46 protein-coding genes and 6 pseudogenes are annotated in these 56,838 nt (G+C 70.7%); 19 read left to right on the top strand and 33 right to left on the bottom strand.

The window, feature by feature from the left end:
- Window positions 1–296: 296 nt before the first annotated feature.
- Entirely contained in the window at window positions 297–947 is a 651-nt protein-coding gene (locus KUM32_RS30075) for a TetR/AcrR family transcriptional regulator (RefSeq protein ID WP_217145126.1), read from the bottom strand.
- A gap of 335 nt (window positions 948–1,282) precedes the next feature.
- On the opposite strand from KUM32_RS30075, the gene KUM32_RS30070 reads away from it, so the two are divergent.
- Window positions 1,283–2,470, top strand: a complete 1,188-nt coding sequence (locus KUM32_RS30070) for an FAD-dependent monooxygenase (RefSeq protein ID WP_217145125.1) — start codon at window positions 1,283–1,285, stop codon at window positions 2,468–2,470.
- Window positions 2,471–2,745: 275 nt separating this feature from the next.
- Here the strand turns inward: KUM32_RS30070 and KUM32_RS30065 are convergent, their stop codons facing one another.
- Window positions 2,746–2,898, bottom strand: coding sequence for a hypothetical protein (locus tag KUM32_RS30065; protein WP_217145124.1), 153 nt, complete (start codon window positions 2,896–2,898; stop codon window positions 2,746–2,748).
- A gap of 117 nt (window positions 2,899–3,015) precedes the next feature.
- A complete protein-coding gene (locus KUM32_RS30060; RefSeq protein ID WP_374227568.1) occupies window positions 3,016–3,633 on the bottom strand; it encodes an ABATE domain-containing protein in 618 nt (205 codons plus the stop codon).
- An 84-nt stretch (window positions 3,634–3,717) separates the two neighbouring features.
- On the opposite strand from KUM32_RS30060, the gene KUM32_RS30055 reads away from it, so the two are divergent.
- Complete coding sequence (locus KUM32_RS30055; RefSeq protein ID WP_217145180.1) at window positions 3,718–4,509, top strand: MBL fold metallo-hydrolase; 792 nt, start codon at window positions 3,718–3,720, stop codon at window positions 4,507–4,509.
- 746 nt (window positions 4,510–5,255) lie between these two features.
- On the opposite strand, the gene KUM32_RS30050 is transcribed toward KUM32_RS30055, so the two are convergent.
- Window positions 5,256–6,101 carry an AraC family transcriptional regulator gene (locus tag KUM32_RS30050; protein WP_217145179.1) on the bottom strand — a complete coding sequence of 282 codons (846 nt, stop codon included), beginning with the start codon at window positions 6,099–6,101 and terminating at the stop codon, window positions 5,256–5,258.
- Window positions 6,102–6,195: 94 nt separating this feature from the next.
- Between KUM32_RS30050 and KUM32_RS30045 the strand changes: the two genes are divergently transcribed.
- The 3 genes and pseudogenes from KUM32_RS30045 to KUM32_RS30035 all read left to right on the top strand — a co-directional run bounded on the left by KUM32_RS30045 (window position 6,196) and on the right by KUM32_RS30035 (window position 10,537).
- Entirely contained in the window at window positions 6,196–6,972 is a 777-nt protein-coding gene (locus KUM32_RS30045) for an alpha/beta fold hydrolase (protein WP_217145122.1), read from the top strand.
- 451 nt (window positions 6,973–7,423) lie between these two features.
- Window positions 7,424–7,540, top strand: a pseudogene (locus tag KUM32_RS30040) (IS5/IS1182 family transposase); the annotation flags it as partial.
- Window positions 7,541–8,371: 831 nt separating this feature from the next.
- Complete coding sequence (locus KUM32_RS30035; protein ID WP_217145121.1) at window positions 8,372–10,537, top strand: alpha/beta fold hydrolase; 2,166 nt, start codon at window positions 8,372–8,374, stop codon at window positions 10,535–10,537.
- Between the two features lie 36 nt (window positions 10,538–10,573).
- On the opposite strand, the pseudogene KUM32_RS30030 reads toward KUM32_RS30035, so the two are convergent.
- The 3 genes and pseudogenes from KUM32_RS30030 to KUM32_RS30020 form a co-directional block, all read right to left on the bottom strand.
- A pseudogene (locus KUM32_RS30030) lies at window positions 10,574–10,893 on the bottom strand (transposase); the annotation flags it as partial.
- A gap of 86 nt (window positions 10,894–10,979) precedes the next feature.
- Complete coding sequence (locus tag KUM32_RS30025) at window positions 10,980–12,065, bottom strand: NAD(P)/FAD-dependent oxidoreductase (RefSeq protein ID WP_217145120.1); 1,086 nt, start codon at window positions 12,063–12,065, stop codon at window positions 10,980–10,982.
- Window positions 12,066–12,148: 83 nt separating this feature from the next.
- Window positions 12,149–12,589 carry a MarR family winged helix-turn-helix transcriptional regulator gene (locus KUM32_RS30020; RefSeq protein ID WP_217145119.1) on the bottom strand — a complete coding sequence of 147 codons (441 nt, stop codon included), beginning with the start codon at window positions 12,587–12,589 and terminating at the stop codon, window positions 12,149–12,151.
- 680 nt (window positions 12,590–13,269) lie between these two features.
- Between KUM32_RS30020 and KUM32_RS30015 the strand changes: the two genes are divergently transcribed.
- The 4 genes and pseudogenes from KUM32_RS30015 (at window position 13,270) to KUM32_RS30005 (ending at window position 16,623) form a co-directional block, all read left to right on the top strand.
- Window positions 13,270–13,842, top strand: coding sequence for a GNAT family N-acetyltransferase (locus tag KUM32_RS30015; RefSeq protein ID WP_217145118.1), 573 nt, complete (start codon window positions 13,270–13,272; stop codon window positions 13,840–13,842).
- Between the two features lie 88 nt (window positions 13,843–13,930).
- Window positions 13,931–14,323, top strand: a pseudogene (locus tag KUM32_RS43990) (hypothetical protein); the annotation flags it as partial.
- Between the two features lie 59 nt (window positions 14,324–14,382).
- Window positions 14,383–14,994 (top strand): dihydrofolate reductase family protein, encoded by a 612-nt coding sequence (locus tag KUM32_RS30010; protein WP_217145117.1) that lies wholly within the window; start codon window positions 14,383–14,385, stop codon window positions 14,992–14,994.
- A 567-nt stretch (window positions 14,995–15,561) separates the two neighbouring features.
- Window positions 15,562–16,623, top strand: coding sequence for an alpha/beta fold hydrolase (locus KUM32_RS30005; RefSeq protein WP_217145116.1), 1,062 nt, complete (start codon window positions 15,562–15,564; stop codon window positions 16,621–16,623).
- Window positions 16,624–17,043: 420 nt separating this feature from the next.
- Here KUM32_RS30005 and KUM32_RS30000 read toward each other — a convergent pair whose 3' ends face one another.
- Window positions 17,044–17,208, bottom strand: coding sequence for a hypothetical protein (locus tag KUM32_RS30000; protein WP_217145115.1), 165 nt, complete (start codon window positions 17,206–17,208; stop codon window positions 17,044–17,046).
- 238 nt (window positions 17,209–17,446) lie between these two features.
- Window positions 17,447–18,127 carry a hypothetical protein gene (locus tag KUM32_RS29995; protein WP_217145114.1) on the bottom strand — a complete coding sequence of 227 codons (681 nt, stop codon included), beginning with the start codon at window positions 18,125–18,127 and terminating at the stop codon, window positions 17,447–17,449.
- 317 nt (window positions 18,128–18,444) lie between these two features.
- Here KUM32_RS29995 and KUM32_RS45450 point away from each other — a divergent pair, with 317 nt between their 5' ends.
- Both KUM32_RS45450 and KUM32_RS29980 read left to right on the top strand, forming a co-directional pair.
- A complete protein-coding gene (locus KUM32_RS45450) occupies window positions 18,445–18,948 on the top strand; it encodes a hypothetical protein (protein ID WP_374227567.1) in 504 nt (167 codons plus the stop codon).
- Window positions 18,949–19,046: 98 nt separating this feature from the next.
- Window positions 19,047–19,979: a glutaminase gene (locus KUM32_RS29980; RefSeq protein WP_217145178.1), complete on the top strand. Its 933-nt coding sequence runs from the start codon at window positions 19,047–19,049 to the stop codon at window positions 19,977–19,979.
- A 205-nt stretch (window positions 19,980–20,184) separates the two neighbouring features.
- Here the strand turns inward: KUM32_RS29980 and KUM32_RS43975 are convergent, their stop codons facing one another.
- The 3 genes and pseudogenes from KUM32_RS43975 to KUM32_RS29965 all read right to left on the bottom strand — a co-directional run bounded on the left by KUM32_RS43975 (window position 20,185) and on the right by KUM32_RS29965 (window position 23,051).
- Window positions 20,185–20,592 carry a hypothetical protein gene (locus tag KUM32_RS43975; protein ID WP_254406343.1) on the bottom strand — a complete coding sequence of 136 codons (408 nt, stop codon included), beginning with the start codon at window positions 20,590–20,592 and terminating at the stop codon, window positions 20,185–20,187.
- An 89-nt stretch (window positions 20,593–20,681) separates the two neighbouring features.
- Window positions 20,682–21,274, bottom strand: a pseudogene (locus tag KUM32_RS29970) (DUF4291 domain-containing protein).
- 259 nt (window positions 21,275–21,533) lie between these two features.
- Entirely contained in the window at window positions 21,534–23,051 is a 1,518-nt protein-coding gene (locus KUM32_RS29965; RefSeq protein ID WP_217145113.1) for an MFS transporter, read from the bottom strand.
- Between the two features lie 112 nt (window positions 23,052–23,163).
- Between KUM32_RS29965 and KUM32_RS29960 the strand changes: the two genes are divergently transcribed.
- Window positions 23,164–23,685, top strand: a complete 522-nt coding sequence (locus KUM32_RS29960; RefSeq protein WP_217145112.1) for a MarR family winged helix-turn-helix transcriptional regulator — start codon at window positions 23,164–23,166, stop codon at window positions 23,683–23,685.
- A gap of 933 nt (window positions 23,686–24,618) precedes the next feature.
- Window positions 24,619–25,452 (top strand): NAD(P)H-binding protein, encoded by an 834-nt coding sequence (locus KUM32_RS29955; protein WP_217145111.1) that lies wholly within the window; start codon window positions 24,619–24,621, stop codon window positions 25,450–25,452.
- Window positions 25,453–25,670: 218 nt separating this feature from the next.
- Here the strand turns inward: KUM32_RS29955 and KUM32_RS45055 are convergent.
- The 4 genes and pseudogenes from KUM32_RS45055 to KUM32_RS29940 form a co-directional block, all read right to left on the bottom strand.
- Window positions 25,671–25,808 (bottom strand): annotated as a pseudogene (locus KUM32_RS45055) (IS5/IS1182 family transposase); the annotation flags it as partial.
- 92 nt (window positions 25,809–25,900) lie between these two features.
- Complete coding sequence (locus tag KUM32_RS29950) at window positions 25,901–27,190, bottom strand: hypothetical protein (RefSeq protein WP_217145110.1); 1,290 nt, start codon at window positions 27,188–27,190, stop codon at window positions 25,901–25,903.
- A gap of 1,184 nt (window positions 27,191–28,374) precedes the next feature.
- Window positions 28,375–28,923, bottom strand: a pseudogene (locus tag KUM32_RS29945) (transposase); the annotation flags it as partial.
- Between the two features lie 285 nt (window positions 28,924–29,208).
- Entirely contained in the window at window positions 29,209–29,952 is a 744-nt protein-coding gene (locus KUM32_RS29940; RefSeq protein ID WP_217145109.1) for an SDR family oxidoreductase, read from the bottom strand.
- 156 nt (window positions 29,953–30,108) lie between these two features.
- Here KUM32_RS29940 and KUM32_RS29935 point away from each other — a divergent pair, with 156 nt between their 5' ends.
- Window positions 30,109–31,035 (top strand): LysR family transcriptional regulator, encoded by a 927-nt coding sequence (locus KUM32_RS29935; protein WP_217145108.1) that lies wholly within the window; start codon window positions 30,109–30,111, stop codon window positions 31,033–31,035.
- A 447-nt stretch (window positions 31,036–31,482) separates the two neighbouring features.
- Here KUM32_RS29935 and KUM32_RS29930 read toward each other — a convergent pair whose 3' ends face one another.
- On the bottom strand, window positions 31,483–32,406 hold the full coding sequence (locus KUM32_RS29930; RefSeq protein ID WP_217145107.1) for an SDR family oxidoreductase: 924 nt from the start codon (window positions 32,404–32,406) through the stop codon (window positions 31,483–31,485).
- 137 nt (window positions 32,407–32,543) lie between these two features.
- Here KUM32_RS29930 and KUM32_RS29925 point away from each other — a divergent pair, with 137 nt between their 5' ends.
- The gene (locus KUM32_RS29925) at window positions 32,544–33,161 is read left to right on the top strand and encodes a TetR family transcriptional regulator (protein WP_217145106.1); all 618 of its coding nucleotides are present in this window, start codon (window positions 32,544–32,546) and stop codon (window positions 33,159–33,161) included.
- A gap of 203 nt (window positions 33,162–33,364) precedes the next feature.
- On the opposite strand, the gene KUM32_RS29920 is transcribed toward KUM32_RS29925, so the two are convergent.
- A complete protein-coding gene (locus KUM32_RS29920) occupies window positions 33,365–33,559 on the bottom strand; it encodes a DUF5131 family protein (protein ID WP_308408750.1) in 195 nt (64 codons plus the stop codon).
- A gap of 667 nt (window positions 33,560–34,226) precedes the next feature.
- On the bottom strand, window positions 34,227–35,084 hold the full coding sequence (locus tag KUM32_RS29915; RefSeq protein ID WP_217145177.1) for an AraC family transcriptional regulator: 858 nt from the start codon (window positions 35,082–35,084) through the stop codon (window positions 34,227–34,229).
- 167 nt (window positions 35,085–35,251) lie between these two features.
- Here KUM32_RS29915 and KUM32_RS29910 point away from each other — a divergent pair, with 167 nt between their 5' ends.
- Entirely contained in the window at window positions 35,252–36,115 is an 864-nt protein-coding gene (locus tag KUM32_RS29910) for an alpha/beta fold hydrolase (protein WP_217145104.1), read from the top strand.
- Window positions 36,116–36,238: 123 nt separating this feature from the next.
- Here the strand turns inward: KUM32_RS29910 and KUM32_RS29905 are convergent, their stop codons facing one another.
- From KUM32_RS29905 to KUM32_RS29860, 11 genes are all read right to left on the bottom strand, one after another.
- Window positions 36,239–38,014 (bottom strand): ABC transporter ATP-binding protein, encoded by a 1,776-nt coding sequence (locus KUM32_RS29905; protein ID WP_217145103.1) that lies wholly within the window; start codon window positions 38,012–38,014, stop codon window positions 36,239–36,241.
- Window positions 38,011–39,750: an ABC transporter ATP-binding protein/permease gene (locus KUM32_RS29900; protein ID WP_217145102.1), complete on the bottom strand. Its 1,740-nt coding sequence runs from the start codon at window positions 39,748–39,750 to the stop codon at window positions 38,011–38,013. Before KUM32_RS29900 ends, KUM32_RS29905 begins: the two co-directional genes overlap by 4 nt.
- Window positions 39,747–40,901: a SagB/ThcOx family dehydrogenase gene (locus KUM32_RS29895; RefSeq protein WP_254406342.1), complete on the bottom strand. Its 1,155-nt coding sequence runs from the start codon at window positions 40,899–40,901 to the stop codon at window positions 39,747–39,749. The genes KUM32_RS29900 and KUM32_RS29895 overlap by 4 nt, the downstream gene beginning before the upstream one ends.
- Window positions 40,902–40,909: 8 nt before the next feature.
- A complete protein-coding gene (locus tag KUM32_RS29890; RefSeq protein ID WP_217145100.1) occupies window positions 40,910–42,289 on the bottom strand; it encodes a YcaO-like family protein in 1,380 nt (459 codons plus the stop codon).
- Window positions 42,286–43,767 carry a CocE/NonD family hydrolase gene (locus KUM32_RS29885; protein WP_217145099.1) on the bottom strand — a complete coding sequence of 494 codons (1,482 nt, stop codon included), beginning with the start codon at window positions 43,765–43,767 and terminating at the stop codon, window positions 42,286–42,288. Before KUM32_RS29885 ends, KUM32_RS29890 begins: the two co-directional genes overlap by 4 nt.
- Window positions 43,764–44,618 (bottom strand): hypothetical protein, encoded by an 855-nt coding sequence (locus KUM32_RS29880; protein ID WP_217145098.1) that lies wholly within the window; start codon window positions 44,616–44,618, stop codon window positions 43,764–43,766. The genes KUM32_RS29885 and KUM32_RS29880 overlap by 4 nt, the downstream gene beginning before the upstream one ends.
- Before the next feature lie 92 nt (window positions 44,619–44,710).
- Window positions 44,711–44,824, bottom strand: a complete 114-nt coding sequence (amiA, locus tag KUM32_RS43965) for a streptamidine family RiPP (protein WP_254406341.1) — start codon at window positions 44,822–44,824, stop codon at window positions 44,711–44,713.
- 57 nt (window positions 44,825–44,881) lie between these two features.
- Window positions 44,882–45,703 (bottom strand): ABC transporter ATP-binding protein, encoded by an 822-nt coding sequence (locus KUM32_RS29875; RefSeq protein ID WP_217145097.1) that lies wholly within the window; start codon window positions 45,701–45,703, stop codon window positions 44,882–44,884.
- Between the two features lie 19 nt (window positions 45,704–45,722).
- Window positions 45,723–46,730, bottom strand: coding sequence for an iron ABC transporter permease (locus KUM32_RS29870; protein WP_217145096.1), 1,008 nt, complete (start codon window positions 46,728–46,730; stop codon window positions 45,723–45,725).
- Window positions 46,727–47,944, bottom strand: coding sequence for a FecCD family ABC transporter permease (locus KUM32_RS29865; RefSeq protein WP_374227566.1), 1,218 nt, complete (start codon window positions 47,942–47,944; stop codon window positions 46,727–46,729). Before KUM32_RS29865 ends, KUM32_RS29870 begins: the two co-directional genes overlap by 4 nt.
- 53 nt (window positions 47,945–47,997) lie before the next feature.
- Window positions 47,998–48,975 carry an ABC transporter substrate-binding protein gene (locus KUM32_RS29860; RefSeq protein ID WP_217145095.1) on the bottom strand — a complete coding sequence of 326 codons (978 nt, stop codon included), beginning with the start codon at window positions 48,973–48,975 and terminating at the stop codon, window positions 47,998–48,000.
- Between the two features lie 85 nt (window positions 48,976–49,060).
- Between KUM32_RS29860 and KUM32_RS29855 the strand changes: the two genes are divergently transcribed.
- A complete protein-coding gene (locus KUM32_RS29855; protein WP_217145094.1) occupies window positions 49,061–50,260 on the top strand; it encodes a YncE family protein in 1,200 nt (399 codons plus the stop codon).
- Between the two features lie 441 nt (window positions 50,261–50,701).
- Here the strand turns inward: KUM32_RS29855 and KUM32_RS29850 are convergent, their stop codons facing one another.
- Window positions 50,702–51,292, bottom strand: a complete 591-nt coding sequence (locus KUM32_RS29850) for a TetR/AcrR family transcriptional regulator (protein WP_217145175.1) — start codon at window positions 51,290–51,292, stop codon at window positions 50,702–50,704.
- 514 nt (window positions 51,293–51,806) lie between these two features.
- Here KUM32_RS29850 and KUM32_RS29845 point away from each other — a divergent pair.
- Complete coding sequence (locus tag KUM32_RS29845) at window positions 51,807–52,742, top strand: alpha/beta fold hydrolase (RefSeq protein ID WP_217145093.1); 936 nt, start codon at window positions 51,807–51,809, stop codon at window positions 52,740–52,742.
- Window positions 52,743–53,029: 287 nt separating this feature from the next.
- Here the strand turns inward: KUM32_RS29845 and KUM32_RS29840 are convergent, their stop codons facing one another.
- Both KUM32_RS29840 and KUM32_RS29835 read right to left on the bottom strand, forming a co-directional pair.
- Window positions 53,030–54,199: a DUF418 domain-containing protein gene (locus tag KUM32_RS29840; protein WP_217145092.1), complete on the bottom strand. Its 1,170-nt coding sequence runs from the start codon at window positions 54,197–54,199 to the stop codon at window positions 53,030–53,032.
- A 178-nt stretch (window positions 54,200–54,377) separates the two neighbouring features.
- On the bottom strand, window positions 54,378–54,935 hold the full coding sequence (locus KUM32_RS29835; protein ID WP_217145091.1) for a TetR/AcrR family transcriptional regulator: 558 nt from the start codon (window positions 54,933–54,935) through the stop codon (window positions 54,378–54,380).
- Window positions 54,936–55,059: 124 nt separating this feature from the next.
- On the opposite strand from KUM32_RS29835, the gene KUM32_RS29830 reads away from it, so the two are divergent.
- The gene (locus KUM32_RS29830; RefSeq protein WP_217145090.1) at window positions 55,060–56,307 is read left to right on the top strand and encodes an MFS transporter; all 1,248 of its coding nucleotides are present in this window, start codon (window positions 55,060–55,062) and stop codon (window positions 56,305–56,307) included.
- The last annotated feature ends 531 nt before the right edge of the window (window positions 56,308–56,838 follow it).

The following is a 56,838-nucleotide window of genomic DNA, read 5'->3' as shown; positions in this document are numbered from 1 at the left end:
GTGAACCGCCGGGTCCCGGTCCGATGCCACGTACCGCCCGGTGCGATCAGTCACGTGACGTACCGGCCGGAGGCAGCGGCAACCGTGACGACGACCTCATCGACGGCCTCGCCGCATCGCCGCATCGCCACGAGCCTGTTCCACGGTGTTCTCGGCGCACTGACCAACGCGGCGGACATCACCCGCTTCACGCTTCGGGGCCGTCAGGGCGCCCGCAGCCCATTTTCGTGCCCCCTTCCGCCGCAGGCGCCTGCGGCGGAAGGGGCATCGCACTCGGCCGCCACGGGGCGGCACGGCTAGCGCGTGGCGTAGGCGCGGATGAAGGCGTGGACTCCGTCGATCATGATCCGGCGGACCTTTTCCGGGTCGGCGGTGGCGGGGACCGGCTGGCGTTCGAAGGCCAGCAGGACGGTCAGAGCGGTGAAGTGGTCGGCGGCCAGGCGCGTGTCGTCGGTGTCCAGGAGTCCGGCGTCCGCGAAGTGAGCGAGGCGGTCCGCCAGGTCCTGCGAGGCCGCGTCCGTGGCGAGGTCGTCCGTGGTCGGCGGCGTCTGCAGGCGCTGTTGGGCGACGAGGGCGAAGGCGGCGGCGTAGTCGGCGGAGCCGACGATCGACGTGCCGAGGTCGATCGCGAACGCCGTGAGCGCCTTCTCCAGTTGCGGCACGGTCGTGATCCGCGCGTCCGTGGGAAGGTGCTCGTCCAGCGCCCGGCGGCTCGTGGCCAGCATCGAGTCGGACGCCGCGGTGAGGATGGCCAGGAAGAGCCGCCGTTTGTCGCCGAAGTAGTCGTACACGGTCCGCTTTGACACTTCTGCCCGCGCCGCGACGGCGTCCATGCTGACGCGGTCCACCCCCTGCTGCACGAACAGGTCCCGCGCGGCGGTGAGGATCGCCGTCCGCTTCTCCAGGGACCCCTCGCGTACCGGCTTCTCTCCACCGGGTGTGTTCATGTGCACCTCCAAGGCCACTCTACACGGTGCAGTTTACTGACTGCACTGCACGGTGTAGTGTTTACGGTGTGCTCGCGGCAGCTACGGCCTCGCCGGCCACACGGCCGGTGAGGCCGCCGTACCGGGCCGACGGTGCACAGGTCAGGTACTCCAGTGCTCGCCGGCACAAGTACGAGCCGGGCACGGCGACGGCTCCGGCGACGGCTCCGGCTCCGGCTCCGGCTCCGGGCGGCTGTACGGGTCCCCGGTCCTGCCGTCGAGCACCTCCGAGAAGACCCCCACACGTCCACCACCCGGCCGCCGTATCGGCGCGGCGCGGCCAGGAAGGATTCATCATGACCGAGACCCTCACCAAGCGCTCCGCGCTCGTCTCCGGCGCGAGCATCGCCGGCTCTGCGGTCGCCTACTGGCTGCACCGCCACGGCTTCGACGTGACCGTCGTGGAGAAGGCGGGCGCCGTGCGCGGCGGCGGTTACCCCATCGACATCCGAGGCACCGCCGTCGAGGCGGTGCGGCGCATGGGCCTCCTGCCCCGGTTGCGGAAGGCTCACGTCAACACCCACCGCATCACCTTCCTGGACGCCGACGGCGGCACCGTCGCCGCTCTGCGTCCTGAGAGCATGGCCATCGGCGCCGACGGCGACCTCGAAGTACGGCGTGGCGAACTGACGCAGATCCTCTACGACGCCGTCCGGCACTCCGTCACGTTCGAGTTCGACGACTCCATAGCCGCCCTCGACGACCGCCCCGACGGCATCGAGGTCACCTACCGCAGCGGCGCCCGACGCACCTTCGACGTCGTCATCGGGGCCGACGGGCTCCACTCCCACACCCGTCGGCTGGTCCTCGGCCCCGAGGAGGGCTTCCACCACTACCTCGGAGCCTGTTTCGCCGGCTTCACCCTCCCCAACCACCTCGGCCTCACCTCCGAGGGCCTGTTGTGGAACGCCCCCGGCCGGTCCGCCGCCCTGTACGCCGTCGGCTCCGGCCAGGACGTGTTCGGGCTGCTCACCTTCAGGCGCTCCGCCCCGCCTTCCGACGCCTTCCGCAACCCCGACGCGCAGCGTGAGCTGCTCGCCGCCACCTTCCCGGACGACCGCTGGGAGATCCCGCGGATCGTCGCCGAGACGCGCACCGCGGACGACCTGTTCTTCGACGTTGTCAGCCAGATCCGGATGACGCGCTGGTCCGCGGGCCGGGTCGCGCTGGTCGGCGACGCCGCCTACGCACCGTCCTTCCTGACGGGGCAGGGCACCAGCCTCGCCCTGACCGGTGCCTACGTCCTGGCCGGCGAACTGGCCACCCGCGCCGACCACACCGAAGCGTTCGACGCCTACGAGAGGGTGATGAGGCCGTTCGTGACCCTCAACCAGGCGCTCGCGGGCGACGGCGACACGGAGCTCTTCCCCGCCACCGAAGAAGCCCTCCAGCGGCGCAACATCGCCCTGCGTACCCTCTCCGCCCTCCCCGCCGACCGGGCGCACGCCGAGTACAGCGCTCTCACGCTTCCCGACTACCGCTGAGCCCTACCGACTTGGCCCGCCCGCCTCAAGGAGCTGATGGAGTCCGGCTGAGGTCCTTCTCCGGTCCGGCGGATCCACGTGATCGCCCTGGAACCGGATCGTTGGCAGGTCAGGGGCGGGGAGAGCTGATGGATGACGTCACCTGGAGCATTCGACCCCGACTGCCGGTCGTCCGACTTCGATGGCGAACGATCCAAGTTCGATGACACGGGACACGTGTGACGGCTGCTGACAGTCGGCGGACGACCGGCATGCGGGGCGAGGGGACAGGTGGCTCAGTGTGATCTGAGGGCTTCTGCTTGAGTACGCGGCTCGGGGACCGCTCCGTTGTTCATGGCGGTGAGGTCGGCGTGGGCCTGTTCGACGGAGATGACCAGGTCGGGCTGGATCTGCTCGACGGACTCGCCGCACGCGCGGCGACGAGTCAAAGTTAGTGATCTTCAGTGATCAAGTGCCCGGCCGTCGGTTGGCGACCGGGAGCAGCCTGCTGAAGGTGTTGCGCGTGACCGCGGGGCGGTCCGCAGGAGGGCCCTGGGTGTGGTGCGTCAGTCCGAGGCGCCGCTGCGCCGGGCGTAGGCGCGGGCGGCGCGGGCACGGTCGCCGCAGCGGGTGGAGCACCAGTGGCGTCGGCCGTGGGTGCGCAGGAGGAACCGGTCGCAGGGGGCTGATCCGCAGGCGGCGAGGATGTCGGCGTCGGGACCGGTGAGCAGGTCGGCGGCGTCGGCGGCGAGGGTCGCCAGTGCGTGGTTGACGGCCTGGTCGGTGGGGTGTGCCTGGACGCGGCGCAGCCCCCGGGCCCCGTCCCAGGCGAGGAGGGGGGCGATGGGCACGGCCGTGAGTGCCTCGTTCACCGCGCGCAGGGATTCCTCGGGCGGCGTGGTGGTGTCGACGCGGGCGGCGAACAGGGCGCGGATGTGGGCGCGCAGCGTGCGCATCCGCTGTGCGCACACCTCGTACAGCTGCGCGTCGGGGGCGGTCAGGTCGTGGGCGGCGAGCCAGCGCATGGCGGATTCCGGGGCGGCGAGCAGGTCGTAGCTCTGGCCTGCGGGCAGGGTGGCGGCGGTGTCGGCGAAGTCCAAGGAGCGGTACCGGTCGGCACCCGGTGCCGGGGGCAGAGCGGTCGGTGCGACGTCGGTGGCCAGGCTGTCATCCATACCCCTCATGGTAGCGCTTGCGTTTTCCCGTGATGTCTGCCTAGCCTGGAATCACGTTAACCGCAGGTTTTTCTCGTGAGAAACGGAGACATGATGTCCCAGCTCGACGCCAACCAGTTCCCGGTCCGCACGTTCGGCGGTCCGACCGCCCTGTTCGAGTACGGCGGCCTGCGCTTCCTGACCGACCCGACCTTCGACGGCCCCGGCGACTACGCCTCGCCCGGTGGCCCGACCCTGACCAAGACCGCCCCCTCCACCACCACACCCGCCGACCTCGGCCCCATCGACGTGGTCCTGCTCTCCCACGACGAGCACGCCGACAACCTCGACACCTCCGGCCGCGCCCTGCTCGCCGACGTCCCTCTCACCCTCACCACCCCCGGCGGCGGCCAGCGCCTCGGGGAGAAGGCCAAGGGCCTGGCCGACTGGGAGTCGATCGAGCTGGAGCGCCCGGGCGGCGGCACCATCACGGTGACCGGAGTCCCTGCCATCCACGGCCCCGGCACGCGTGAGGAGGTCGAGCCCTTCGCCGGCCAGGTCGTCGGCTTCGTCCTGACGGGCGAGGGCCTGCCGACGGTCTACGTCAGCGGCGACAACGCCTCGCTCGACGCCGTCAGGGAGATCGCCGAGCGCTTCGCCCCGATCGACACCGCCCTGCTGTTCGCCGGCGCCCCCCGCTTCCCCATGGTCTTCGATGGCAACCTGATCGTCCTGGACAGTGCGCAGGCGGCCGAGGCCACCCGGATTCTTGACGCCCGCCGCGTCGTCCCGGTCCACCACGACAGCTGGGCCCACTTCACCGAAGGCCGCGACGAACTGGAGGCAGCCTTCGCCGCCGCGGGCCTGGCCGACCGCCTGGACCAGGACTGGGCGCAGCGCGCCTGAGCCCGGACCGCAGCTCAGGAACCGAGACCTCGTGCCGGGGTCGGGGCCCGCAGCACACCGAGCCCCGACCCCGGCAGCGACCCCTGCACACTGCCAGAACGGCAGAGAAGGGGCAGGGCGACTACGACACGCTCACCGGCATGTTCCACCCGGACTTCGTCTTCTACCCCCAGATCGACAGCCCCCGGCCCGGCGCCGCCGGGTTCATCGACGCGGAGGTGCGCGACCGCCCCGCCGGGGAATGGCATCGTCTTCGGTAGTGACAGTGCCGGGCCACGGCCTGACGCCTTCGCCGCCATCGCAATCAACTCAGCGCATGGATGCGAAGGGGCGGGCGGGGCCGGTGGGTGGGGCCAGTCGCCAGCAGCCGACGGACTTCTGCCACGGTGAGCGGGACCATGGTGGAACCGTTTCTGCGTCCCCCTTTGCCGCCGCTTGGGCCGCCGTAGCCGCGAGAATGGCATGCGCGGACATGGACAGGGCGATGTGCCTCATCCATCCGACGTAGCGGCGGACTTCGTACTGGTCCAGGCCATACTCGTTCTTCGCAGCCGGGAAGCATTCCTCGATCGCCCACCGACGTCCGGCAACGCGCACCGGGCCAGCGCCCAGCGATGACGGGTGGGCCGCTCACTGTCGAAGTCCTCGATCACCGGGAGCTGGACGGCTGCCCAGTCATGGACGCGCGGGCCCTTGGCGCCGTCGCCGCACGAACGTTGCTCCCATGCCTCATCCAGTACACCCCCTCACTCGGCGGCCACCGTCGCATGCCATGCGCCCGGAGGCATGCCTGTCGCCTTCCGGAAGAACACCGAGAAGTTGGACGCGTCGGGGAAGCCGAGCGTGTTGGCGCAGGCGGCCGCGGTGAGGCGGTCGTGTGCGAGGAGCCGTTTGGCTTCCAGGACGATCCGATCGACGATGTACGCCTTCGCGCTGCGGCCGGTGACCTGCTGCACCGCTCTTGTGAGAGTGCGGGGGGCGTATCCCAGTGTCCGGGCGTAGTAGCCGACGTCGTGATGTTCCCGGAAGTGCGCGTCGACGCTGGACCGGAACAGCCGGAACACCGGATTGATCGACCGTGCTTCGGCGTGAGGGGGCCGTAGCCGGGCGATGAGCGCGGAGAGCAGGATTTCGGGCAGCTCCGTCGAGATATGCCCGGGTGGGGCGGATGCTTCGAGGAGGAGATGGTCGCGCGCGGTGTCGACGAACGGCCAGTCCGCGTCGGGGATGCACCAGTGTGCGACCAGGTCCGGGGACGCGACGAGCTCCCGGGTGGCGTGGGTGACCGGCGCGGTCGGCACGAACAGCACGACGTGCCCAGCCACATCAGCGATGTCATCCCATCGGTGCACAGCCCCAGGAGCGACCCACACGGCGGACCGCTCCCGGAGCGGGTGTCGGAGGAAGTCCACGGTGACGGATCCGTGCCCGGCATCGACGACGGCGAGGACGTGGAAGTCGGCACGCTGTGTCCCGCCGTCGTTCAGCTCGCGAAGACGGTCGAACGTCATGGTTTCGACAGTGGCGGCACGGCGCCCGACGGGCTGGTAGGTCATCTGCCGGATCGCGGTCATCTGTCCAGTTTCCACCATCAGGCGACCAGTCGTGCCGATGCCCCGGCCCAGCGGAAGCGATTCGATGAACACACAGAACAACCGCCTCAGAACCTTGATCGAGAGAGTCACGATGAACCCGACGCAGCAGCCGCTACTGCCCGCTTACGACCACCGGCTGGAGACCGGACCGACCTTGGTATTTTTGCACTATTGGGGTGGATCCGCCCGCACCTGGGACCTCGTCGTCGACCGCCTCGCGGGACGCGACATGCTCACTGTCGACTTCCGCGGGTGGAGCCGCTCGAGCAACCTGGCCGGCCCCTACACCCTCCGCCAACTCGCCGACGACACGCTCGCCGTGATCGCCGACGCGGGCGTCACCGACCACGTCCTCGTCGGACACTCCATGGGTGGCAAGATCGCACAGCTCATAGCGGCGACCCGGCCCGCCGGCCTCCGCGGGATCATCCTCGTCGGTTCCGCTCCGGCGAAGCCCGCCGTAGAGGTCACTCCCGAGTACCGGGAAGGCCTTTCCCACGCCTACGACTCCGACGAGTCCGTCGCTGGTGCACGGGATCACATCCTCACCGCGACCGAGTTGCCCGAATCGATCAAGTCGCAGATCGCGACGGACTCGCGGGCCAGCTCCGACGCCGCCCGCACTGAGTGGCCGCTGCGCGGCATCGCGGAGGACGTCTGCGAGCACACCCGCATGATCAGCGTCCCCGCCCTCGTCGTCGCCGGAGAGAACGACCATGTCGAGCCCGTCGACGTGCTCGTCAACAACCTGGTGCCCTACCTCTCCGGAGCCGACTTCACGGTGATTCCGAACACGGGTCACCTGATCCCGCTGGAAGCTCCGGCCGATCTCGTCGACGCAATCACGGCCTTCGCACCAGCAGTCTGACCATCTGCACGGCCTGAAAATCGACTTCGTCCACGATCACCCGCGGGACGCCCTCGCCGCGTGACAGGGCGAGACTGAGTCCCGACCCTCCCGCGTTGATGCGCAATCCGCCAGACCTGCTTGCCGCAGCCGGCCGGGGCGACAAGCGGGTCGGCCTCACCGTCCAGCGTCGTGCCGAGACACCTCAGCAGGTGGGGCCCGTGTTCGTGGACCACCTGCAGGTCGGTGACGTCGAGGGCCTGCTGTCGCTCTACGAGCCGACAGCGACGGCTCGGCCGCCTCGTGGCCCGGGGACGTCTGCGGACCAAGGGCGAGCCCGGCATGGCCCCATGGCCTCTGACCTGATCGTCGTGGACACCAGTCGACGACCAGCGCGAGTAGTTCCCCTCCCCCCACACACCAGAGCCGTGACCAGCAACTTCACGATGCACGCCACTCGTTGGGGAGACCGGTGCCTGTGCTGCCGTCATGGCTGACCGAACCGCTTTGGGACCAATTCGCGTCCCTGCTGCCCGAGCGGCCGCAGTACCACCCGGACCATCCGCTGGGCTGCCACCGCCCGCGCGTCCGGACGAGCGGTGTAGCCGGCTACTACAGTCATCAGCACATCGACATCGGTCAGGGGGCTGGGTCGTGTGCCAAGGACGATGGCGAGTTCGGGGTTGTCGAGCGGCGGCATCGGGGCCTGGCCCGCGTCCGTGGCGCTGCTGCTCTCTGCGAAGGGTGCGTGCTGTCGGCGAGACGGTCGGCGAGGGCGGCGGCGTCGAAGTACCGCCAGGCGGCGCGCACCTGGATCCCCAACTGCTGCGCCACGGCGTTGATGCTGGACTCGATCGTGTCGTCGACCGTCGGCGGCGCGAGCGTCACCCCCGGTGAGCCAGCTCCGCGAGCGCCTGGTCAACGGCTTGTCTGAACGCCTTCGTGTTCCGCGCAGGTGCATCGTAGGCGCACCCGGGTGGCCGCCGGACAGCTTCACCAGCATCGCCTCGAGGCCAACATGAGGCGCCGGGCCCGGGGCGCATGCCCGGTCGGCAGACGGCCGCATCGCACGTCACGGTGCCAGGGTGGTCGGGAGCCAGCGGCGGCGGACCACGATGCGCACGGTCCCCGTTCACTCGGGCAGGGCATGCACCGCATCACCACCTCGTGCGGGCGGGTCGCGCCGTTTCCCGTGGCCTGCCGTGTCCTTCGGACTCCACCGAGTGCTGGTTGAAACATTCTCGACGTACGGCTGCGGCCTTCGGCGGCGAGTCTTGTTCAGCAGCGGCGCAGGGGGAGTTGCCTCCTGTCGGCCGCCTGTGCGAGGAGGTGCTGGCACGACGAGATGACTGCTGGATCGCTTCAATGACAGACAAAGTTGCCGTTTCCCACCGAAGAGGTGTAGATCATCTTGCGGTATGTGACCGTCCCATCGATTGCAGTCGGAATCAGCGTTGCCGCCTCGCTGATTTCCCTGGCAGCCGTTCCCGCCGATGCGGCTTCAAGTGCCACCCCGGAACGCGTGAAGTGGGAGCTCTGCCGGGATGCGGCGGCGGACTGGAATCGCAGCGACAGCCGCAGCGAATGCGCGCTCATCCCCGTTCCGGTGGATTACTCCAAGCCTGCGGGCAGAAAAATCAACATCGCTGTGAGCAGGGTCAAGGCCACCGGAAAGCGCACGGGGGCCCTGTTCGGCAACCCCGGGGGGCCCGGCCTGGCCGGCACGCCGTCCCCGTACGCTCTGCTCAGCAGCCAGCTGGCGCCGATGAACAAGGAATTGGACTTCATCGGTATCGATACACGGGGCACGGGCTACAGTGCCCAGATCTCCTGCGATACGCCCGAATTCCGGGAGGGGGAGAGCGAGAGGGAGACCTTCGAGCGTCAGGCGGATGCGAAGCGCAAATGCATCGCCAAGGACCGGGAACTGGCGCTCTCCATCAGCATGGAAAACGCATCCCGAGACATGGACCGCATCCGGCAGGTGCTGGGCTTCCGCAAGATAAACTTCTATGGAAACTCCGGCGGAACGGCGCTGGGCGCGGTCTACCGCTCCATGTTCGACAGCCGTGTCGACCGGATGTGGCTGGACTCGATCATGTCCCCGGTCGGCCAGAACGCAGCGGTCACCGCAGAAGTTGCGCAATACCATGCCGGGTACCGGCGGTTCTTCGAATGGCTGGCCGGCAAGAATTCGACGTACCACTTCGGGAACTCGCCCAAGAAGGTCGAATCTGCGCTGAAGGCATTGCAGGCGAAGGTGGGACGGGACGAGTTCGCCGCCTTCCTCGATCCCAACCTGGAAGCCATACCGGACCGGTGGGAGCGATCTGCCGCAAAGCTGCTGGAACTACAGAATGAGGGGACAGGAAAGGTTGTCCCCAAGCAGAAGGATATGAAGCGGAAGTCCTTTGGCTTCGGAGAGATGGGGCACAATTACGGGTTCACCCATGACGCCTTCATGTGCAATGCGAGCGCCGATGGCCGTACATATTCCGATCTCGTCAGGCTGAGGAAAGAGCGGCAGGCGAAGTACCCGTTTTCTGCGGACTTCAACGACCAGCCCATCACGTACTGCGCCGGCTGGCCGGCGGGCAAGCCGTGGGACCTGAAGCCCGGCAAGAGCCAGCTGCAGCTGTCCGGCCACAAGTTCGAAACCGTCACGCCTTACGTGTGGGCAAAGATGATGCACAAGAAGATCGGTGGATCGCTGCTGACCGTCACGGATGCGACGCATTCCACCATGAAGTCCAAAGAACTCGCATGCGGCTCCAAGGTGGTGGACTTCTTCCGGGACGGCACGCCGGCGAAGGGCAGCTGCCCCGGTTTCCCCGCCGAGCAGACCGGTCCCTCAGGACCTGCCGGCAATCTGGCGGGGACCGTGAAGCTCCCGAACTGCTCCGCTTCGCTGGTCCGCCCCCGCACCGCCCGCGACGAGGACAAGGCGCTGCTGCTCACCAACGGGCACTGCCACCCCGAGGGACGGCCGAAGCCGGGTGAAGTGATCACCGGACAGGGTGCCCCGATCGAAGGCAGCGTGTTGAGCCCGGCGGGCCGCGAACTCGGCCCGGTGACGGGGCGGGTTCTCTACGCCACGATGACCGGAACCGACATCACGCTGGCACAGCTGGATTCCACGTACGCAGACATCCGGCAGAAGTACAAGATCGAGGCGTTCCCGTTGGCTTCGACCGGTCCTGTTGCCGGGCAGAAGATCAAGGTGGCGTCGAGTTTTCTGGAGAGTGTCTGGTCGTGCCAGGCCGAGGCTGTGATTCCGACGCTCAAGGAAGGCGACTACACATCGACCCATGCGATCCGGTACGCGAAGGAATGTAACACCCAGCCCGGAAGCTCGGGTTCAGCCGTCGTCGATGCCAGGACCCGGGAGCTCGTTGCGGTGAACAGCACCAGCAACCGTGACGGCAAGAAGTGCGAACTGAACAACCCGTGCGAGGTCGACGAGACGGGCACCACGGTCCACCAGGGACGCGGATACGCCACCCAGACCGCGGCGATCGCCGCATGCATCGGCGCCGGCAACACCATCGACCTCAAGCGCCAGGAGTGCACCCTGCCCAAGCCCTGACCCGATCTGGTCTCCTCCCGCGCGTCTGCCCCACGGTCCTCTCACGGACGACCGTGGGGCGGACGCGCGCGGTCCAGGCGTAGTAGCCGCCCTTGCGGCGACGGCCCCCTGGGCGATCAGGCCTTCCAGCAGGGCGATGAAGACGCCGGCGTCCCGCCAGACGCGGAAGCGTCCGTAGACGTGGCCCAGGGGCCGAACTCGGCCGGCATCTCCCGCCACTGACCACTGGAGCGGAACCGCCAGATCACACTTTCGAACTGCTCTCTCAACCGCTCCGGGCACGGGCCGTATCTACCGATCGGCAGATATGGCTCGATGAACTTCCACTGCGCATGCGTGAGTTGCCTACGCGTCACAACCACAGTCCTACCGGATACCACCCCGTGAAGAGGGCAGAACCCAGCAGCTGATCACGACATCACACAGGCCCTAGTTGCCGTGGTCAGTGCGGTTTGAAGTCGGGGTAGTAGGCTGCGGCGGCGGTTGCGGTGTCGATGTTTCGTGGGAAGAGCGCGGCTTCGTAGGAGCGGATGGCCGCGTCGATGTCCTCGGGCTGTTCGGCGATGGCGTTGCCGAGCCGGCCTGCGTCGAAGAGTGCCCAGTTCGCTCCTTCGCCGTCCGGCGGTGCCAGGTGGGCGGCGTCTCCGATGAGTGTGACTCCAGGTACGTGTTCCCAGCGGTGTCCGATCGGTAGCCCGTACAAGGGGCGGAAAATCGGCGGGATGTCGCTGTCCGCGACCAGGGCGACGAGCTCCGGCGCCCACCCTTCGAACATCGCCGCGATGGTGCGGGCGGCCGCAGGGCCGTCTTTGAAGTCTATGCCGTCGAACCAGTCGAGCGGCTGGTCGAACATGGCGTAGGAGTGCAGGGTGTCCGCGCGCTCGCGCTGCACGCCAAGACCGATGCGGGTGGATTCGTCGTAGGCGGTCATCGACCCGCCGCCGACCAGCGCCAGGGTGGCAGGGTGCCGGGTGCCGCTCTCATACAGGTACGTCTCTACCATCGAGCGTCCGGCATAGGCGGGCGTGGCATCGGAGAGCAGCGGTCGGACCTTCGACCAGGCACCGTCGGCACCGACGAGGATGTCGGTGACAATCGTCGATCCGTTGGCGAAGGTCACTTCGTGACGGCCGTCAGCGAGGGTCCGCACGCTCCGAGTCTTGTGGCCCCAGACGACCCTGCCGGCAGGCAGGGATTCCAGCAGCAACTGTCGCAGCTCGCCACGCTGCACCTCGGGGCGGCCTCCGGCGGGGTCATCGGGTTCGTCCGCCAGGATGGTGCCGTCAGGTGCGACGTCGCGGGATGCCTGGCGGCCTTCGAGGACGAGGGACCGGAAGCCCTCCATCAGACCGGTGGCACGGATCCCGTGCTGTCCGTTGTAGTCGTGGATGTCGAGCATGCCGCCTTGGCCCCGGGCCTGAGCAGACGTCTCCGCCTCGTACACCGTGGACGGGATCCCATGAACTGCCAGGGTTCGTGCCAGTGTCAGTCCCGCAAGACCGGCACCGATGATCGTGATCTGAGTCATACATGCGTTCCTTACTGCTGGTGAGTCAGCCGGCGGTCCTGACCGCGAGGCTTCCGGCCGCCGTGCGGAGCAGTAGAGCCGGGTCAGGGAGAGCCGGGTGGCTCGATCCGGGAGGCGAGCTGTTCCAGGAATTCATGGAGCCGCGCCTGCTCTGCGGCGCCCAGCGGCGCGAGGATCGACGCCTCGACGCGGTCCATGGCCTCTTCGAAACCCTGGATCAGTTCGGAGCCCGCTGGAGTGACATGCACCAGGCGGCTTCGCGTGTCATCCTCCTGTGTCTGGCGCTCCACGAGTCCGCGCCGCTCGAGTCCGGCCAGGAGCCGCGAGACGCTCGGCGCACTGGTGCGCATGGCCCGCGCGACGTCACGCTGAATGGCATCCGGGTTCTTCGACAGGTACGCCAGCACGGCACTCTGCTCGTGCGTGAGGCCGCGTTCCCGTATCCAGTCATCAGCGATGCGTCGCTGCCCCCACACAACCCACCGCATCAGCTCCAACGTGCTCTCCCGCTGCACACCATCCATAGTTAACACGCTAACTGTTGCAGAGCTAACAATCAAGTTCCCCTTCTGCTTGGCTGCGGTTCGTATCGAGGTAGGGGATGCCCCGGGGAGACGTTGATGGGCGTCTGGGTGGGCGGGTCTTCTCTTTGAGAGGAGGAGGCGGTGTCGATGGGCTCCTTGTTCGAGGCGATCGAGGCAATCGAGGCGATCGACCGGTGACAGGTCAGCGCATGAGAACGCCGTCGGGGTCTGGTGCTCCGTCCGTATCGGTGCGCCGTCGGCTTCAGGCAGGTGGAAGCGGCTCTGCGACGGTGACCGTGCCGGTCCACCAGTCCGGTTGATCGGGTCCGTGCCAGAGGACGTCGAGCCGGCGGTGGGTGAGTACCTCCGCCTCTGAACCAGGGCCGCCTGCGCGATGTCCGGCTCGGACGAGGGCGGATGACCAGCGAGCGTCGTCCGCGATGCTGGCCGGCCCGGTGAAGTGGACGGCGTAACTCCATCCGTCCGGGGCCCGGTACAGGACGAGGCTGCTCGACGCCCGAGAGTGCGCCAGTACGGCCGCCGTCTGCCTGCCGTGCCGGCACGGTGCTGCGGACTCACCGCCCATGCGGCGCGTCCGGCGTCACCGGGGACGTCCGCGCCCCTGACCGTCCGGAAAAACGGATGGCCGGGGGCCGGCATGACGCGGCAGGATGCTCCGCATGAGATTGACCACCCCCGAGCTGCACACTGACCGCCTGCGACTGCGGCCGTTCACCGACGCCGACGCGGCGCCGCTGTACGCGCTGCACAGCAGCGCCCACGTGATGCGCTACTGGGACTCCCCGCCGTGGGCCGAACCGGCCCGCGCCCAGCGCTTCCTCGCCACCTGCCGGACGATCGAGGAGGAAGGCACGGGAACGCGGGTGGCCGTCGACCGCGTCTCCGACGGCACGTTCATCGGCTGGTGCGGCCTGACCAGTTGGAACCCGGACTTCCGCAGCGCTTCCCTGGGCTACGTCTTCGACGCCGCCGCGTGGGGCCACGGCTACGCCACGGAGACCACGCACGCCGTCCTGCGGTGGGCGTTCGACACCCTGGACCTGAACCGCGTCCAGGCCGAGGCCGACACCCGCAACGTGGCGTCCGCCCGGGTCCTGGAGAAGCTCGGCTTCGTCCGCGAAGGCACCCTCCGCGAGGACTGCGTCGTCAACGGCGACGTCTCCGACTCCTGGGTCTTCGGCCTCCTCCGCCGCGAGTGGCACCCGACGGCCACGCCGACGGCCGGCCGCTAGGACCGAGACCTGCCCGCCTTTCGGTCCGCAACGCCCACCGAGGTCACCGTGGGCCGCTCCGGCGCGCTCGACGTCTTCGCTTGCCTGCACGCCCCAGGCGGCTGACCGCTGAGCTGGCTGATCATCGCGGCCCACACCCCACTCCGTCTCGGCCGGCCGCTGGTCGCGGATCTACGCCGTGCCCGGGAGAAGCCGGCCGAGACCGGTCGGCTCACCCCCTGCGCGGGTCCGCCGGGGGTGCAGAAACCTGCGTCCGGACCTGCCCTGTCCGGCCCGTACGCGAAAACCCAACCGACCAGGCCCCGGCAGACCCCTCGGCTCGAAGAACCGGCGTCTCGCCACCCGTCACACCAGGGGCAGAACGGCCAGGCGACCTGAGACCATCGCCGCACGTGACCGGCTCGGGCAGGCCCTTGAGCCCGTCGCAGACCAGCAACGGGACGTCGTTCACGCTGCGGTTCTGACGTTCGCCGAGCGATGAGTTCCGGCGGTGCCAGGAGTCCTACGGAGCGAACGTCAACAGTCAGAAGGGAACCCACCATGCCTGCGAACACCCAACAGCAGCGCAAGGTCATTGCCGACGCCGTTGTCTCGATGGACGGGTACACCAGTACAGGCCCCGAGGACGACATGAGCTGGGCCATGGAGCACATCACCAGCGAGCAGAGCGAGATCATGTACGAGGGGATCTGGCGCGGGGTAAGCACGGCGGTCGTCGGCCGCGTCAACTGGGAGGGTTTCACCTCCGTATGGCCCGGCCTGACCAACGACCCGGCCAGTTCGGCCCGGACTCGCGATCTGGGTGACTGGCTCGCCACCGTCGACAAGGTGGTCATCTCCACGACCCTGCAGCAAACCGACCTGGACAGGACGGAGTGGGTCAACGCCCGAGTCTCCCGCGACCTCGAAGCCGAGGTTCGCTCCCTCAAGGCCGCGCCGGGCCGCGACATTCTCGTCCTGAACAGCGCCAGCATCATCAAGGCGCTCCTCAAGGCTGACTTGATCGACGAACTCTCCCTGACCGTGCTCCCGACGACCCTCGGTGGAGGAGTGCGCCTGCTGCCCGACGGCCTCTCGTCGACATGGCGACTTTCCCACGCCACCACCATCCCCACGACAGGCGCTGTCGCCCTGTGCTACCGCCGCCCCTGAGGTTCACTCTGGAGCTCCTGCGCTCGTCCTGCGGGTGCGGTGGGAGACGGACTCCGTGATGGTGGGGTGGGTGCCTGGCAGCGAGCTGGATCCGACGGGCCGCGAGGATGCCGGGTTCGAGGGCATCCGTACTGCTCTGCGGTCGGGGCGCTGCAGGCTCTTCAGCACGATGCGACAGACGCGGCTGGAAATCTTCCAGTGGCCTACCTACTACGACACTCGACGGCGCGACAGCGCCCTCAACCACCTTTCACCTGCCGAGTTCGAACAGCAGCACCAGCGAGGACCTGAACTCACACGCGCAGCAGCACGAACCCCCGTGTCCACACTCCGCGGGACGCCTCAGTCCGTCCAGCCACCTCAGTACGGACAGCGCCGACACGGCTCGGCAACCTGTGCCAAGGACGCCCTGCGCACGCGATGGCATCACAAGGCGGCCCCACCCGCTCCCTCAGCTGCGCGGGAGGACAGCGGAACCATCCGTACCGGTAAGCCCGTTGGAAACAGTGGCACCGCCGAACCCGGAACATTCGTCCCAGCGCACCGTCCGGAAGGATGCAACAGACCATGAGTTCGCGCCGTTCCCTGCTCCTCGCCGCCGCCGCGAGTCCCGCCGCCTCCCTGCTGGCTCCCGCGGTGACCGCCTCCGCGGCTACGTCCGCGTCGCCGACCCAGGGAAGGACGGGCGACGACCCTGTTTACACCGAGCCGATCGGCATCGGCCTGGAAGGCTTCCCCTCCCCGTTCCCCTTCTCCTTCCTCCGCCTGGTGGTCCAGGGCGAGATCGTCAACATGGCGTACATGGACGTGGCGCCGAGCGGCCGGGCCAACGGGCAGACGGTCACGCTGCTGCACGGCAAGAACTTCGACGGCGGAGCCTGGGCTCCCACCGCCCGGGCGCTCGCGAAGGCCGGTTACCGGGTCGTCATCCCCGACCAGATCGGCTTCGGGCGCAGCAGCAAGCCCGCGGTCGACTACGGATTCGCAATGCTCGCGGACAACACCGCCGCGCTCCTGGACCACCTCGGCGTGGACCGTACGCATCTCGTGGCCCACTCGATGGGCGGCATGCTCGCCACCCGGTTCGCCCTCCGGCACCCCCGCCGTACCCTGCGGGTGGCGCTGGCCAATCCGGTCGGCCTGGAGGACTACCGCGAACTGGTCCCGGAGCACACCACCGAGAAGCTGTTCGCGGACGAGCTCGGCAAGACCGACCAGGCGGCCCTCCGCGCCTTCTACCGGGGCTATGTGGTGCGCTGGCGCCCCGAGTACGAGCGCAATGTGGAGATCCGCTGCCGCGTCACGCTCAGCGCTGAGTACCCGCGCTGGGCGATGGCCGCTGCGCTGACCTACCAGACCGCCTACCACCAGCCCGTGGTCCACGAGTTCGGCCGGCTGCGCGCGCCCGTCCTGCTGGTCATCGGGCAGGAGGATCGGACGGCCATCGGCAAGGAGTACGCCACCCCGGCCGACCGCGACAAGCTCGGCAACTACCCGGTCCTGGGCAAGCGCACCGCGGAAGCCATTCCCGACGCCCGCCTCGTGGAGCTGCCCGGGGTGGGCCACAATCCGCAGATGGAGGCCGCCGGCCGCTTCCAGCGCGAGCTGACCCGGTTCTTCGCCGGGTAGCAGGCGGGGCCGCCCCGACGCCTCGCCGACGGGACACCACCGGGCGGCGCCTGCTGCAGCAGTGAGCGTTTTCAGAGTGGCCACCGGCCGGGTGACGGGCTGGTCTTCCGCAGCGCACGAGGCTCCTGTGCCGTTGAGAGAGGTGTTCGACGTCTCAACTCGTCAGCGCAGGAGCCTCGTTGCGCCACCGTGCGCAGATCGCCGCCGGGTTCGGCACATCCGCCGACACCGCCCACGCCGACGTCAGCGCCGTCGTCGGTCACCTGTCCCGGCGAGCGCCCGGACTGCTACGAGTCCTGCGGGAAACGGATCCCGACCGCGTCCTGGATCTCCACGCGGGGTGCCCCTTCAGGCTCGGCCGGCCAGCGGGGCCGTCCCCGTCCCCGCCACCGGGGCTTCTTCTTCGACGGTGAACTTCGTTCATTGCGTCCAGCCTGTGTCGTGGTGCGTGCCGTCGTAGGCCGAGGCGCGGAACTCGTGGGTTCTGCCGTTGGTGAGCAGATCAGACGGCACCCGCACACTGGTCGGTCGCCCTGCGGCGGTCCAGTCGGGGACGAGATGGTCGCCGGCCTTCTCCTTGGTCACGGCGTCACGGCGTCACGGATGTCGAAGGCGCCGTTGACCGTGTCACCGTCGGCGTCATCGAACGTCGCGCGCAGGAACGGCTGGTCGGTGTCGACCACCCATGCCCCTGAGCCGTTCTTCACAGGTGCCGTTGGAGGTGAGGCGGTCGACGATGGCCAGGAGGTGCACTTTCCGACCCAGTACTCCGAAGCAGACCGCTGCGACGTCCTGCCGGCCACCACCCGCGGCACCAGGACCACTACCTTCCCGTCTTCGCCGTCGCGCCGTCGAGTTCGCGCTTCACTGCCTGCTCGTCCTGGCCGACCAGGCGCTTCTCCAGGCTCTTGTCATCGATGCGGGAGAAGTGTTCCCCTGCCGCGACGTCGTCCTCGCTCAGAACACGCCCGCACCACTCACCCCGGGCAACAGTGCGGTCGTCGAACGGGACGGCTGCGCCCTCTCCCAGGGTGATCCAGCGGTCACCCGCCCAGCGCAGCGCGAGGAGGTAGGTGTGACCGGTTTCGAGGCGCGGGGCGGAAGCAGTCGTTGCCTTCGTGCGGGTGCCGCTCTCCCGGCGCACCTTCCAGCCGGCGGCCTCCATGCCGAAGGTGTCGCCGAGGGAGTGCCGAGGGCTTTTCGCAGACCACAGCACGTCATCCGTCCGAAAGGTCACTGAGCGGTCGGTCGCATACTCGATCGGTCCTTCGGAGAAGTTCCGCCGGTTGCTCTCCTGCTCGGCGGTCGGTGTGGCCACGACGACGTGATCGGCCTGGGTGACCCAGTCTTTCGCCGTCTGGGAGGGGTAGGCGTCGTCGGTGGTCCCGCAGCCCACCACCGTGTCCAGACCGTCCTTGCCGATCAGAACGGCGGCGGCGATTCCGCCGGCGGCCAGGCAAGCGACGACGGGATGACCCACCCGGTCGAAGAGTGCAGTCAGCACGGGTCCTCGTTTCACGTGAGAAACCGGAGGCGCCGGACAAGGCCTCCCGGTGTGAAGCACAAGACGCTGTCCCGGACGCGTCGGTGGCCGGGCGAGCCGTGTTGTTGATCACAATGGCTCGATGGCGTGAAGGGCAGCGACGGGGTGTCCGGTGCGGTTGGTGCGGTACCGGACTCGGCGGAGGATCCGCCCTTGCTTGAGGCGGGCGAAGGCACGTTCGCCCGGAGCTCGCAGCCGGGCCCGGTACCGGTTGTAGTGCTGATGGTGCCGTGGTGCCGTGGTGCCGTGGTGCCGTGGTGCCGTGGTGCCGTGGTGCCGTGGTGCCGGCGGGATGTTCCCGCAGGCGGCGGGCCACCTCGAAGCCGTCGAAGTCGGGCAGCATCACGTCCGGGACGATCAGGTCGGGCCGCTCCTGCGCCAGTCACAGCCGCTTCTTCTGGGGCCTGCGGCTGCACCTGGTGTGCACCCTCCAGGGCCTGCCCGTCGCGTTCGCCCTGACCGGGGCCAAGGCCGACGAGCGCGAGACCCTGCTGGACCTCCTCTCCGCCGAACCGAGCCTCATCGCCGCGCGTCCTGCCCGGACGCTGATCGGCGACAAGGAATCAGAGCCGCCTGCCCGACCAGGAACCCGTTCAGCGAGACGACCAGCTCGGTCGGGAACGCCACGGCCACCAGCCCGCCAGACCGTCGACGCCTGGCACCTGTGGGACAACCTGGCCCCCGCGGTGGGACGCGTTGACTACGCTGAGCATGGGCTGGACGAAGCCTGCGGCGGGCCGTTCCAGGCGTTCGGTGTAGTCCACTGCGAAGATCCGCGGTAGCGGCCTGCCGAGTCTTCCGGACGGAGACCGGAGTCGCCGGCGGTCCGCGCCATCGCCGACGAGGGCCTCACCGCAGCCCCAGGGGCCTTGTGAGCACAATGGACGCCGTGACATCGACGATGGACTATCAGCAGGTTCTGGAACATATTGCCGAGGAGATCGCGCGGACGCCCGGCCGGGGGCGGTCCGCCGACTACATCCCGGCGCTCGCCGCCCGCGACCCGCGCGCCTTCGGCATGGCCGTCGCCGAGCTGGACGGCACCGTCCACGGGGTGGGCGAGTGGCGCGAGCCGTTCTCCACGCAGTCCATCACCAAGGTCTTCACCCTGGCCCTGGACCTGACCCATGAGGGCGACGAACTGTGGGAGCACGTGGGCCGCGAACCTTCCGGCAACCCGTTCAACTCCCTGATACAGCTCGAGTACGAGAACGGCATCCCGCGCAACCCGTTCATCAACGCCGGCGCCCTGGTCGTCACCGACCGCCTCCACACCCGCACCGGTGACGCGGCGGGCGAGCTCCTGCGGCTGCTGCGTGCCGAGAGCGGGAACCCGGACCTCGATTTCGACCTGGCGGTCGCCGCCTCGGAGGCCGCGCACGGCGACCGCAACGCCGCCCTCGGCCACTTCATGGCCTCCTACGGCAACATCGACAACCCTGTCCCGCTCCTGCTCGACCAGTACTTCCGCCAGTGCTCGGTCACGGCCTCCTGCGCCGACCTCGCGCTGGCGACCACCCTCCTGGCCCGGCACGGCATACGCGCCGACGGCACCCGGCTGCTGACCCGCAGCCAGGCCAAGCAGGTCAACGCCGTCATGCTGACCTGCGGAACGTATGACGCCGCCGGCGACTTCGCCTACCGCGTCGGCCTGCCCGGCAAGAGCGGGGTGGGCGGCGGCATCATCGCCGTCGTGCCCGGTCGCTGCGCACTGTGCGTGTGGAGCCCCGGCCTGGACGAACGGGGCAACTCCGTCGCCGGAGTGGCGGCACTCGACCTCTTCACCACCCTCACGGGGCTGTCGGTGTTCTGATCCCGCCGGGCCGGGCGGCTCCAAGGCTCCGGCTTGTCGACGGTCACGTATGCGCGTGATGGACACCGCTCTGCGTCAGCGCCTGAAGCAGTGAGTGGCGTGCATCGAGAAGTGGCAGGTCACGGGCCTGTCACGGTCCTGGTGTGCGCCGCTGCCGGGGTGCTCTCGCCGGTTGTGAGCGTGTGACTTCGGTGAAGGCCGTCGGTCAGCGTGTGACGTCGCGGTTCGTCAGGAACAGCAGGGTCCGTACCAGCGCAGTCGCCCAGTTCGGGAAGGTGCGGACCTTGCCGAGCACGCGCCGGTTCTTCAGGCGGGCGAAGCCGCGCTCGACCGGGCCCGGACTGCGGCGAGCGCCTTGTCGGACAGTCTCTGTCCCCGGACAGGGGCCGGCTGCCCGCTCGAACAGCATCTCGGCGGGCCGCGGCTTGGTGAACCTCCTGGTGAGCTGCTCGGCAGAGTCGAACAGTGGGAACGCGACCGCCACGGGCACTCCTCCGACCGCATCACCGTCGAACACGCCCTCGGTGATCACAAACGCTGGAAGCAACTGACGCGCCGGCCCCATCGCGGCTACCGCGCCGTCGCCGGCCTCGGCTCCGACCGCACCGCTCAAGCCTGAACAGCAGTCCCCCAACGGACCGGCACGCCTTACCCGCCATCACGCACCAACTCGTAAGACCTCATCTCAGTTGGCGGCTCTGCTCACCGGTGCAAGTGGTCCAAGCTCCCATCGGGCACTGGGTAGGAATGCTCTGCGGGGAGGAGGCGTCGTGCCGCGGTCAGGTCTCCGTCCCGTACGTGGTCGTGAATCGTGTGCGCAAGTGTGGTGATGTCGGTGATGGAGACCGTCCACTCGTCCGCGTAGCGGTGTGCCGCTTCTCCTGTGAGACCGAGCTGGAGCGAGCGGTGAGGAAGCGGCTGCAGGCGCAGGTCACGTTCCGGGTCCCACTGGACCCGGGCCGGAGACCGCTTCAACTGCCGTTTCCAGGTCGTGCGGTCATGATGCAGCCCGTGCTCATAGTGGGCCAGGCAGGCATGTTCCAGTGCCCACTCAAAGCCTTCTCGGGTGATCTCGATGGCGAGGACGGTTTCCTGGCCGTCCTTGGAGCCCCATCCGCAGCGGTACATCATCCAGAGGAAGGAGGGCTTGACCCAGTCATCCGGTCCCGCTGCCAGGTCGCCGGGAAGCGACCGTCCCGGGCCGCAGGAAGGCCGATCTCCGGCCTGTACGCCTGGTAGACGGTGACCGTGGTAGCGGTGTACAGGGCGCGGATCTGGTGCTTGGGTTCTGCCACGGTGACCAGCGTGGGGGCACCGTTCGATGCGCGCCATCGAATTTGCGGCGCACTCGGCTGTCGAACCTGCGACAGAGCGACCTCGTCACCTCGGCCCTGCAGGGCCGCGCCGCTCACTGACGGCACACCGCCGTATCCGGCGACCAGCGCCTCGCCGGTGTCCAGCGCGGCATTCTCCGGCTGCGCGGTGACGGTGGCGGCGACGGGACTCGTCCGGGCCGGCCGGGGACCGCTTGCCGCGCACGGTCCCGGGCCGGGTTCAGACGGTGAGGTGCTGCTTGGTGCCGGAGCCGTCGGCAGTCGCCTCGGGGGTGATGCCGTGCTGCTCCTCTTCGGGGCGGCCCTTCCTGGGCAGCAGGAAGGTGATCGCGAGGAAGACCACCAGCAGACCTGCCTGGACGATCAGCGCGCGGTGGAAGCCGCCGGTGAAGTCACCGGTCTTGGCCTGGGCGAAGAACACCGAGCCGAAGACCGCGACGCCGATGGAGCCGCCGACCGCCTGGACCGCCGACAGGACACCGGAGGCGGAGCCGATCTCGTCGTCGGCGACCGCGGCGAGGATGAAGCCGAACAGGGCGGCGATCACCATGCCGGCGCCGATGCCCGCCACCGCCACGCCGGGAACGATGTCCCGGATCGAGAACGAGGCGGCGTCGCGGCCGTCGAGCTCGCACCACAGCACGGCCGCGCCGGCCAGCTGGACCAGCGGTCCGATCTGGAGCACCTTGCGGCCGATCTTGTCGGCGAGGAACGCGCCGCTGATGGCGCCGCCGATCGCGGTTCCCACGGCGAGGGGCAGGTTGCCCAGTCCCGCGTCACCGGCCGTGAAGTGCTGGCCGATCTGGAGGAACAGGGTCAGGACGAGCTGGGTGCCGACCAGTCCGCCGAAGAACAGGGCGATGCCGCCCAGCCCGACGGTGAAGGCCGGCTTGCGCAGCAGGCCCGGCGTCACCAGCGGCTCGCGGCCCGCGGCGGCCGTGCGGCGCTGCTGAAGGGCGAAGAGAGCGAACCCGGTCACCGAGGCGGCCATGGACAGCCACGTCCACAGCGGCCAGCCGTTCTCTTGCCCCTGATTCAGCGGCAGCACCAGCAGAGCGCAGGAGATCACGACCAGGGCGGCGCCGGTCATGTCGACCCGTACCGTGCGGTCGCCCGCCTTCTTGGGTACGAACTTCGCGGCGACGATCAACGCAGCGATTCCGATGGGCAGGTTGACCAGGAACACCGACCGCCAGCCCAGGCCGAAGAAGTCGCCCTCGATGAGGAAGCCGCCCAGGACCGGGCCGATGATGCCGCCCAGGCCGAGAACGGGTCCGAAGATCGCGAAGACCTTGGTGAGCTCGGGGCCGGAGAAGTTCTCCCTCAGCAGGCCGAGGCCCTGGGGCAGCAGCATGGCTCCGGCGGCGCCCTGCAGCAGGCGGAAGGCGATCAGCGACTCGATGTCCGGCGCGATCGCGCACAGCAGGGAGGTCGCGGTGAAGGCCGCAAGTCCGGTCAGGAACATTCTGCGCCGGCCGTAGCGGTCGCCGAGCCGGCCGCCGAGCACGAGCCCGGCGCCCAGGGTGAGGGCGTAGCCGCCGATCACCCACTGCAGTCCGACGGAACCGGCACCGAGTGATTCCTCCAGGTCCGGTCCGGCGACGTTGACGATCGAGGCGTCCAGGAGATCCATGATCTCCGCGACGATCATCACCGCCAGGATCAGCCATCGCCATCGGTAGGGCTCGGTCGTCTTGTCAGGGGTGGGGGACGGGTCACACACGCCAGGTACCTCCATGATGAAGTAATTCCACGGTGAAGGTAAAGTGGGTGACGGTAGGTTGTCAAAGCGGAGGGACCGTGCGGACCGTGCGGAACCGCGCGGCAGGAGAGAAAGGTGGAGGGCCGGCATGGAGGAAGCCGTGCGCGACGGCGTCGCGGAGCAGCGTGAGCGGCTGATGGAATCACTGAGGGCCTACGGCGGCCACTACGCCGAGCTCAGTCGTCGCTTCGCCGCCTGGCTGGGCCTGCACTCCACCGACGCGACCGCGGTCCTGGAGATCGCCGCCGCCGAGGAGCGCGGCACTCCCCTGTCACCGGCGCGGCTGAGCGAGCGGATCTCCCTGTCCACCGGCGCCACCACCGCGCTCCTGAACCGTCTCGAAGCGGCGGGGCACATCACCCGCGCCCGCGAGCACTCCGACCGGCGCATCGTCACCCTGCGCAGCGGAGCCCACATCCAGGAACGGGCGGACGAGTTCTTCGGCCCGCTCGCCCACCGCCTCGACGCCGCGATGTCGCACTACCCGCCCCGGTTCCTGGAACAGGTAGAAGCGTTCATGGCCGACCTGAACACCACCATGAACAGCCACCTGGCCGATCAGGACACATGCCCCCCGCCCGCCCGCACCCCTGATGGCCGAACTCCCTGACCGGCTTGCTTCCAACCGCCCAGCTCGCTCCCCGGCAGAGGACGCGGCGGCACTGGAATGGATCGTCAGGCATGTGCGGAGGGTACGAGGTGAGCGTCACGTCGAGCGCATGACCACGGCGACCGGGACGGAGCGGACCGCATGGATCCGACGGTCATCGAGCATGTGCAGCAGCACGGATGAGCCCTCGGGTTCTGCCGGCGGCCGCCTCTCCTCGTGCTGCACGTCGCGCGGCCTGATGCCGAGGGGCGTTTCCACTGGGGTGAGCAGGCCGACGAGAGGCATCGCGAGTCACAGCCTCGGCCCACGGCCACTGCCTGGACGAGCTCAGGCGGAGGCGCGGGCGATGGTGCCCGCGGTGGTGGACTCGACGCGTGCGGTGGTCATCAGCGGTCGGCGGATCACGGCCTGACAGGCGGAGTGCTTGCTTGCTGGACTCGTCGAGGAGGCCGGCCCGTTGCATCAGGGTCGAGCACGGCATCGCCCACCTGAAGAACTGGCGAACCCCGGCCCGCCACCTCGGCCGCCGCGAACACATGAGCGCCACCGTCCAAGCAGTCGCCGGCTTGCTGTCCACCAGCAGACCGTGCCCCCGAACCCGCCACGTCCTGAAGGGTGAGCCGCTGGATCGCTTACGGGACTTGACCGCTCAGAGCCCCGCGACGACTCGACCGCTGACGGGGAGACGCAACTCGATCACTGCGGTAGGACAACGCCGGCGAGGTCGTCTGCGGGATCGACGTACGACGAGCCGGTGAAGGGGAATGTGCCCGAAATCTGGGCCGGAGTGGGTACACGTGAACGTGAACGGGCACAGCCGAGTACGGAGGACGCGCCCACCCGCGGGCATGGCCAGGCGCCCTCTTGACCTGAAGCGTTGTTGAGGTTTTAGCGTGTCGCCTACTTGATCATCTGACGACGGGAAACACGCTCGTGATCCTCGTGACCGGAGCCACCGGAAACATAGGCAGTGCCCTGCTGAAGGAGCTGCACGCACGTGGTGTCGGGCCGCTGAGAGGGCTCACCCGCGATGCCGCACGGGCCGTCTTCCCCCAAGGAGTCGAGGCCGTGGAGGGCGACTTCGCGGATCCGGCGTCGTTGAAGCCCGCGCTGAAGGGGGTCTGCTCGCTGTTTCTCGTGTCGCGTCTGGGCCCGGACGCCGACATCCTCGAAGCCGCCCGGCAGGCCGGCGTGGAGCACGTCGTGCTGGTGTCATCCATCACCGTCCAGACCCACCCGCACCTCGGCCCCGCCGGCGAGAACCTGACGGTGGAACAACTGCTCAAGGAAACCGGCATGGCCTGGACGATCCTGCGGCCGACGCAGTTCGCGTCGAACGCCCTGATGTGGGCCGCGTCCATCCGTGGCCGCGAGACCGTCCGCGCGCCGTATGCCGAGACCGCGCTGCCGACCATCCACCCTGCGGACATCGCATCGGTGGCACGGGTGGCACTGACCGAGCCCGGTCACCACGGACGCACGTATGCCCTGACCGGGCCGGAGCCGGTGACCGCCCGACAGCAGGTCGAGGCCATCGCGGCGGTACTGGGCCGGGAGGTTCCCTTCGCCGAGATCGGCCGCCGGCAGGCCCACGCGCAGATGGCCGCGGTCTTCGGGCCCGAGTACGCGGACGCGGTGCTCGACGTCACGGGCGGGGACGTGAACGACGAGCTGCAGATGGTGCGCGACACGGTTTCCCGGATCACCGGAACGCCGGCTCGCCCGTTCCGGCAATGGGCTTCGGAGAACGCCGACGCCTTCCGCTGAATCGCCTGGACCCGAGCACGTCCATCCGTACGGGTGCACGTTCTCATTCCCAGAAGTACGCCGGCATCGGGCGTCCTGGAGGGACGTCACCGTCCGCGACGACCGACCAGACCCAGGCCGGGGTGCCGCAGGTGACGCCGTTCTCGCGGAACGGTGAGATGCGCAGGTCGTCTGCTGCTGCGCAGGTGGAAGCCCCCCTCGACCAGCGCACCGGTGCACAGGACAAGCAGGGCCTGCCGGCCACAGGTCAGGCGACGCCACCGGGAACCGATCCGGCGGCGTTGACTGGCGAGGTGGCTGGAGAGGTATTGCAGGGCGCGACTGGACAGCTCGGCACCGGATGGGTGGACAAGCACGCGAAAGCTCCTGGCGGACTGGTGTTCTTGGTCGTGAACCCGTCTACCAGGAGCTTGTTCATGCCCACCGTCGGTCGCATCCCGATACCCCCCTACGCCGAGGGGCCCTGTCCGCGCAGGAGGGAGAGCAGTTCGGCGCCACGTACCCGGCCCTTGTAGGCGATGCTGCCGGCGAGCAGGGCCACCACTGACAGCAGGGGAACCACCGCGGCCTCCGGCCATTTCCAGGCAATAGCTGCCGAGACGACGCCGATCACGGTGACCGCCACAAACATGATCCGTAGCCATTCCCGGCGCTTCACCGGCTCGACACCTTCGAGGTCCTCAGGATCAAGCAGCGCCAGAATGCGAGCCCGCGCGTAGCGATCGCTGATTTTCAGCAGCATGACAGTCGTGTCTTCGAGTACCTTCCCGAGGTCGGGGTCACGGTCCTGCCTACTTGCCATGGCGCGGAGAGCGCCGACCACGTGAGCGGCGTGCTCTGTATATTCACCTCTCTGGGAGGACCTCACCTTCCCGCGCCGGGTTCGCCAGGCGCTGTAGACCACGTGTTCCACGCGCTCCAGGCTGACGCGTGGTGCGTCACCATCGGACTTCAGCTTCTGATGAGCTCTCCCCACGTCCGCACAGGTGGCGAGGACCGCAAGCACCAACCGCCAGCAGTCCACCTGGCGGACCGGGCCTCCCAAGTCCCCTGACACCTCGGGTGCCTGAGTACGGCGAATTGGCCTTGAGGCGAAGAGCTGCCCGAGGATGACCACCAGCGTGCAGACGATCATACCGATGAACACGAGCAGGGCGGCCACCGCGACTACGGTGACCGTGTGTCCGAAATCGTTCAGTGGCTCGGTGACCACCGGCTTGGCTTCTTTCCAGGCCTGTTCGATGAGCTGCGTCTTCGGGTTCCACACCGCGTGGAGCGGCCCTGTCGCTTCGGCTGAGCAGTCAGGCCTGCTCGACGACGGGGCATCTCGGTTCTCCATCGCGCATGTGAAGCTGTTGATCATTCTGCTGATGTTGAACAGCAACACCAGCAGAAATGCCAGCTTGACCAGGGTCCACGAGACCGCCCAGGGGGCGTGGACACGCCATGTCTTCACCGTGTCGACCAGGCGTCGCCGTTCACTATCGGATATGGCGGGCGCCGCAGAGTCCATATGAGCCAGAGCGCTCGTCACCCGCCACTCCGCCCACGCCGCAGAGGACGTCTGTTGCCAATCGACCAGGGGCGCGAGTTTAGTCCTGCCCCATCCGCGGAGCAGGTAGGCCAGGACCAGGACCACGAGGACCAGGGCAATGGCGATCAATACTGCGATGATCTGCAAACTGAGCCCACCCAGGAACCCGAACAGTGAAAGGATCATCGAGCGTTTCGAGGGCATCAGGACAGCGTACGGTGATCGAACCGCCTGGAGGGGCAGGAACGGAGACATCTAGCCTTTACCAACCCGTCGGGACCGGCCGCCCGTTGGACAGGATCCGGTCCGGCAACGGGGCGAAGGCGGGGATGTCGTTGCTCTTCGCGGCGACCTGACGCTGGGTGTCATGGTCTGGCAGGCATGGAGCGCGGCGGCGAGCAGGTGGACGACTGCACCGTCGGTGCGGGATCCGCGCACGTTCTTGCCGCCGACGGCAAGACCACCAAGGCGTCGCCGGGTTCGTCGACCGGTCGGCAGCGAAGCGGGCGATGGCCGCCACAGCCGCGGCTCCGCCGAGGACGGCGACCGTGCACTTCAAGCAGGGAGCCCAGGCGGTAGCGGCGGCCCCGGACCCGGCGAGGATCGGGCATCCGGTCCTGCACGTCCGTCAGGCAGGTGAGCTGATTGACGGCTCCCTGCCTTGCCGGGAGGGCTAATGCATTGCACGCTACAGCAGGTGTTGTGCAGCAGCATCCCACCTGCGTACGTACTCGCGCCCGACGCGCTCTCGCATACTGGCCTGAGTTTCTCCGGGCTGGACCGTGATAGTCAGGGAGAAATAGGCGCAGGGTCCTTGTCGGCTGGTGTGTGTCCTGATCTCCGAACACCACGATTCAGTACGAAAGTGTCGGTCCAGGGCACTCAGAGCGGGCTCCTTCGTGGCTCGGACCAACTGGTCCAGAAGCTCGCTGGATACCGTTTCATTGCTTTCCGTGTCGCCGACTTGAAGTACGTAGAGAAACTCTCCCGAAACCGGGGCGGATCGATTAGCGCTCCCTGACACCGGCTTCTTCCTTGAAAACCATCGCACGTCTGCCAAGTCTCCTTGATCGAAGTGTCGTGCCCAGCCGAGGAGGTCCGGTCGCAGAAGTAGAGCGGAGGTACAGCCGGAGCGTGCTGTTCGCGCTCGGGCCCGGTCCCGCGATTCTTCTGCCCCGGGCTCGCCGCTCAGCGGCATACCCATCACGGGCGACAGCAACCGTCAGAAGCTGTGGGTCGGTTGAGGAGTGCCAGTTGCGACGGGGTCCTCGGGATGTTCGACGAGGTGACCGTTCTCGAAGCGGGCGCCTGCCCGGACGAGGGTGATCTCGCTGGACGATGTCCCGTAAATGCTTGGGGACATGCCGGTTGACCTGCTCGTCCGCCTGTCATCCGGTGAGGGTGAGGTGGTGCAGGCGGGCGACGCCGAGCATGGCGTGGTGGAGGCTGTCGTCTCTGAGGCGGCAGTCGCGGGGGATCTTCCAGCTCTTCATGCGGGCGAAGGTGTGCTCGACGCGGGCGCGGAAGCGGCGGCGGGAGGCGCTGTGCTCCTCCTTCCAGGCCTCCTTCCAGGCCGGCAGTTCCTCGTCCTTGTTCCGGCGGTAGTGCGGGATGGTCAGGCCGGTGCCCCGGTAACCGCCGTCGGCGATCAACGCGGGGACCGCGCCGACGGCGGTCTTCGCGCCGGACTCCTGCCAGGCCCGGCAGTCGTCGCGGTTGCCGGGCAGCGGCTCGCCGACGGCGACGACGAGGCGGGTGCCGGCGTCGACGACGACCTGGTGGTTGGTGGAGCAGCAGGAGTTCTTGCTGGAGGCGGCCACGGTCCGGTCGCGGGTGGGGGCCGGCGTGCCGTCCACGATGAGCACGGTGCGCTTGCGGAACCGTCGCCGGGGCTGGGCGGCGAGAGCCGGTCCGGGGTGGTCGACGAGCCGGTCGGCCACCTACTTCGAGACCTCCTGGTCGAGCCTGGCCAGGAACTTATTGGACTCCTCGGCCCGGGTTGCCCAGAGCGAGGGGGAGACGGTGCGGAAGGATCGCCTCGGAGTCGCCGTCGCGGATCCTGCCGCACCCCAAGCTCCCTCCGGTCGTCATGACCGGACCGGCCTCGCCGAGCACAACGCCCGACAGGCCCACTATCGGGACGAGGCCGGAGCCGATGTGGCCGCTCGCGCCGGTGGACGGACACACGTGTGGACCGTTTCGTCTCTTCCCGGAGCTGAGCGTCAGAGCTGGGAGCCGCCGCCGTCCACGGCGAGTTCGGCGCCGGTGGTGTAGGTGGCGTCGAAGGCGAGGAACAACACCGTCCTGGCGACCTCGACGGGGGTGCCCATGCGCAGCATGGGGTTGTCGGCCGCCATCTGTGCCTTGGTCTGTTCGGCCGCCTCCTGGGGCATCGACTTCTCCAGGATTCCGGAGTCGATCGGGCCGGGGCTGACCGCGTTGACACGGATCTTGCGCGGGAGCAGCTCGCGGGCCAGGCTGCGGGTCATCGAGCGCAGCGCCGCCTTGCCGGCCGCGTACGCGCTGAGCATCGGAAGTCCCAGCACGTTCGCCACGGATGTGGTGAGTACGACGCCGCTGCCTTCCGCCAGTAGCGGAGCGAGCTTCTGCACCGTGAAGTAGGGGCCCTTGGCGTTGATGGCCAGCAGTTGGTCGAAGAGTTCTTCGCTCGTCGCCTCGAACGGCGCGAAGCCGTTGACGCCCGCGTTGGCGAACAGGGCGTCGACCGTGCCGAACTCGGCCTTCACTCGGTCGGCCAGCGCGTCGATGTCGGGCAGCGACGCGGCGTCGCTGCGGACCGCGATCGCCCTCTCGCCGAGCCGGTCGCGTGCGGCGTCCAGGGCGGCCTGGTTACGCCCGGTGATCAGCACACGGGCCCCTTCGTCCACGAGCAGCTGCGCGGTGGCCAGTCCAAAGCCGCTGCTGCCTCCGGTGATCACCACGTGCTTGCCTTCGTGCTTGCCCATTTCGGACACACTCCTTCTGTGAGAACGGCTGTTGGCTTTCGTCCCAGCGGTCGACCCCGGCTGGACAGCTTCGAGTCAACAACCGTCCGAACCGGGCGTCCAAGACCTGTTCTGCACCCCGTCATGCAGGATCTGCATAACGGGTAGGCTGCCGTTATGTCCGACGAAGCCTCGCCCTCCACGGCGCCCCACCCCGGCCCTGACCTGGATCTGAGACTGGTGCGGTACTTCGCGGTCGTCGCCGAGCATCTGAACTTCGCCCGGGCGGCCGCGGCGCTGCACGTCGCCCAGCCCTCCCTGAGCCGTCAGATCCAGCGGCTGGAGGACGTCCTCGGCGTGCGCCTGCTGGAGCGCACCACTCAGGGCAGTCGCCTCACCGCGGCCGGCGCGGCCTTCCTCCCGCAGGCACAGACGCTCCTGCACACGGCTCACCAGGCGGTGCTCACCGCACGCGCCGCCGCGCCGCCGCGTACGGTCACCATCGGATACGTCGAGGACCTCGTCATCACCCCCGCGGTGCGGGACCTGCGCCGCCGTCACCCCGACACCCACGTCCGCACCCGTCACCTGGACTGGGACGAGGCTCGCGCCCTGCCCGAGGGTCGGATCGACGCGCTCGTCGTCCGTACGCCGCTCCCGATCCCGAGCGACGGTCTGGAGGTGACCGTCCTCTACGACGAACCCCGGGCACTCCTCGTGCCCGCGTTCCACCGCCTCGCCGGCAAGGAGTCGGTCACCCCGGACGACTTCACCGACGAGCCCCTCGTGGCCTGTGCTGGCATGGCTGCGCTGTGGACCGGGTTCTGGCGGCTCGACCCCCGTCCGGACGGCAGCCCGGCTCCACTCGGTCCCATGCTCGTCGACACCTTCGAGGACAAGCTCGAAGTCGTCGCCGACGGCCAGGCCATCGCCCTCGTGCCGGCCGACGACCGGCGCTGCACACTCCGCAACGACCTCGTCACCATCCCCGTCGAGGGAGTCGAACCCTGCCAGGTGGTGGTCGCCACTCGTTTCGCGGACGCCAACCCGCTCGTCGCCCACTTCCGTGAATCCGCGAAGAATTTCCTCGTCCGCGAAGCCTGACGTGTGCGGTCCAGGAGGGCACGGCGAGAGTGAAGCTTCCCCTTGGTCGCGGACACCTGGAGACCGGGATCATGAGGTTCGGAGGAGGTGGCACCAGGCAGGAAGCACGTACACGAAGCGGTACACCGAGGAGTCCGAGCGGGGCGCGACCGCGCTCGTTGATTCCTCGGGCAGGACGGTGACCGCCGTCGCCTGGGACTAGCTGGTCGATGAGCACGGGCTGCCGACCCGGCGCGCAGGACCAGCAGCTGGTGCCAGGGCCTCGACGGGTTCGGGATCGATCCGCTCACGTGCGTCTTTTGTGTGCATGTCGCTCGTCTCCCTGCGCTGCGATGTGGCACGGCGGCGTGCACGGCGGGTCGCGTGGGTGTGATGGTCGTGAGGACCGGTTCGGCCGCGCCGCCTTGATGCGGTGCGGGGAACGAGCGGGATGGAACTGGAGCGGCCTCAGGGGGTGAGGGTTGCCGGGACGTCGAAGTAGTGGCCTTGGCCGAGGTCGTCGATGAGGCCGGGCTGGACGGGCTTCCAGCCGAGGAGGTCCTGGGTCAGCGTGCTCGAGGACAGGTTGTCGGCCGTGACGTGGGCGCTCAGGAAGCCGAAGTGGGCGTCGGCCTGCGTCGTCGGGATGCTGACCACGGGCACGTTCAGCCCGCGGCCGATGGCCTCGGTGATCTCCCGGAAGGAAATCCCCTGGTCGTCGACGGCGTGCAGCCGTGACCCCGCCGGCGCGGATTCCAGCGCCAGCCGGTACAGGCGTGCCGCGTCGAGCGTGTGCACGGCGGGCCAGCGGTTGTCCCCGTCGCCGACGTAGGCGGCGACGCCCTTGGACCGGGCGATGGAGATCAGGGTCGGGATGAAGCCGTTGTGGTCCAGCGCGCTGTGCACGGTCGGAGCGAGCCGGACGACGGACGAGCGGATGCCGCGTTCCGCGAGTGCGACCACCGCGTTCTCGGCGTCGATCCGCGGCCCCGCGTCGATCACGTCGGCTTCGGTGGCGGCGTCTTCCCATTTCGCGGAGGCCAGCAGCATCGTCCCCGATGTGGTCACCAGAGGCTTGCCGGTGCCGGCGAGCGCGTCCCCGAGCCTCTGGACGGCGCGCAGATCCGCTGCGACCGCGCTGTCGAAGTCGCCGGCGAACATCACGTCGTGCTTGAAGGCCAGGTGGATGACGCCGTCGGCCGCGGCGGCGGCCGCGGCGAGGCCGTCGAGATCGTCGAGGTCGCCTCGGTGCACCTGGGCACCGGCAGCCCTCAACGCGGCGGCGGACCGGTCCGAGCGGGCCAGGCCGACGACCTGGTGTCCCGCGTCGAGGAGTTCGGGGACGACGGCGGAGCCGACGTGTCCGGAGGCTCCGGTGACGAATACGCGCATGGTGCGCCCTCTCTGCTGCGGTGCCCCAGCCGGGGCGGGGCACCCGATGTCAGTTCGTGACATCACCGTAGCACCGATGTCAGACTCTGTCATCACTTTAATGTCAGCTTCTGTCATCGGCAGGTAGGATCCGGTGCATGAGCCGATGGAAACCCGACGCACGAGGCCGCCTGGAGAAGGCGGCGCTGGAGCTCTACAACGACCAGGGCTTCGACGCCACTACCGTGGCGGAGATCGCCACCCGCGCCGGCGTCACCGAACGGACCTTCTACCGGTACTTCGCCGACAAGCGGGAGGTCCTCTTCCTCGTCAACCCCCTCGCCGACGTCCTCGCGAGCGCCGCGGCCGCCGCCCCGGCCTCGCTCCCGCCGCTCGAGGTGATCACCCACGCCCTGACCGAAGCCGCTCCTGTCCTCGAGGACCGCGAGGACCTGGCACGACAACGCCACGCCGTCATCTCTGCCAACCCCGAACTCCAGGAACGCGAACTGGCCAAACTCGCCGCACTCGCATCCACGCTCGCCCACGCGCTGCGTGAACGCGGCTTCGAGACCACCACCGCGGCAGTCGCGGCCGAGATCGGGATCGCCACGTTCAAGGTCGCCTATGAACGCTGGGTCAACGACCCCGACCGACACCCCCTCGCCCAGCGCATCCGGGAAACCCTGGACACCGCCGGGCACCTCACCGCACCTGCCGGACATGCCGCCGCGACCGGCGACGTGGGCTTCACAGGCCGGGAGGGAGCGGCGTGATGGCGGACCGCCCCTGAGCAAGGGCCCCGCGGGTCATCGGTGTTCCGATCCTCCCGAGGGCCTCACGCACGCACCACGTCCGCCGTGGCGGGATACTCATCCCAGGTCCGGCCATCGGGCAGGCCCCCGGCAGCCTTGGGGTCAGCCCGCCGACCTGCTTGAAGGACAGCGCCGGCTGGAGATCGACACACCGATCGCGAATGTCACGGGCCCAGACCCGAGTCCCGCGGCCGGCGGACGGGGCCGGACTCGCCTCCGGCGATCACCCAGTCGCCCCCGGACGGTTCCAGCCCGTGCAACGGGCCCAGCAGAGGCTCGTACGAGAGGAACGTCACCGCGACGGGGATCCGCCGCAGGCCGTCGACACGGTCCAGTTCCTTCGCACTCTCCACCGACACGCCCGGTCTCCAGCGCACTCTGGCGGCAGTGGAGGCCGGTCAGTTCGAGCCGGGGCTGGTCGAGAATGCGGGCGATGGCGTGCTGGGCGTAGCCGTCGGTGCTCGGCAGGCCGGACTTTGCGGCTGGTGGAGGACGGCGGGCAGGGCGGTGCCGCCGCTCGCCTCGAAGCCGTAGCCGGCCGGGCCGGGGTGCCGGTGACGACGGTGCGGGCGAAGTCCACAGTGCTGGTGTGCCGGATCTGGCGGACCAGGAGTTCGGTGAGGAACGCGTCACGGAACCGGTTCGGTGTGCCGCGGACCGGTTGGGGCCAGTCTCCCCCGTGCCCCGGTGGACCACGAGGCGAGTGCCTGGCCGATCGTCTCGGCCCGCGTGCCGAGTTCGCGCGCTGCCGAGGCACTGTCCGGGCCGATGACCGGCGGGAGGGAGGTCTCCCCGGTGCCGAACGCGGATCTGGCCCGTCAGCACCTCGCCGTCGACGCTGGTGAGGGCGGCGTTGTCATCGATGATGCCCTGCGGCAGCGGCTCGGTGGCGGCGAAGAACTCACGGGCGGTCAGGACGGCGCCGGCCGCGGGGAAGGTGTTCCAGCGGCTGCCGCCCAGAGCGGTCGTCGACCTGCCCCTCGGCACGGGCCGGGGTGTTCGAGGTGCCGACGGTACAGCGCAACCTCACGACGTCTCGGACACCGGAGTCTCCACCACACGTCGGATTCTCGGCGACCTCCGTGAGCCGACGCGATCCGTGGAAACGTCGGTCGTGGGCAGGTGTTCCATGGTCGGCCACGCGCGGTCGTCCACCGTCAGAAAGGGCTCGCCCAGCATGGTCGCCGGGGTTGTGCCGGTGAACGCCATGACGTCCCGATGTAGATGGGACTGGTCGCAGTAGCCGCCGTCCGCCGCGACTCGGGCTGCGCGGTCACCGGCGACCAGTCGGTGCGCGGCGTGGTCGAAGCGGACCAGCTTCGCGGCATATTTGGGCGGTATGCCGAGGCACGAGTGGAATCGGGACCACAGACGCTTGCGGCTCCAGCCGAGTTCGGCTGCCAGGTGGTCAACCCGGACGAGGCCCCTGCTGACGACGATCCGGTTCCAGGCCCAGGCCACCGCCGGATCCACCGGCGAGCGCGCCTCGAGTCGGCGGGCGAGCAACGCCTCCGTGAACGCGAAGCGGTCCTCCCACGAGGGGATTTCACCCAGTTGCCCGCGAATCCGTGACGCCTCCCTGCCCCACAGGTCGTCGAGGGACACCAGGGAATCGGCCAGATCGGCCGGACAGGCGTCCAGAACCGCGCGTGCGACCACAGGGGACAGGCGCACCTGCACGCACTCGACCTGCTCGCCCCACGCCCGAATCCCACCCCCGGAGCCCAACCCGGGGCCGGCGACGAGACTTCCCCGATGTCGCCGCCCAGCGCCATCCTCCACGGTGGACGGGCTCGCCCCGAAGTCCAGGACCAGCATCACGGCCGGGTGCGGAATCATCCGCAGGCCACCGACGGGCAGGCCGGGGACCCGAAACCCCGCCATGTCGACACCAGTCACCCGCCCGGGCCACTGCGGACGTGCGATGTCCCACACAGCGGGATCGTCACGCTCACTCATGGTGAACCCCATCGTTAAATGCTACGCGCCCCGAGGAGGAAGGGGAACATTTGTCCAAGCCGCCGGCACGCACCGCCGGCGACAGTGAGCTCATGACTCTTTCCGACAGGCACCCGCATGTGAACGGCGGCGCCGACGCCATCGAGGATTCGCTCCTCCCCCTGGACCACGGCGACACCTACGTGTGCCAGGACGGCCCTCGCGGCGCCCCCGTGCTCCTGCTCGTCCACGGATCCGCCACCTCGAGCCGTTCATGGGACACGCTGGTTCCACTGCTGACCACGTCACACCGCGTCATCCGGATCGACCTGCCGGGGCACGGCCGTTCGGCCGAACCGGTCGGCGGCGATTACGCGGTCCCCGAGCAGGGACGCAGGATCGGCGCGGCACTGGACCGGCTCGGCGTAGGGCGCGCCATCGTGGTCGGCCACTCCAGCGGCGGCTATGTCGCCACCGCTCTCGCCGAGCAACGACCCGACCTGGTGACCGCGCTCGTGCTCATCAACACCGGCCCCAGCATGGACGCCTTCATCGCACCGGAATCCGCCGCGATCAACCCCGCGCAGTGGCCACCGGCCGACGATCAGATCCGCCGGTTCGCGAGCACCGGATTCCGCGCGGGTCACCCGGTCCCACAAGAACTCGTCGACGAACTGCGCGGTATGAGCTACCGCGCGGTCACGGCAGCGATGCAGGCGTCCACTACCTATCTGAAGCAGCACGCGCTCCCGGATCGGCTGACGGCCCTCGGTAAACCGCTGCAGGTCATCTTCGGCGACCAGGACCGCAGGTGGCGATCCTCGTCCGCGGCCGACTACCGCGTCGTCCCGGACGCGAGAGTCGAGTTGCTGCCCGGTGCCGGACACACACCCATTCTGGAGGAACCGGTGCGGACCGCCGCGCTTCTCCTGTCCTTCGCCGAGGCCCACACCGCTCACGCGCCCAGGACCGCTTGACGAGGTCCGGAGGCGGGCCGTGGTCAAGGGCCCGGACGACGGCCGGTGCGCGGCCTCGAACGGTCGCGCACCGGCGTCTCTGGGGACCGGGCGGCGACGGGTCCGCGAGGACGGCCCCCGGGCTCAGGAGGGGGTGGTGGTCAGGATGCGGTTGAGCGCGCTGCCGGGCCGGCTCGTCAGTTCGTGCCAACTCCCCTCTTCCGTGATGCGGCCGTCCTCGAGGACGGCGATGCGGTCGGCTCGGCGGATGGTGGCCGGGCGGTGGGCGATGACGATCGTCGTGCGGCCCTCTTCTCGCAGCGCGACGGCGAGTTCGGCGTCGCCGGTGTTGTCCAGGTGGGCGGTGGACTCGTCGAGGACGAGGACTCTCGGACGGACCAGCAGTGCGCGGGCCAGGGCGATGCGGGCCCGCTGACCGCCCGACAGCGTGGCGCCCCGCTCGCCGACGAGGGTGTCCAGCGGGGCGATCTGGTCGACGCCGCACAGCCGTGCCGCCTCGGCCAGCGCCTTGTCGTCGGCCTCGGGTGCGGCGAGCCGCAGGTTCTCGGCGAGGGTGCCGTGGAACAGGGGCGTGTCCTGGCCGACCAGCGCCACCGCGCGTCGCAGTTCCGCGTCGCTCACCTCCCGCACGTCCACGGGGTCGCCGTCGGCGGGCAGCAACTGGACCACTCCGGCGGACGGGTCCCAGAAGCGGGCCAGCAGGTGGGCGCAGGTGGACTTGCCGGCACCGGAGGCGCCGACGAGGGCGAGTGTCCGGCCGGGGTGGACCGTGAGGTCGACGCCGTCCAGCACGGGCCCGCCGCCGTAGTCGAACCTCACCTGGTGAAGTCGTACGCCCAGCGGCCCGGAGGGCAGGCGGCGTGGGGTGGTGGGCGGCGGTGCGAGGGCGGGGGCCTTGACGGCCGCGTCGACGCGGGCGGCGGCGGGGCGCAGCGCCACGGCCTGGCTGAGGGCGCGGGCCGATTCCGCGACCGGGCCCAGGACGGACAGGGCCAGAGCCATCGCGGCCGGGGCCCAGGCGCCGTGCAGCCGTCCGGAGGTCACGGACTGGGCGGCCGCGGTGACCACGCCGAGGACGGCGACCACGATGAGGAGGTCGCGGACGGCCGCGGCGACGGCCTCCCAGGTGGCCTCGGCGCGCTGGGCGTCGCCCACCTGGCGCCCCCGCTCCGCCAGCTCGCGGCGGCGTTCGGCCAGAGCGCCGAAGGCGAGTAGTTCGCGCAGTCCGTCGACGGTCTCCACCGTGTCGGCCGACAGCCGGGCCATGGCCGTCCGGGTGCGGCCACCGCGTGCCGCGCGTGCGCGTGCGTCCGCGAAGGGCGCAGCGGCGAGCAGGCCCGCGACCGGCAGCACGGCCGCCAGCAGCCACGGCTCGACCGCGGCAAGGACCATGGATCCGCCGGTGAAGACCGTCCCCGCCGCGAGCAGTTGGGCGGTGGTGTGGGCGTAGAAGAACTCCAGGGCCTCCACGTCGGCCATGGCGGTGGCGGCGAGGTCGCCGCTGCGGCGGCCCGCGACCCGGGCGGGCGCGCTGCGGGCGAGTCCGTCGAAGACGCGTACCCGCAGGAGGGCCAGCACCCGATAGGCCAGGTCGTGCGACAGGTCCATCTCCCGCCAGGTCGTCAGGGCGCGTACGAGGACCAGGGCGACGAGCGTGGTGACGGTGGCGGCCGTGGGCGCGCGCCCCTCGATGACGGCGGTGCCCACGGTGTGGGCGGCCAGGGCCAGCAACGCGACGAGGGACCCCTGTTCGAGGAGCGCGGCGGCGCAGGTGCGGGCCGTCATGGCGCGATGCGCGGCGAGGGCGGGGAGGAGGGCGCGCAGCGCGCCTCGCGCGGGTACGTCCGCGTCGGTGGTGGCGGTGCGGGTGGTGGCGGTGCTGGTGGTGGCGGTGCTCATGCGGCGTGTTCTCCTCGGTGAGCGCGGCCGGCCTCGACGAGCCGTGTGTAGACGCCGCCGGCCCCGGCCAGGCCGGCGTGGTCTCCGACGGCGTCCACCCGGCCGGCGTCGAGGACGACGATGCGGTCGGCGTGCCGGACGGCGGCCAGCCGGTGGGCCACCACCAGGACGGTCCGGCCGCTCGCGGCGTTCATCAGCTCCCGGACGATGTCCGCCTCCCGGCGTTCGTCGACCGAGCTGGTGGCCTCGTCCAGGACGAGGACCGGGGCATCGGCCAGCAGGGCCCGGGCGAGCGCGAGCCGCTGACGCTGCCCGCCGGAGAGGGTGGCGCCGCGTTCGCCGAGGACGGTGTCGTAGCCGTCCGGCAGGGAGGTGATCTCGTCATGGACACCGGCCGCGCACGTCGCCCGGGTCAGCTCTTCGTCAGTGGCGTCCGGCCGGGCCAGGCGCAGGTTGTCGGCGATGGTGGCGTGGAAGAGGTAGGTCTCCTGCGAGACGATGGCGATGCCCCGCCGCAGCGAGTCGAGCGCGTACTCGGTCGTGGGGCGCCCGTCGAGGGTGATCCGGCCGTCCTGCGGGTCGTGGTGGCGCAGGAGCAGGGCCAGCAGGGTGGACTTGCCGGCGCCGGAGGGGCCGACGATCGCGGTCGTCCGTCCCGGCTGCGCGGTGAAGGAGACACCGTTCACAGCGGGGGCCGAGGCGTCGTCGTAGGTGAAGCGGACGTCGTGGAAGCGCAGTTCGGGAGGGGTCTGCCGGCGCGCGGGGGCTGTTCCGGTGTCGGAGACGGCGGGTCGGGCGGTGCGCAGGGCCGCGAGACCGTCGGCGGCCGACGCCCCCAGGTATCCGGCGTGCCATTCGCGGGCCAGGTCGCGGACCGGCCGGAAGCACTCGGAGGCCAGCAGCAGCACCAGATAGGTGCTGGTCGCCGTGGTGGAGCCGGTGACGGCCGACCAGCACGCCAGGAGCGCTGCGGCGGCGGTGCCGCCCTGGACGGCGAGGTCGGTGATGCCGGTGTCGACCAGGGACACCCGGAGTTTGGCGACGGTCGCCCGGTGCAGCGCCGCGGACCGCGCCTCCAGACGTGCGCGGGTGCGCCCGACCGCGCCCGCGGCGCGCAGGGCGGGCATGTTCTGGAGGGCCTCCAGGTAGTCGGCGCCCAGTCCTTCGTAGGTGTCCCAGTGCTCCTTGCCGCGGGCGGCGAGCAGCCGGTCCCAGGCGCGCGGCCCCGCCAGGGCGAGGAGCAGGGCGGGGACGAGGCCGAGGAGCGCCCGCGGTTCGACCACGGCCAGGGCTGCCAGGACGAGGGGCGGCACGGTGAGGGTGAGCAGGAGCTGGGGCAGGTAGCGGGAGACGTAGGCGTCGACGCCCTCCACGCCGTCGACGAGCGTGGTGCGGACGGCTCCGGCCCGCGCGGTGGTCAGGTGAGCGGCTCCCAATCGGCCCAGGTGGGCTAGGAGTTCGTCCCGCAGGGCCACCCTGACCCGGGCCCCCGCCCGGGTGGCGGTGCTCCGCTGCGACACGGCGATCCCGGCGCGCCCGGCGACGACGGCGAGCACCGCGGCCAGCAGCCACGGAAGCCGGCCGGTGTCGCCGCGGGCCAGGTCGGCGAGCGCCAGGGCCAGCAGTGCGGCCTGCACCAGGTGCGTGAGGGTGACGGCCCCCTGCAGGAGGGTGGCCGCGAGCAGGGGGCGCCGTGCGCGCCCTGCGGCGCGACGCAGCTCGGGGTGGACGATCACGTGGGGTTCTCCTCGTCGGCGTGACGGGTGCCGAGGGCCAGGGCGTGCACGACCCAGTCCCGGTCCGGCGCGGCTCCGAGGGCGGCGCCGAGATCCGCCTGTTGCCAGGAGCCGACGGGCCGGGCCGCCAGCCCGTGGCGGCGGGCGGTGACGTGGGCCAGGTGGACGGCGAAACCGGCCCGCAGGTGGGCGCGGCGAATGTGCGCGGTGTCGGCGTCCGCGGGGCAGCCGTAGGCGAGCAGGACCGCTCCCGCGTCCGCGATCCATGCCTGGCCCGCCGCCCAGGCCGCGAGCGTCGGGCGGGCCTCGCCCGCCGCGTACCGCCGCAGGGTCGTGCCGTCGGGTGCCAGTTGTACGAGGCCGGGCCGTGGCGGGCCGACCGCGGCGCACCAGCGCAGCAGGTGGCCGGCGTCGGCCCCTTCGGCGGTGGCCAGGACCGCCCGCAGTGCCTCGCGGGAGGGGGCGCCCGGCAACGGCGGTGTGGTACTGCGGCGCGCCAGTAGTTCGGCCGGGGTGGGCGGGCCCCCGGACGGTTCCGGGATGCCGGGGCCGTCGGCCGGGGGCGTCGGGCTCTGCACCTCGGGCGGCGGGACGCGCACGACGGCCAGGGGGTTCTCGGTACGTCCGTCCAGTCGCGCCTCGGGTGTGCCCGCGCCCAGGGCGCGGGCCGCCAGGAACAGCGCCGCGGCGGCGTGCCCGGTGTCCAGCAGCAGAAGGGGCCATGCTCGATGGCCGTAGTGGGACATCGAGCGCCGTGCGGTGACGGAGAGTTCGGCCGTCATGCCGGGCGGCGTGTCGTCGGAAGGCAGGCCGACGTGGTGGACGCGGTGGCGCAGCGGGTCGTAACCGTAGCGGCCGGGCGGCAGGGAGCAGCCGGCGCCCACGACCAGTTCGGCGTCCACCGGGTGCAGCGCCCCGGCGGAGGGTGCGGGCCTGAGACGTCCGGAGGCGTCCGAGGCCGCCAGGGACAGGCGCAGCAGGGCCGCCAGGTCGAGCTCCGCCGGGCCGGCCCGCGGGATCGGCAGCGGCCGCTCCGGCCAGGCCCGGACAGGTGTTCCGGCGGGCGTGTCGGGGCCGGGGCGCTCCGGGGAGCGGGCGCGGGCGAGGGCGGCGACGAGGTCTGACGGGCGGTCCTCGCGGGAACGTTCCACGGCGGTCCTCACATGTGCGGCGGAGGCGCCAGCGTGAAGTCCGTCGGCGCACTCGGCGGGGTGGTGCGCCATCCGCGGGCGACGGCGGCGTCCGCGAGGCGCGGGCAGCCGAAGTAGCCGAAGGCGGCGGGGGCGTTGGGCAGGAGTCCGGAGACGAGGACCCGGGCGACGCGCAGGGCCGTCTCGGCCACGTCCTCGGTGGTGAGGTCGAAGGTCATCACGCGGTGGCCGCCCGCGTGCAGCGCGTCCTCCAGCCGCTCCCGGCTGCCGGGCTCCACCTCGTCGACGGACACGGTCCCGAGCGCGGGCCCGGTGAAGCGGCGGGCCTCGGCCGCCATCCGTTCGTCCAGCCACACCTGCACGTGCGCGCCCAGGTCGCGGACGTGCTCGAACTGCTCGCCGCACGCGTCGAGGTAGCGGCTGTCGGCGCGGTGTTCCAGGTACAGCCCGCGGGCGAGCAGCCCGGCCTCGACGGCCTGGAACACCCAGCCGTCGGGGTCGGTCAGGCCCTGGGTGAAGACCCAGGTGTGGACGGCTTCGAGGACGGCCTTGCGGGCGGCCTCGGCCGGGTCGTACTTGCAGGCGAACCCGGCGGCGTACAGGCCGAGGCGCGGGTCGTGCACGAGCGCGGCCATGCAGGGGGCGAACTCCGAGTGCATCTCGACGAGGTGGACGTCGAGCGCGGAGCCCGCCAGGTCGTCGGCGAGGCCGGGCACGCTCGCCGGGTCGATGCCCCGGGCCGGGCCGTCCAGATGCCACCACAGTTCCAGCGCGTCGCGTTCGACGATCTCCAGCAGACCGCGTTCGACGGCGTCGTCGAGGCCCTGGCCGGTGGCGATGCCCGCGTAGTTGAGGTGGTGGGTGCGGGGCAGCTCGCGCAGGGCGCCCTGGCGCCAGTTGAGGTGGGTGAGCGGGACGGGCGCCCAGACCTCCGCCGTCCGCCCGCCGGACAGCCGTTCGGTTCCGCGAGTCCACAGGGCCGGGGTGTCGGGAGTGAGGGGGCGGTAGGGAAACCCGTCCCGGGCGTACTGCCAGTCGGCGTACGCGGGCAGGTCGCCGGGGCCGTAGAGCCGCAGGCCCTTCCCGGCCAGTTCGGCGGCGGTGGCGCGCACGGGGGCGTCGGGGTGGCCGTGCGGCGGCACGCGGTTGCCGCAGTACCGCTCTATCCCCTCGGCTATCGCGGCGACGCGGGCTTGGGCCGGGTCGCCGAAGGTAGTGCCGAGGGAGACCCGGTCGGCGGGCCACAGCCCGAGTCTGCGGGCGTCGGATATCTCGGCGGTGAGCGCGGTGTAGCGGGGTGGGGCGCCCGCGGGGTGTTCGACGGGCTTGACCTTGCGGACGATGCCGCAGACGGGGTCGACGAGTGCTTCCAGCGGCAGCGCCGTCATCGCAGGATCTCCTCGGCGGGGTCGACGGGGGTGGGGCGGGACGGGAGGACGGGCAGGATCAGCGCCACGCTGTGCGCGTCGACCTCCCGTCGGGAGGCGAGCAGCCGGCCGGCCGTCACCGGGTCCTGGCCGGTGTGGGGGTTGCGGGCGTGGGCCGGGAAGTGGTGTCCGGCGATCTCCAGGCGCAGTCGCGCGCCGGCCGGCAGCCGGCGTGCGAGCCGGCCGAGGGCGATGGTGAACGAGGTTTCCCGGCCCGCCGGTCCGGCACGCCGGACGACGCCGACGGCGAGCCGCTCGGCGGTCCCTTCCGGTGGGAGCGCGACGAGCCGGGCGGCCCAGTCCGCGGACGGGCTGTGCGCGGTGGCCGGCAGGTGCACGCTCCCGGGGCCGACCACGTCGAGCGGGCGCGGCAGTGGCGGCGTGACCAGCAGACAGCGGTCGGGCGGGCCGTCGGTGGGGACGGTCAGGTCGTCCGAGCGCACGGGCCGGGCGGGGTCGGCGGTGAAGGCGGAGCCGTGTACCAGCCGCGTGCGTGCTGTGCGTGGTTCGCCCTCGGTGCCGGCCGGCAGCCACAGGTCGGCCCCGCCCAGCCCTTGGGCGCCATGGTGGCCGGGGGCGAGTTCACCGGTCAGGGCGCGTCGGGCCCAGCGCACGTACAGATCACCGAGGTTCAGCCGGTGGGCGGGGCCCGCGTCGGGGCCCGGGGCGGTGACGAGGGAGTGGCCCCAGGGTCCCAGCAGCAGCCGGGCCGAGGGTCCGCCCCAGGCGCGCCACAGTGCGACCGTGTCCTCGGTGAAGTGGTCGTGGTGGCCGCCCACCGCGAGCAGGGGTACTCCGGCGTGTGCCGCCCGCGCCACGAGGCGGCCGCGGTCGCGGTGCCGCCACAGGTCCGCCCAGGAGGGCAGGCCGCGGCCCAGCCGTTCGGGGAGGCTGACGAGCGGCACGCTGGTGAGCAGTCCGGGGTCGGCGGCGAGGGCCTTCTCCAGCGCGCTCTCCTCGGAGTCCCGCCGGTCGCCGTGTGCGGCCCACCATCCGGCGCGGGACAGCAGCCGCTCCACTCCGGAGGTCTCGCGCGCCGTCTCCGCCGGGCCGAGGGCGGGTACAGCCGCGATGACGGCGTCGGGCCGGGCGTCCTCGGGCACGTCGAGGGCGAGGGCGAGGGCGCAGTGGGCCGCGTAGGAGGCGCCGACGGCCAGCAGCCGGCCGTCGCTCCACGGCTGCCGCCGGATCCAGCGGGCGGTCGCCGCTCCGTCGGCGGCCTCGTTCGCGTACGGGCGCCACGGCCCGGGTGACGCGAAGCGGCCGCGCACGTCCTGGACGACGGCGGCGAACCCGCGGTGGGCCCAGCCGCGCGCCTCGGCCTCGTGCCGGGTCCGGTCGTAGGGGGTGCGCACCAGGACGGCGGGGAAGGGGCCGTCACCGGCCGGGAGCCGGACGTCGGTGGCGAGTTCCCCCACAGCCGCGCTGAACGCCGTCATCCGTCCTTCCTCGGCATCGGTGCGACGTCGGGCACCGGGAGGACGGGGTGCTCGGTGACGGTCAGCGTGCGCAGGTCCACCCGGCGGAGACGGCGTCGCGCCGGGAGGCCCGCCGGTTCAGGGGCTTCGGTGGCCCACCGGTGGAGATCGTCCGCGAGCAGCGCCGTGAGCAGCGTGGTGGCGGGGACGGCGAGCCGGACCGGTGCACCGGAGGTACGGGGTCCGCTCCAGTACGCGGCCAGTTCGCGGTGAGCGGGTGTGGCGGCGAGCCGGCGGGACCGGACGTGCGCCGAGGTGACGTCTCCGGGAGCGGCGGCCACCGGCTCGACGTACGCCTGCCAGCCCTCGCGGTGGCAGCGCAGCCACGCGACGCCGTGCTCGGGCAGCCGGTCGGCGGCGTCCCACAACCCGTCCGGCACGGGTCCGTCCAGGCACCACACGACTGCACAGGGGTTTCCGTCGAGCAGGTGCTCGACGTCCGCCGGCGGTCTGCCGGAGGCGGTCACGGCCGGGGCCGTGCGGGGCCGCGCGCCCAGGGCGGCCAGTTGTGCGGCGAGCGGTTCGGTCAGCACCGGGTCGCCGAGGATCCGGATGTCCCGGCGGGTGGCGGGCCAGTGCGGGTGCCGCGGCCCTTCCGCCAGGTAGCCGGCCTCCTCGAAGGCCCGCACCACGCGCTCCAGGCCCTCGTCCATCGGGCCTGTGGTCCCCCCGGCGAGCAGGGGGAGCAGGGCGTTTTCCTCGACGTCTCCTGTGCTGACGCTGAGGAATTCTCCTTCCGGGGTACGGACGGCGAGCCCTCGCCCGGGTACGGCGACGACCTCCACGCCGGGGACTAGTCGGCTGCGGGACACGGCGTTGCTCCTGTCGACGGGACCTGGGACGGGCGTGGGCCCGCCCGGAAGGCATCGGGCGGGCCCACGGTCGAGGGCGGTGAGGCCCTTGCCTACTCCTCGGTGTCCTCGAAGGGGTTCTCGACGAGGGCGTTGGAGTGGGAGGCCGAGTCGTGGGCCAGCTGGCCCGGGTCGGCGATCGGCGTGAAGATCTGTTCGTTGTCCATGAACTCTCCTTCATCAGCGGGGAGATACGACGTTCGAGTGAGCGCCGCGACCACAATCTAATGAATCTGATTTTCATATTCTAGAGCTGGGAGAGGGTGATCTGGGTAACACACCGGCCAGCCGCCCTCGGGATCCTGACCGACCCGGCCGGCCACCTTCAGCACGTCGGCCAGCAACCGCGGTGTCACCACCTCCCGCGGTGTCCCGTCGGCCACCACCCGACCGTCACGCAGGGCGACGATGCGCTCGGCGAACCGGGCGGCATGGGCCAGGTCGTGCAGCACCATCACCACCGTGAGCCCGCGCTCCTCGCGCAGGCGCACCACGGTCCGCAGCACGTCGAGCTGGTGGTGCAGGTCCAGATAGGTGGTCGGCTCGTCGAGCAGCAGGACGCGGGTGTCCTGAGCGAGCGCCATCGCGAGCCGGACCCGTTGCCGCTCGCCGCCGGACAGCGCGTCGACGTCACGGTCGGCCCAGTCCTCCACCCCGACGTCGCTCAGCGCCCGGTGCACGACGGGGTCGTCGCCCTCACGCAGCATGCCCAGCGGGCCGCGTGCCGCGTACCGCCCCTGGCGGACGAGGTGGCGCACCGTCATGCCCGGCACCGCCGGAGCCGACTGGTGCAGCAGGGCCACCCTCCGCGCCGTGGCGCGTCTGGACAGCCGGGCGAGGTCGTCCCCACCGAGCAGCACGCGCCCCTGGCCGGGTTGCAGCAGCCCGGCCGCCAGCCGCAGCAGGGTCGACTTGCCGCAGCCGTTCAGGCCGATCAGGGCGGTCAGTTCGCCCGGCCGGACGGTCAGGTCGACGCCCCGCAGCACGGGTCGTCCGGGGTAGCCGAAGTGGACCCCATCGACGTGGATCCCCACGGACTCGGTCATGCTCTGTCCTCGATTCACTTCAGAACGTACGGCTCGGCGTACGGCGCACGACGACCAGCAGCAACGCGGCACCGAGACAGGCGGTGAGCGCCCCGACCGGCAGCGTGAGCCGTCCCGAGTCGAGCACCGCCGCCAGCAGCCGCGAGGACAGCTGCGCGGCCGCGTCCGCCCCGCACACCACGACCGCGCCCGTCAGGGCGGCGCCGGGCAGGCTCCGGCGCAGGTCCGCGCCGAAGACGGCCACGGCCAGGTGCGGGACGAGCAATCCGACGAAACCCAGCGCTCCGACGGCGGCCACCGCGCCCGCGGTCAGGGCCACCGCGCACAGCAGGGCCAGGGTCCGGGCCCGGCGCGCGGAGAGGCCCGCGGCGAGGGCGATGTCGTCCCCACAGCGCAGCAGGGTCAACGGCCCGGCCAGCAGCCATGCCGCGACTCCCCAGACGAGCGCCCATGGCCACAGCAGGTGCCAGTGCTCCCACACCCGGCCCTCCGTGGTGCCCACCAGCCACTGCACCACGCTGCCGAGTTCCCCCGGCTCCACCAGCAGCACCATGGCGGTGAGCCCGCCGAGCACCGCCGACACCAGCACCCCGTGCACGGCGGTCTGCGCCGGATCTCCGCGCCCGCGTCCGGCGAGCAGCCACAGCAGCGCCGCTCCGGCACATCCGCCCGCGCACGCGGCGAGGACCACGGCCAGGGGAGAGTCCCACCCGGCGAGTCCCAGGGCGGTCGCGGTGACGGCTCCGAGCACCGCCCCCGGGGTCACGCCCGTCACCTCCGGCCCGGCCAGGGGATTACGCAGGGCGGACTGCAGGACCAGCCCCGCCACGGCCAGACACGCGCCCGCGGCGAGAGCCACCAGCAGCCTCGGCAGGCGCAGTTGGAACAGAATGTGGCGTTCCGTGGCGTCACCGCCACCGTTGAGGACGTCCCAGACCGCACCCGGGGGCATGCCGCGCCCGGCCACCACTTCCACTCCGGCGCACACCACGACGGCGGCCGCGAGCACCGCGAACCGACGGGTCACCGTGCGTCCTCCGATCCGGTCGTCCTGAGCGCGCGCGAGGGGGTAGCACCGGGCTCGCCGCTCCCGGGGCCGCCCCCGGGAGCGGGGTGCGACGCCCCCGCGCGAGGAACCTCGTCCGCCGCACCGGAAGCCGTCTTCCGCGGTCCGGGCAGCGGCGCGCACGCCGCTGCCGAAGCGGCCTGTCCGGGCGGCGGCGCGCACGCCGCGGCCGAAGCGGCCGATGCCCGCCGGACCGCCCGGCGGCGGCCGCCCGACCGCATCAGCGCGACGCCGGCCGGCACCCCGAGCAGAGCGGTCCAGGCGCCGACAGGCGTCTCCACGGGTGCCAGGGCCAGCCTGGCCGGGACATCGGCGACCGTCACCACGACGGCGCCCCATGCCGCGGACCACGGGAGCCAGCGCACCGCCCCGGCCGCGGGACCGAACCAGCGGCTGAGGTGGGGGGCGAGGAATCCCACCCACGCGACGGGCCCGCACACCGCCGTCACCGGGGAGATCAGCGCCACGGCGATGGCCAGCGCGGCCAGCCGGGCGCGGTGAGCCCGTACACCCAGCGCCTCCGCGTCCTCGTCGCCCAGCCGCAGTACCGACAGCACCGGCGCGCACAGCACGAGGGCGGGCCCCGCGACGAGCAGCCATGGCCACAGGCCCGTCACGTCGTCCCACGTCCGGGCGGAGAGGGAGCCGAGCAGGTAGCGGTAGATCAGCTGGAGGTCGAGCTGGTCGGCCATGACCATCAGGACGAGCAACGCGGCCTGCAGCGCGGCCGCCACCGCGGCGCCGGTCAGCAGCACGGCGGACGGACCGCGGCCGATCCCGGCGACGAGCAGCGTGAGGCCGCCGCCGAGCGCGGCCCCGCCGATGGCCGGCAGAGGCTGGACGGCGGCGGGCAGCGAGAGGGTCAGCACCAGCGGCGCGGCCACCCCGAGCGCGGCCCCGGACGACACGCCCAGCATCTCCGGCACCGCCAGGGGATTGCGCAGCGCCTCCTGGAGCACCAGTCCGGCCGCGCCCAGACAGGCTCCGGCGACGAGTGCCAGCAGCAGGCGCGGCACCCGGAGTTCGGTGACGACGATCCCGGCGAGCGTGGTGTCCCCCTCCCGCATCACGGCGACCAGCCGGTGCGGTGCGACGTAGGGGGTGCCGAGACTGAGCGCGCAGACCGAGGAGACGGCCAGCAGGACGACCACCAGGAGCGGTTGCCACCCCCGCACGCCACGCGACGGCCGCGGTCCGCCCGCCGGGGCGGGCGCCGAGAGGGAGGTCCTCACCGCAGTGCGGCCGTGGCCTCGTCGAGGACGATGCCCAGTGACCGGGTGCCGCGCCCCTTGGCCCACACCTCGGAGTTCACCTCGTGGACGTCGCCGTTCCTCACCGCCGGGATCTTGCCCCAGAGCGGGTTCGCGGCCAGCTTCTCCGAGAGCTTGCCGTCCGCGTCGCCGAAGCTCATCGTCTCGACGAACAGCACGTCGACGCCCTGGGCGAGGATCTCCTCCAGGCTGTAACTGCCCTGCACACCGCGGGACTTCCACGGGTAGTCAGTGATGTTGGGAAAGAGGCTGGCGGTCACGTCGCCTTCCGGCGTCGCGACGCCGAAGTTCTCGTCACTGCCGTAGATGATCAGAGCGGTCTTCTCGCTCGGGGCCTTCTCGGCTGCGGCAAGCCTGGTCCGGAAGGCCCTCTCCGCCTTCTCCCCCTCGGCGGTGCGGCCGGTGAGTGCGGCGACGTCGCGCAGATAGCCCACGCTGTCCTGCCACGTCTCGGGCTGCATGGCCCAGAACGTGGTGGCGCCCTTGAGGGCCGGGGCGAGCTTGCCGTGGGTGTCCCCGAGGCCGATCACGAGATCGGGTTTGTGGGAGAGGATCGCCTCGACCTCCGGGGCGATGAATCCGCCGGGGACGACGTCCACCTCCTTGCCCTTCTCCTCCCCCAGGAAGCCGGGGTGGGCGAGCAACGCGCTGTTGGTGGCCATCGGCACGATGCCCAGTTCCGTCAGGATGTCGTCGCACAGGGCGAACAGGCAGACGATCCGCTCGGGTTCCTTCTTCAGGGAGAGCTTGACGCCGTTGGTGTCGGTCAGCTCGGTCGCCGCCTTGATCGGTTCGACGGTGACCTCCGTCTTCGCCGCGGGCCTGTCCTTGTCGCTCGCGGGCTCCTCGGAGGACGAGCCGCAGCCGACCAGGACGGAACCCACCGCCGCTGCGGCGATCCAACTGCGAACAGATCTCGACGATGAGCGCAGCATCGATGCCCTCGCTTCTTCTCAGGTACCGGGAACGCACTGAAGATACATGATAATCGTTTTCAGCAGATCGGTTTCTGGAGGACTCATGACCGCTGCCACACCCGTCCTGCTCGTCTCCGACCACGTGGCCGGAGCCGTACACCTGCTGACCGTCCCGGACGGCGCCGAAGCAGGACGTCTCACCGACCGTCATCTCTCCGAGCACGCCGGGTTCCTGGCGCTTCCGGGAGGGCGGGTCGCCTGCGTCGACGACCGTCGCGGGGAACTGCTGGTGCTCGATCCCTTCGCCGGGAAACTCGTGGAGCGCACGGTCCCGGTCGCCGTGCCCGCCGAGCACCTCGCCTGCGACCCGTCCGGCCGCCGACTGGCCGTCACCACCGGCCTCGGCAAGAACGGCGCACCATGGTCGGACCTGCTCACGGTCCTCGACCTGGCCACCGGAGAGTCCGCACGGGTCCGCACGCGCGTCGGCGAGCCGGGCGTAACCGTGCTGGGCGAGAACGAACCGCTGGTCGTACTGCGGCACCGGGAACCCGGCGCGCTGGCCGTCCACCGGTTCGCGGACCTCCTCGCGGCTCCGCCCGGCTGCCCCCCGGTCACCCCGCACGCGGTCCTGTCGCTGCCGGACGACGGACACGGGGACGCACAGGCACCCGGCTCGGAGCACGTGTTCGCGGCCACGAGCGAGGGAGTGCACCGGGCCCGGAGGAAGGGCGACGCGCTCACCCCCGAGGCGGTCATTGCGTGGGGGGCACCCGCCCGAGGCTGGTACCTCCGGCTCGACACCCGGCGGCAGGCGCTGTGGACGACGCTGCGCGGCGGTGACCCGGACCCGCTGCGCTGGCCGGAGTGGACCAACCAGGCGTGGCGGCATGATCTGGGGACGGGCCGCACGCGGCGCACGGACCTCGGTCCCGGACTCGTCTTCCGGCTGGCCCTCGCACGGCGCCACACCGCCTTCACCCGCGTCCACCCCGACGGCGACGAACTGCTCCTTCTCGGCGCCGACGACGTCGTCCGCCGCTGTCCCCTGCCTGCCATGGACGGTGCTCCGCGTCGCGGCGGCACCCCTTGGGAGGGCGTCCAACGCCGAGCGGTGGCCGCCTCACCGGGCTCCGACTGGGTCGCCGTCACCCGGGGCGGCCACGGCGAGGTGCACATCGTCGACGCGGAGACCGGCCACGAGGCGGCCCGTCGGCGGCTGAGCACACCGCTGCATCACGGCGGCCACATGACACTGCGCGTCCGGGACGACGGCGCCGACGGTGATCCTGTGGGACGGTGACGGCCTGCGCGGGCCGGCCCGCTCCAGGCGTCCGGAACGGCCTCCGCCCACCGGAGCGATGTCCGGTACCGCGCCCCACGGGCGTCCGTACGCCGCTTCTCCCCTCGTGACCGACTGCCGAGTCCGGTCCCGCGGCGGGGTGGCGGTGCGCCCTCGCCGCCGCGGTGTGACGGCCGCGGCGGCGAGAGCACGTGGCGGAGTCAGCGTCCGGCGAGGACGCCCCGGGCGTCGGCCTCGGTGAACTCGCCGCCTTGGTGGACCGGGATGCCGTCCTCGCAGCCGACGGCGACGGCCTCGTTCCCGGTGGTCTCCTCGCCGTGGACGCCGGGGCAGTCCCGGAAGCCGGGACGAGCCGGGCGAACACCGGGGCCCCGGCGCGCACCCTGACGCCTGGTGGGTGCCGCTCAGGCAGAAGGCGAAGTCCGCTGTGCCGGACAGATCTCAGTCACTCGCGCCGAGAGTCCGCGCAAGTGCGTCGAGGGTCACGTCGACGACGGCGCGCAGCTGCTCCGTGCTCGTTCCGGCTCTGCTCATGACGGCGAGGGACTGGTTCACGGCCGCGAGGTGGGTCGCGAAGGACTCGGCCGCCTCGTCGTGCAGCCGGCCGGCCTTCAGCGCGGCGCGTAGCCGGGTGTGCTGGAAGCCGATCGCCTCCCGTGCGCGCGCCGTGACGCCCGCGCTCAGCACTGGGGTCGCCATGACAGTCTGGGCCACCAGGCACCCGTCGGGCAGACCGGGGTCCGCGATGCGTTCCAGGGTGACGTCGAAGAACGCCCGCGCGGCTGCCAGGGGCCGGTCGGCGGCACAGGACAACGCGGCGTCGTACTTGTCTCCGTAGCGCGTGGCGTAGCGCTCCAGACAGCGCATGAAGAGCGTGTCCTTGTCGCCGAGGGAGGCGTAGATGGAGCTGCGGTTGAGTCCGGTCGCCCGGGACAGGTCGTCCACCGACGTGTCCGCGTAGCCGGCCCGCCAGAACTGGATCATCGCGGCATCGAGCGCCGTGGCGATGTCGAACTGCTTCTTGCCCGCCATGCCGGCACCTCCCTCCTGCTCCGCCCTCTTGGTGGAGACCATCCTCTCATCTTGAACCAATCAGTTCAAGATGGGTTAGGGTGAAGGCATGATCACGGCGGCTCACCCGCAGACCTCACAGCGCGGCGACACGCGCACCGCGTGCTCGCGGCCGGCGCCGTCGCGTTCGTCCACACCGTTGCCATGGCGGGCGGACACCGACGATGCCGCTGCAGGCGCTGTGGGCCTCGCGATCCGGCTTCGGAGCGCTCACCACCGTCGTGACCGACGCCATGGGCCGCCGTCCCGTTCTCGTGTCTGCCGCGCGCCCTCGCGGCGCCGGGCACCCTGGGGTTCGCGCCGGCGGACAGCCTCAGGGTCCTGCTGATCTCGCGCGTGCCGAGAGCGGCGTGGCGGCCGGGCTCAGCACCGCGACGGCGACGTCGCCGGTCGCGGAACTCGTGCACGGGTGCAGGACGGCAGCCGTGCCGGGCACCGCGGCCGGCATCGCACCTCACACCAGTGGAGGAGAATCATGAACGACCCCGCAAGCACCCCCCGCGACTCCGGCAACCCGGTCCGCGACCTGCCGCTGCCCGACCTGGCCGGCTTCACCCACCGTTGGGTCGACGCGGGCGGCGTCCGGCTGCACGCGGTCGAAGGCGGTCAGCCGGACGGTCCAGCCGTCGTGCTGCTCGCCGGGTTCCCGCAGACCTGGTGGGCATGGCGCAAGGTGATGCCGAACCTGGCCGACCGATTCCAGGTCATCGCGATCGACCTGCCGGGCCAGGGCCACTCCGAACGCCCGGACACCGGCTACGACACCCACACGGTCGCCGCGCACGTCCACGCCGCGGTCAAGGCGCTGGGGGTCTCGGCCTACTGGCTGGTCGCCCACGACATCGGCGCGTGGGTCGCCTTCTCCCTCGCCTTGAAGTACCAGAGCCGGCTGCGTGGCCTGGCACTGCTCGACGCCGGCATCCCGGGCATCACACTCCCCGCCGCCGTCCCGACCGACCCCGAGCAGGCGTGGAAGACCTGGCACTTCGCCTTCCACCTCGTGCCCGACCTGCCCGAGACACTGCTCGCCGGCCGCGAACGGGAGTACGTCGGCTGGTTCCTGAAGGCCAAGACCCTCTCCCCCGACACCTTCGACGACGCCGAGATCGAGCAGTACGCCGCGTCCGTGGCCGCCGACGGCGGTCTCCGCGCATCCCTGGCCTACTACCGGGACGCCGCCGAGTCGGCGCGGAAGAACCACGAAGCGCTGGAACAACAGCGCCTGACGGTCCCGGTCCTCGGGATCTCCAGCAGTCACGGGTCCATCCCCGACATGGCAGCTTCCATCAGGCCGTGGGTGGACCACGCCACCGGGATCGTCGTGCCGGACGCGGGACACTTCATCCCCGACGAACAGCCCGATGCCGTCACCGCCGCGCTGACCGGCTTCATCGCGCCGCCGAGGTGGTGACGGCCCGTCGGCCGGGCACCTGACCCGGTCCTGACCGGCGGGCGTGGGCGATGTCCCCGGCCAGAGACCGCAGCCGTACGCCGGGGCCAACGGTACGGCCTCGCTCGGCGAGCAGGGCCGGCGCTTGTAACCCAGGTGGTCCTGGACGATAAGAACGGCGTCATCGCCACAGAGGAACCGGATGCGCGAGCCCCCAGGCCGCCTCTCCCTGTGACGGTCACGGCCCGGGCGGTTCCTGACGGTCAGTGAGCTTCCGTGTCCGGGAGTGTGTGACCTGCCGGCAGAGGTCAGCGGCGTATCCGGGGACGCTCCGCGTTCGTGACGGCCCGCAGTACCCATTCGGCCGGGCCGTACCGGTACCGCGCGAGCCAGCGTCGGCTCAGCTCCAGCTGTACCGCGAAGATGCCGACGGCGACGACCGGCACGACCGCCGGCGGCGTGTCTCCGGCCAGCCCGAGCCCTACGCCGGTGAAGATCAGCACGCCCAGCAGGGACTGCCCGAGATAGTTCGACAGCGCCATCCGGCCGGCCGGCGCTAGCGCCCGTGCCAGCCGACTGCCGCGCGGGGTGGCGAACACCCTGAGCAGGGTCGCCACGTAGGCGCTGACCAGCAGCGGCGCGGTCAGGATGCTCGCCGCCAGCCCCGCCAGGCCGGCAGTGCCGCCACCGATCGCGAACATCAGCGCGCCCGCGAGCCCGATCGGGTATCCGACCACCTCCAGTCGGCGCAGCTCGACCGTGTGCCTGCCGATCCCATCGGCGAGCACCTTCCGTCGGCCGGCGGCCAGCCCGACGAGGAACGCGGCAAACGCGAGCGGGCCCTGCACAGCAAGACTTCCGGCCATCGCCGGCAGCGAGCGCAGGTGCTCGCCGATCACCGAAGCCAGGCCGCCGTCAAGCGCATCGGTCGACGCGCGACCGCCGGCGAGCGCGGCGTTCTGGTCGGTAACCAGTTCGACGCCGGCCAGCGCAGCCACGGCCATCCCGACCGCCATGAAACCGACGATCGCCCCCGCGGCGATGACCGCGGTCCCCGGCCGGATCCGGCGCACGGCAAGCAGAACAACGCCGAGCAGCGCGTAGGTAGTCAGGATGTCACCCTGGAACAGCAGCACCGCATGCAGACCACCGAGCACGAAAAGCCCGCCGAGCCGGCGGACGAACCGCGCGGTGAAGTTCGCGCCGGCACTGGCCGCGGAGGCCAGCTGCAAGGTGAAGCTGTAGCCGAACAGGAACGAGAACAGCAGATAGAACTTCATCTCGAACAGCACCCGGACCCCGAACTCGACGGAGTGGTCCAGCCAGGAGCCGTGCGCCGGATCGGCGACGAGGTGGAACGGGTAGCCGGAGGCGAAGTACGCAAGGTTCACGACGAGGATGCCGAACAGCGCGAACCCGCGCAGCGCGTCGACATCAAGTATCCGAGCCGGGGTGCGCGGTCGCAGCGTTTCCGTCATGCAAGAACGCTAGGAACGGTGGAGGGCGTGGCACGAGCCGGTGCGCCCGAGAATCCGCGGTGGGGCCAGCCCCACCGGTCGGGGCGGGGCAAGCCCTACCGGCCGCCAGTCCCTGGCCGCCGAGCTGACCCGGCACGTGTCCGCCTCCGGCGCCTGACAGCAGCCCGGTCGATCCTGTTCAGTGGTGCCTGTCGACGACGGCACGGACGACGGCGGCGACCTCCTCGCGGTCGGTGGGCCGCAGGTCGACGGAGTTGTGGATGGAGAATCCCTCCACCAGCGCGTCCAGGGCCCGTGCGGTGAGCGGGTCGAAGTGCCTGGCCAGGGAGTCCCGGCTGGCCTGCATCCAGGAACGCATGACGGTGCGCACCTCGGGATTGCGGGTGGCGAAGGCGTAGAGCTCGTAGCTGAGCAGGAGGTTGCGGTCGGTCCCCCAGACCTTGCCGCAGATGATCTCGACGACCGCGTCCTCGGCCTCCTGACGGGTCCGCGCGGCCTCCAGAAGGGCCCCGTAGCGTGTGGAGACGGTCTCCGCGAGCCGGGTGAAAGCGCCGGTCAGCAGGTGTTGCATGTCGTCGAAGTAGTAGGTCAGTGACCCGAGCGGCACGCCTGCCGCCTCCGCGATCTTGCGGAAGGTCACCTTGATGGCGCCGTGCTCCGCGATGACGTCGAGCGCGGCGTCGAGGATGCGCTCGCGGCGCCGGGGGTCGTTGGGGCCACGAGTGCTGCCTGTCATCGCCGTTGTCCGCCTTGTCTTCTCGGTCGCCGACTCGATGTGTACATTTGTTCATACTCGGTGGGTGGCGCGGGATCGTCGCCTGCCTCTCCCTCATTGTCTCCAACACCGGCGGAGCCCTTCCTTGACAGACCGTGCTGTACACCGGCGCCGCCGGGCGCTGTACCTCTTCTTCTTCCTCAACGGCATCGCCATGTCCTCATGGATCACGCGCACCCCGGACGTCCGTGACCGTCTGGGCGTGTCCACGGGGCAGATGGGGCTGGTGCTGTTCGGTCTGTCCGTCGGCTCGATGGCCGGCATCCTCTGTTCCGGCCGTTTCGTGTCGCGGTTCGGGACCAGACCCGTGACGGCGCTCGGCACGCTGTTCGTCATCGCGAGCGTGGTCGTCGTGGGCGCGGGCAGCGCCCTCGGCTCCGCGCCCGTGGTCACCGCCGGGCTGTGCTTGTTCGGCGTGGGGGTCGGGTCGGGCGAGGTGGCGATCAATGTGGACGGTGCCGACGTGGAGCGGATCACCGGCACGGCGGTTCTGCCCACGCTGCACGGGTGCTTCAGCCTGGGCACCGTCATCGGCGGCCTGGCCGGCATGGCGGCCACCGCTGCGGCGTTCCCCGCCCACTGGCACCTCCTGGCGGTGGCCGCGGTGACGGCCGCGATCTTCGGGTACGCCATCGGTGCCGTCCCCGCCGGGACCGGGATCCGTGTCGCGGCGCCCGCTTCGGACTCCGCGCGGACCGCGGGCCCGCAGGTGTGGAAGGACCGACGGCTCCTGATGATCGGGGCCATCGTCCTGGCCATGGCTCTCGCCGAGGGCGCCGCCAACGACTGGCTGCCGCTGCTCATGGTCGACGGCCACGGTCTCGACGCCGCCGTCGGCTCGCTCGTCTTCGTGGGGTTCGCCGCCGCGATGACCCTGGGACGCTTCGGCGGCACGTTCTTCCTCAACCGCTACAGCCGGGCGGCCGTCGTGCGGGCCAGCGCGGTCTCCGGGGCGATCGGCCTGTGCCTGGTCATCTTCTCCGACAACGCCGTCGTGGCCGCGGCCGCCGTCCTGTTCTGGGGACTGGGCGCGTCCCTGGGCTTTCCGGTGGCCCTGTCGGCGGCGGGCGACTCGGGGCCCGACGAGACCGCCCGGGTCGGCCTCGTGGCGACGATCGGCTACATCGCGTTCCTGGTGGGGCCGCCCACCCTCGGCTTCCTGGGCGATCACTACGGACTGCGTCCGGCGATGGTCGTGGTCCTGGCGTTCGTCGCCGCGGCCGTCCTCGCGGCCCCTGCCGCCGGCACCCGCGTATCCCATCACCGCAGAGCCGATACCGGCGTCCCCGCCGAACTCGCCGTGGAGCGGCCGGGGCAGCGCACCGAGGGGTGATCGCGTGACCGGCGCACGTCGCCGACCGCTTCCAGCAGCAGGTCGATGCCCTGGTGAGGGCCCGTGATGCGTTCGTGGACGTCTGCCGGGAAGACCTCGCCTGCACCGCCCGCCGGTGGCACGTGCGCCGACGGATCAAGGAACGCCGCTTTCCTGCGTGAGCAGGCCGCACACCGAGGCGCCGGCGGTGGCTCTTCGCCGCGGCCCCCCTGCTGGTGCCGACCGCCGACTCGGCCGAAGCCGTGACCGAGAACCGGGCGCTCCTCGGTATCGGCGGCGCGATGGTCATGCCGACGGCCCTGTCGCTGTCCCTCGTACCGCCCCGGCACAGCTAGCGGTGATCTTGGAAGAGCCTAGGCCGTGTTTTAGGTCGGGATTCTGATCCACGCCTCGTGCTGTGATGATCACGTTGTGGGGCGTGGGGATCTTTCTGATGAGCAGTGGTCTGTGTTGGAGTCGTTGCTTCCTGCGGCGGGTGTGAGTCGCAGGTCGCCGGGTCGTCGGCGGCTGGTGGACGGTGTTCGGTGGCGG

The organism is Streptomyces sp. AC627_RSS907, assembly GCF_019049165.1.
This window is presented reverse-complemented; position numbering and strand designations above follow the sequence as displayed.

What these genes read in the sequence shown, in the direction of transcription:
- KUM32_RS30075 (WP_217145126.1), bottom strand. Translation starts at nt 947, where the DNA reads ATGAACACACCCGGTGGAGAGAAGCCGGTACGCGAGGGGTCCCTGGAG.
- KUM32_RS30070 (WP_217145125.1), top strand. Translation starts at nt 1,283, where the DNA reads ATGACCGAGACCCTCACCAAGCGCTCCGCGCTCGTCTCCGGCGCGAGC.
- KUM32_RS30060 (WP_374227568.1), bottom strand. Translation starts at nt 3,633, where the DNA reads ATGAGGGGTATGGATGACAGCCTGGCCACCGACGTCGCACCGACCGCT.
- KUM32_RS30055 (WP_217145180.1), top strand. Translation starts at nt 3,718, where the DNA reads ATGTCCCAGCTCGACGCCAACCAGTTCCCGGTCCGCACGTTCGGCGGT.
- KUM32_RS30050 (WP_217145179.1), bottom strand. Translation starts at nt 6,101, where the DNA reads ATGGTGGAAACTGGACAGATGACCGCGATCCGGCAGATGACCTACCAG.
- KUM32_RS30045 (WP_217145122.1), top strand. Translation starts at nt 6,196, where the DNA reads ATGAACCCGACGCAGCAGCCGCTACTGCCCGCTTACGACCACCGGCTG.
- KUM32_RS30025 (WP_217145120.1), bottom strand. Translation starts at nt 12,065, where the DNA reads ATGACTCAGATCACGATCATCGGTGCCGGTCTTGCGGGACTGACACTG.
- KUM32_RS30020 (WP_217145119.1), bottom strand. Translation starts at nt 12,589, where the DNA reads ATGGATGGTGTGCAGCGGGAGAGCACGTTGGAGCTGATGCGGTGGGTT.
- KUM32_RS30015 (WP_217145118.1), top strand. Translation starts at nt 13,270, where the DNA reads ATGAGATTGACCACCCCCGAGCTGCACACTGACCGCCTGCGACTGCGG.
- KUM32_RS30010 (WP_217145117.1), top strand. Translation starts at nt 14,383, where the DNA reads ATGCCTGCGAACACCCAACAGCAGCGCAAGGTCATTGCCGACGCCGTT.
- KUM32_RS30005 (WP_217145116.1), top strand. Translation starts at nt 15,562, where the DNA reads ATGAGTTCGCGCCGTTCCCTGCTCCTCGCCGCCGCCGCGAGTCCCGCC.
- KUM32_RS29980 (WP_217145178.1), top strand. Translation starts at nt 19,047, where the DNA reads ATGGACGCCGTGACATCGACGATGGACTATCAGCAGGTTCTGGAACAT.
- KUM32_RS29965 (WP_217145113.1), bottom strand. Translation starts at nt 23,051, where the DNA reads ATGGAGGTACCTGGCGTGTGTGACCCGTCCCCCACCCCTGACAAGACG.
- KUM32_RS29960 (WP_217145112.1), top strand. Translation starts at nt 23,164, where the DNA reads ATGGAGGAAGCCGTGCGCGACGGCGTCGCGGAGCAGCGTGAGCGGCTG.
- KUM32_RS29950 (WP_217145110.1), bottom strand. Translation starts at nt 27,190, where the DNA reads ATGCCCTCGAAACGCTCGATGATCCTTTCACTGTTCGGGTTCCTGGGT.
- KUM32_RS29940 (WP_217145109.1), bottom strand. Translation starts at nt 29,952, where the DNA reads ATGGGCAAGCACGAAGGCAAGCACGTGGTGATCACCGGAGGCAGCAGC.
- KUM32_RS29935 (WP_217145108.1), top strand. Translation starts at nt 30,109, where the DNA reads ATGTCCGACGAAGCCTCGCCCTCCACGGCGCCCCACCCCGGCCCTGAC.
- KUM32_RS29930 (WP_217145107.1), bottom strand. Translation starts at nt 32,406, where the DNA reads ATGCGCGTATTCGTCACCGGAGCCTCCGGACACGTCGGCTCCGCCGTC.
- KUM32_RS29925 (WP_217145106.1), top strand. Translation starts at nt 32,544, where the DNA reads ATGAGCCGATGGAAACCCGACGCACGAGGCCGCCTGGAGAAGGCGGCG.
- KUM32_RS29915 (WP_217145177.1), bottom strand. Translation starts at nt 35,084, where the DNA reads ATGGCGGGGTTTCGGGTCCCCGGCCTGCCCGTCGGTGGCCTGCGGATG.
- KUM32_RS29910 (WP_217145104.1), top strand. Translation starts at nt 35,252, where the DNA reads ATGACTCTTTCCGACAGGCACCCGCATGTGAACGGCGGCGCCGACGCC.
- KUM32_RS29905 (WP_217145103.1), bottom strand. Translation starts at nt 38,014, where the DNA reads ATGAGCACCGCCACCACCAGCACCGCCACCACCCGCACCGCCACCACC.
- KUM32_RS29890 (WP_217145100.1), bottom strand. Translation starts at nt 42,289, where the DNA reads ATGACGGCGCTGCCGCTGGAAGCACTCGTCGACCCCGTCTGCGGCATC.
- KUM32_RS29885 (WP_217145099.1), bottom strand. Translation starts at nt 43,767, where the DNA reads ATGACGGCGTTCAGCGCGGCTGTGGGGGAACTCGCCACCGACGTCCGG.
- amiA (WP_254406341.1), bottom strand. Translation starts at nt 44,824, where the DNA reads ATGGACAACGAACAGATCTTCACGCCGATCGCCGACCCGGGCCAGCTG.
- KUM32_RS29875 (WP_217145097.1), bottom strand. Translation starts at nt 45,703, where the DNA reads ATGACCGAGTCCGTGGGGATCCACGTCGATGGGGTCCACTTCGGCTAC.
- KUM32_RS29860 (WP_217145095.1), bottom strand. Translation starts at nt 48,975, where the DNA reads ATGCTGCGCTCATCGTCGAGATCTGTTCGCAGTTGGATCGCCGCAGCG.
- KUM32_RS29855 (WP_217145094.1), top strand. Translation starts at nt 49,061, where the DNA reads ATGACCGCTGCCACACCCGTCCTGCTCGTCTCCGACCACGTGGCCGGA.
- KUM32_RS29850 (WP_217145175.1), bottom strand. Translation starts at nt 51,292, where the DNA reads ATGGCGGGCAAGAAGCAGTTCGACATCGCCACGGCGCTCGATGCCGCG.
- KUM32_RS29845 (WP_217145093.1), top strand. Translation starts at nt 51,807, where the DNA reads ATGAACGACCCCGCAAGCACCCCCCGCGACTCCGGCAACCCGGTCCGC.
- KUM32_RS29840 (WP_217145092.1), bottom strand. Translation starts at nt 54,199, where the DNA reads ATGACGGAAACGCTGCGACCGCGCACCCCGGCTCGGATACTTGATGTC.
- KUM32_RS29835 (WP_217145091.1), bottom strand. Translation starts at nt 54,935, where the DNA reads ATGACAGGCAGCACTCGTGGCCCCAACGACCCCCGGCGCCGCGAGCGC.